This window comes from Roseibium sp. ROS1, assembly GCF_054658215.1.
Map to the genome: position 1 here is coordinate 572,348 of NZ_BAAGIG010000003.1, position 55,485 is coordinate 627,832.

The 55,485-nt window shown below is 59.4% G+C and carries 57 protein-coding genes (1 of these 57 running past the window's edge); 28 read left to right on the forward strand and 29 right to left on the reverse strand.

All coding sequences use genetic code 11. The features are described 5' to 3' along the window. Positions 1-784: 784 nt before the first annotated feature. On the forward strand, positions 785-2,248 hold the full coding sequence (dnaA, locus tag ACYQ6M_RS18740) for a chromosomal replication initiator protein DnaA (RefSeq protein ID WP_055659425.1): 1,464 nt from the start codon (positions 785-787) through the stop codon (positions 2,246-2,248). Positions 2,249-2,666: 418 nt separating this feature from the next. Next, the gene (locus ACYQ6M_RS18745) at positions 2,667-3,098 is read left to right on the forward strand and encodes a glyoxalase superfamily protein (protein ID WP_460074959.1); all 432 of its coding nucleotides are present in this window, start codon (positions 2,667-2,669) and stop codon (positions 3,096-3,098) included. Between the two features lie 107 nt (positions 3,099-3,205). Here the strand turns inward: ACYQ6M_RS18745 and ACYQ6M_RS18750 are convergent, their stop codons facing one another. Together ACYQ6M_RS18750 and ACYQ6M_RS18755 are read right to left on the reverse strand one after the other, a co-directional pair. Further along, positions 3,206-4,081: a methyltransferase gene (locus ACYQ6M_RS18750; RefSeq protein WP_023001882.1), complete on the reverse strand. Its 876-nt coding sequence runs from the start codon at positions 4,079-4,081 to the stop codon at positions 3,206-3,208. A gap of 78 nt (positions 4,082-4,159) precedes the next feature. Beyond that, a complete protein-coding gene (locus ACYQ6M_RS18755) occupies positions 4,160-4,918 on the reverse strand; it encodes an SOS response-associated peptidase (protein WP_460074961.1) in 759 nt (252 codons plus the stop codon). A gap of 60 nt (positions 4,919-4,978) precedes the next feature. On the opposite strand from ACYQ6M_RS18755, the gene ACYQ6M_RS18760 reads away from it, so the two are divergent. The 4 genes from ACYQ6M_RS18760 (at position 4,979) to ACYQ6M_RS18775 (ending at position 6,986) form a co-directional block, all read left to right on the forward strand. After that, a complete protein-coding gene (locus ACYQ6M_RS18760) occupies positions 4,979-5,545 on the forward strand; it encodes a hypothetical protein (protein WP_370201462.1) in 567 nt (188 codons plus the stop codon). A gap of 59 nt (positions 5,546-5,604) precedes the next feature. Further along, positions 5,605-6,051 (forward strand): NUDIX hydrolase, encoded by a 447-nt coding sequence (locus tag ACYQ6M_RS18765; protein WP_460074963.1) that lies wholly within the window; start codon positions 5,605-5,607, stop codon positions 6,049-6,051. 60 nt (positions 6,052-6,111) lie between these two features. Continuing rightward, a complete protein-coding gene (locus ACYQ6M_RS18770; RefSeq protein WP_077290665.1) occupies positions 6,112-6,522 on the forward strand; it encodes a TIGR02301 family protein in 411 nt (136 codons plus the stop codon). A gap of 191 nt (positions 6,523-6,713) precedes the next feature. Further along, positions 6,714-6,986, forward strand: a complete 273-nt coding sequence (locus ACYQ6M_RS18775; protein ID WP_006933467.1) for a hypothetical protein — start codon at positions 6,714-6,716, stop codon at positions 6,984-6,986. 80 nt (positions 6,987-7,066) lie between these two features. Here ACYQ6M_RS18775 and ACYQ6M_RS18780 read toward each other — a convergent pair whose 3' ends face one another. Next, positions 7,067-7,720, reverse strand: a complete 654-nt coding sequence (locus ACYQ6M_RS18780) for a LysE family translocator (protein WP_023001887.1) — start codon at positions 7,718-7,720, stop codon at positions 7,067-7,069. Between the two features lie 211 nt (positions 7,721-7,931). On the opposite strand from ACYQ6M_RS18780, the gene ACYQ6M_RS18785 reads away from it, so the two are divergent. Together ACYQ6M_RS18785 and ACYQ6M_RS18790 are read left to right on the forward strand one after the other, a co-directional pair. Next, complete coding sequence (locus ACYQ6M_RS18785; protein WP_152504523.1) at positions 7,932-8,621, forward strand: hypothetical protein; 690 nt, start codon at positions 7,932-7,934, stop codon at positions 8,619-8,621. A 182-nt stretch (positions 8,622-8,803) separates the two neighbouring features. Further along, positions 8,804-9,016 carry a hypothetical protein gene (locus ACYQ6M_RS18790; RefSeq protein WP_077290667.1) on the forward strand — a complete coding sequence of 71 codons (213 nt, stop codon included), beginning with the start codon at positions 8,804-8,806 and terminating at the stop codon, positions 9,014-9,016. A 126-nt stretch (positions 9,017-9,142) separates the two neighbouring features. On the opposite strand, the gene ACYQ6M_RS18795 is transcribed toward ACYQ6M_RS18790, so the two are convergent. Then, the gene (locus ACYQ6M_RS18795; RefSeq protein WP_460074966.1) at positions 9,143-10,948 is read right to left on the reverse strand and encodes a tetratricopeptide repeat protein; all 1,806 of its coding nucleotides are present in this window, start codon (positions 10,946-10,948) and stop codon (positions 9,143-9,145) included. 216 nt (positions 10,949-11,164) lie between these two features. Between ACYQ6M_RS18795 and ACYQ6M_RS18800 the strand changes: the two genes are divergently transcribed. The 8 genes from ACYQ6M_RS18800 to ACYQ6M_RS18835 all read left to right on the forward strand — a co-directional run bounded on the left by ACYQ6M_RS18800 (position 11,165) and on the right by ACYQ6M_RS18835 (position 18,837). After that, on the forward strand, positions 11,165-11,443 hold the full coding sequence (locus tag ACYQ6M_RS18800) for a hypothetical protein (RefSeq protein ID WP_152508254.1): 279 nt from the start codon (positions 11,165-11,167) through the stop codon (positions 11,441-11,443). A 41-nt stretch (positions 11,444-11,484) separates the two neighbouring features. Continuing rightward, a complete protein-coding gene (locus ACYQ6M_RS18805) occupies positions 11,485-13,092 on the forward strand; it encodes an arylsulfatase (protein ID WP_460075714.1) in 1,608 nt (535 codons plus the stop codon). A 110-nt stretch (positions 13,093-13,202) separates the two neighbouring features. Next, a complete protein-coding gene (locus ACYQ6M_RS18810) occupies positions 13,203-14,171 on the forward strand; it encodes an HAD family hydrolase (protein ID WP_460075716.1) in 969 nt (322 codons plus the stop codon). A gap of 107 nt (positions 14,172-14,278) precedes the next feature. Continuing rightward, entirely contained in the window at positions 14,279-14,632 is a 354-nt protein-coding gene (locus ACYQ6M_RS18815; RefSeq protein ID WP_145915829.1) for a hypothetical protein, read from the forward strand. Beyond that, on the forward strand, positions 14,629-14,985 hold the full coding sequence (locus ACYQ6M_RS18820; RefSeq protein WP_460074968.1) for a hypothetical protein: 357 nt from the start codon (positions 14,629-14,631) through the stop codon (positions 14,983-14,985). The genes ACYQ6M_RS18815 and ACYQ6M_RS18820 overlap by 4 nt, the downstream gene beginning before the upstream one ends. 146 nt (positions 14,986-15,131) lie before the next feature. Continuing rightward, the gene (locus tag ACYQ6M_RS18825) at positions 15,132-17,087 is read left to right on the forward strand and encodes a multiheme c-type cytochrome (protein ID WP_460074970.1); all 1,956 of its coding nucleotides are present in this window, start codon (positions 15,132-15,134) and stop codon (positions 17,085-17,087) included. A gap of 134 nt (positions 17,088-17,221) precedes the next feature. Then, entirely contained in the window at positions 17,222-18,013 is a 792-nt protein-coding gene (locus ACYQ6M_RS18830; RefSeq protein ID WP_023001897.1) for a hypothetical protein, read from the forward strand. A gap of 23 nt (positions 18,014-18,036) precedes the next feature. Further along, positions 18,037-18,837, forward strand: a complete 801-nt coding sequence (locus tag ACYQ6M_RS18835; protein WP_209168461.1) for a hypothetical protein — start codon at positions 18,037-18,039, stop codon at positions 18,835-18,837. Between the two features lie 84 nt (positions 18,838-18,921). Here ACYQ6M_RS18835 and ACYQ6M_RS18840 read toward each other — a convergent pair whose 3' ends face one another. Next, positions 18,922-19,242 carry a DUF1330 domain-containing protein gene (locus ACYQ6M_RS18840; protein ID WP_023001899.1) on the reverse strand — a complete coding sequence of 107 codons (321 nt, stop codon included), beginning with the start codon at positions 19,240-19,242 and terminating at the stop codon, positions 18,922-18,924. Between the two features lie 12 nt (positions 19,243-19,254). After that, entirely contained in the window at positions 19,255-19,665 is a 411-nt protein-coding gene (locus ACYQ6M_RS18845) for a hypothetical protein (protein ID WP_460074973.1), read from the reverse strand. Between the two features lie 133 nt (positions 19,666-19,798). On the opposite strand from ACYQ6M_RS18845, the gene ACYQ6M_RS18850 reads away from it, so the two are divergent. Continuing rightward, positions 19,799-20,617 (forward strand): helix-turn-helix domain-containing protein, encoded by an 819-nt coding sequence (locus tag ACYQ6M_RS18850; RefSeq protein ID WP_460074975.1) that lies wholly within the window; start codon positions 19,799-19,801, stop codon positions 20,615-20,617. An 18-nt stretch (positions 20,618-20,635) separates the two neighbouring features. On the opposite strand, the gene ACYQ6M_RS18855 is transcribed toward ACYQ6M_RS18850, so the two are convergent. Both ACYQ6M_RS18855 and ACYQ6M_RS18860 read right to left on the reverse strand, forming a co-directional pair. Further along, a complete protein-coding gene (locus ACYQ6M_RS18855; RefSeq protein WP_460074977.1) occupies positions 20,636-21,361 on the reverse strand; it encodes a class I SAM-dependent methyltransferase in 726 nt (241 codons plus the stop codon). A gap of 257 nt (positions 21,362-21,618) precedes the next feature. Then, positions 21,619-22,329: a helix-turn-helix transcriptional regulator gene (locus tag ACYQ6M_RS18860; protein ID WP_460074979.1), complete on the reverse strand. Its 711-nt coding sequence runs from the start codon at positions 22,327-22,329 to the stop codon at positions 21,619-21,621. Between the two features lie 91 nt (positions 22,330-22,420). Between ACYQ6M_RS18860 and ACYQ6M_RS18865 the strand changes: the two genes are divergently transcribed. Next, positions 22,421-24,028 carry an FAD-dependent monooxygenase gene (locus ACYQ6M_RS18865; protein WP_460074981.1) on the forward strand — a complete coding sequence of 536 codons (1,608 nt, stop codon included), beginning with the start codon at positions 22,421-22,423 and terminating at the stop codon, positions 24,026-24,028. Continuing rightward, positions 24,025-24,204, forward strand: coding sequence for a hypothetical protein (locus tag ACYQ6M_RS18870; protein WP_023001905.1), 180 nt, complete (start codon positions 24,025-24,027; stop codon positions 24,202-24,204). The genes ACYQ6M_RS18865 and ACYQ6M_RS18870 overlap by 4 nt, the downstream gene beginning before the upstream one ends. A 245-nt stretch (positions 24,205-24,449) precedes the next feature. Here the strand turns inward: ACYQ6M_RS18870 and ACYQ6M_RS18875 are convergent, their stop codons facing one another. From ACYQ6M_RS18875 to ACYQ6M_RS18920, 10 genes are all read right to left on the reverse strand, one after another. Continuing rightward, positions 24,450-24,800 carry a RidA family protein gene (locus ACYQ6M_RS18875; protein WP_023001906.1) on the reverse strand — a complete coding sequence of 117 codons (351 nt, stop codon included), beginning with the start codon at positions 24,798-24,800 and terminating at the stop codon, positions 24,450-24,452. A 36-nt stretch (positions 24,801-24,836) separates the two neighbouring features. Continuing rightward, positions 24,837-25,937, reverse strand: a complete 1,101-nt coding sequence (locus tag ACYQ6M_RS18880) for an NAD(P)/FAD-dependent oxidoreductase (RefSeq protein ID WP_023001907.1) — start codon at positions 25,935-25,937, stop codon at positions 24,837-24,839. After that, positions 25,934-26,956 (reverse strand): histone deacetylase family protein, encoded by a 1,023-nt coding sequence (locus ACYQ6M_RS18885; protein WP_460074984.1) that lies wholly within the window; start codon positions 26,954-26,956, stop codon positions 25,934-25,936. The genes ACYQ6M_RS18880 and ACYQ6M_RS18885 overlap by 4 nt, the downstream gene beginning before the upstream one ends. Further along, on the reverse strand, positions 26,953-27,441 hold the full coding sequence (locus ACYQ6M_RS18890) for an N-acetyltransferase family protein (protein ID WP_460074986.1): 489 nt from the start codon (positions 27,439-27,441) through the stop codon (positions 26,953-26,955). Before ACYQ6M_RS18890 ends, ACYQ6M_RS18885 begins: the two co-directional genes overlap by 4 nt. Positions 27,442-27,443: 2 nt before the next feature. Then, on the reverse strand, positions 27,444-28,373 hold the full coding sequence (locus ACYQ6M_RS18895) for a beta-keto acid cleavage family enzyme (protein WP_460074988.1): 930 nt from the start codon (positions 28,371-28,373) through the stop codon (positions 27,444-27,446). 10 nt (positions 28,374-28,383) lie between these two features. Then, positions 28,384-29,739, reverse strand: coding sequence for an aminotransferase family protein (locus ACYQ6M_RS18900; protein ID WP_023001911.1), 1,356 nt, complete (start codon positions 29,737-29,739; stop codon positions 28,384-28,386). Beyond that, positions 29,736-30,821 (reverse strand): ABC transporter ATP-binding protein, encoded by a 1,086-nt coding sequence (locus ACYQ6M_RS18905; RefSeq protein WP_460074990.1) that lies wholly within the window; start codon positions 30,819-30,821, stop codon positions 29,736-29,738. Before ACYQ6M_RS18905 ends, ACYQ6M_RS18900 begins: the two co-directional genes overlap by 4 nt. Before the next feature lie 86 nt (positions 30,822-30,907). After that, positions 30,908-32,047, reverse strand: coding sequence for an extracellular solute-binding protein (locus tag ACYQ6M_RS18910; RefSeq protein ID WP_062491878.1), 1,140 nt, complete (start codon positions 32,045-32,047; stop codon positions 30,908-30,910). Positions 32,048-32,099: 52 nt separating this feature from the next. Continuing rightward, the gene (locus ACYQ6M_RS18915) at positions 32,100-32,885 is read right to left on the reverse strand and encodes an ABC transporter permease (RefSeq protein ID WP_077290682.1); all 786 of its coding nucleotides are present in this window, start codon (positions 32,883-32,885) and stop codon (positions 32,100-32,102) included. Continuing rightward, on the reverse strand, positions 32,885-33,751 hold the full coding sequence (locus ACYQ6M_RS18920) for an ABC transporter permease (protein ID WP_031269698.1): 867 nt from the start codon (positions 33,749-33,751) through the stop codon (positions 32,885-32,887). The genes ACYQ6M_RS18915 and ACYQ6M_RS18920 overlap by 1 nt, the downstream gene beginning before the upstream one ends. A gap of 108 nt (positions 33,752-33,859) precedes the next feature. Between ACYQ6M_RS18920 and ACYQ6M_RS18925 the strand changes: the two genes are divergently transcribed. The 3 genes from ACYQ6M_RS18925 to ACYQ6M_RS18935 all read left to right on the forward strand — a co-directional run bounded on the left by ACYQ6M_RS18925 (position 33,860) and on the right by ACYQ6M_RS18935 (position 37,586). Continuing rightward, positions 33,860-34,828, forward strand: a complete 969-nt coding sequence (locus ACYQ6M_RS18925; protein WP_023001916.1) for a LysR family transcriptional regulator — start codon at positions 33,860-33,862, stop codon at positions 34,826-34,828. 162 nt (positions 34,829-34,990) lie between these two features. Further along, on the forward strand, positions 34,991-36,073 hold the full coding sequence (locus tag ACYQ6M_RS18930) for an OmpA family protein (protein WP_460074993.1): 1,083 nt from the start codon (positions 34,991-34,993) through the stop codon (positions 36,071-36,073). A 7-nt stretch (positions 36,074-36,080) separates the two neighbouring features. Next, a complete protein-coding gene (locus ACYQ6M_RS18935) occupies positions 36,081-37,586 on the forward strand; it encodes a caspase family protein (RefSeq protein WP_460074995.1) in 1,506 nt (501 codons plus the stop codon). 48 nt (positions 37,587-37,634) lie between these two features. Here the strand turns inward: ACYQ6M_RS18935 and ACYQ6M_RS18940 are convergent, their stop codons facing one another. From ACYQ6M_RS18940 to ACYQ6M_RS18955, 4 genes are all read right to left on the reverse strand, one after another. Continuing rightward, positions 37,635-38,291, reverse strand: coding sequence for a class I SAM-dependent methyltransferase (locus ACYQ6M_RS18940; RefSeq protein ID WP_289807226.1), 657 nt, complete (start codon positions 38,289-38,291; stop codon positions 37,635-37,637). 32 nt (positions 38,292-38,323) lie between these two features. After that, entirely contained in the window at positions 38,324-39,586 is a 1,263-nt protein-coding gene (locus ACYQ6M_RS18945; RefSeq protein ID WP_055657939.1) for a BtaA family protein, read from the reverse strand. Positions 39,587-39,829: 243 nt separating this feature from the next. Then, positions 39,830-41,038 (reverse strand): L,D-transpeptidase, encoded by a 1,209-nt coding sequence (locus tag ACYQ6M_RS18950; RefSeq protein WP_023001921.1) that lies wholly within the window; start codon positions 41,036-41,038, stop codon positions 39,830-39,832. Positions 41,039-41,302: 264 nt separating this feature from the next. Continuing rightward, on the reverse strand, positions 41,303-42,634 hold the full coding sequence (locus tag ACYQ6M_RS18955) for a dihydroorotase (protein WP_460074998.1): 1,332 nt from the start codon (positions 42,632-42,634) through the stop codon (positions 41,303-41,305). 195 nt (positions 42,635-42,829) lie between these two features. Between ACYQ6M_RS18955 and ygfZ the strand changes: the two genes are divergently transcribed. From ygfZ to ACYQ6M_RS18980, 5 genes are all read left to right on the forward strand, one after another. After that, on the forward strand, positions 42,830-43,744 hold the full coding sequence (gene ygfZ / locus ACYQ6M_RS18960; protein WP_460074999.1) for a CAF17-like 4Fe-4S cluster assembly/insertion protein YgfZ: 915 nt from the start codon (positions 42,830-42,832) through the stop codon (positions 43,742-43,744). A 23-nt stretch (positions 43,745-43,767) separates the two neighbouring features. Beyond that, the gene (locus ACYQ6M_RS18965) at positions 43,768-44,430 is read left to right on the forward strand and encodes a YfbR-like 5'-deoxynucleotidase (RefSeq protein WP_152504542.1); all 663 of its coding nucleotides are present in this window, start codon (positions 43,768-43,770) and stop codon (positions 44,428-44,430) included. Between the two features lie 54 nt (positions 44,431-44,484). Then, positions 44,485-44,991: a tyrosine phosphatase family protein gene (locus ACYQ6M_RS18970; RefSeq protein WP_460075002.1), complete on the forward strand. Its 507-nt coding sequence runs from the start codon at positions 44,485-44,487 to the stop codon at positions 44,989-44,991. A gap of 20 nt (positions 44,992-45,011) precedes the next feature. Continuing rightward, a complete protein-coding gene (locus ACYQ6M_RS18975) occupies positions 45,012-46,055 on the forward strand; it encodes an NUDIX hydrolase (protein ID WP_077290689.1) in 1,044 nt (347 codons plus the stop codon). Between the two features lie 235 nt (positions 46,056-46,290). Beyond that, on the forward strand, positions 46,291-47,538 hold the full coding sequence (locus ACYQ6M_RS18980) for a cell wall hydrolase (protein ID WP_031269700.1): 1,248 nt from the start codon (positions 46,291-46,293) through the stop codon (positions 47,536-47,538). Between the two features lie 87 nt (positions 47,539-47,625). On the opposite strand, the gene ACYQ6M_RS18985 is transcribed toward ACYQ6M_RS18980, so the two are convergent. From ACYQ6M_RS18985 to dctP, 6 genes are all read right to left on the reverse strand, one after another. Beyond that, positions 47,626-48,129, reverse strand: a complete 504-nt coding sequence (locus ACYQ6M_RS18985) for a YqhA family protein (RefSeq protein ID WP_055657928.1) — start codon at positions 48,127-48,129, stop codon at positions 47,626-47,628. Positions 48,130-48,234: 105 nt separating this feature from the next. After that, the gene (locus ACYQ6M_RS18990) at positions 48,235-49,752 is read right to left on the reverse strand and encodes a malonate--CoA ligase (RefSeq protein WP_460075004.1); all 1,518 of its coding nucleotides are present in this window, start codon (positions 49,750-49,752) and stop codon (positions 48,235-48,237) included. A gap of 92 nt (positions 49,753-49,844) precedes the next feature. After that, positions 49,845-51,110, reverse strand: a complete 1,266-nt coding sequence (locus ACYQ6M_RS18995; RefSeq protein ID WP_460075006.1) for a malonyl-CoA decarboxylase — start codon at positions 51,108-51,110, stop codon at positions 49,845-49,847. After that, positions 51,110-52,426 carry a TRAP transporter large permease gene (locus tag ACYQ6M_RS19000; RefSeq protein ID WP_023001931.1) on the reverse strand — a complete coding sequence of 439 codons (1,317 nt, stop codon included), beginning with the start codon at positions 52,424-52,426 and terminating at the stop codon, positions 51,110-51,112. Before ACYQ6M_RS19000 ends, ACYQ6M_RS18995 begins: the two co-directional genes overlap by 1 nt. Next, on the reverse strand, positions 52,426-52,974 hold the full coding sequence (locus ACYQ6M_RS19005) for a TRAP transporter small permease (protein WP_055657921.1): 549 nt from the start codon (positions 52,972-52,974) through the stop codon (positions 52,426-52,428). The genes ACYQ6M_RS19000 and ACYQ6M_RS19005 overlap by 1 nt, the downstream gene beginning before the upstream one ends. 75 nt (positions 52,975-53,049) lie before the next feature. Next, positions 53,050-54,036: a TRAP transporter substrate-binding protein DctP gene (gene dctP / locus ACYQ6M_RS19010; protein ID WP_023001933.1), complete on the reverse strand. Its 987-nt coding sequence runs from the start codon at positions 54,034-54,036 to the stop codon at positions 53,050-53,052. Between the two features lie 133 nt (positions 54,037-54,169). Between dctP and ACYQ6M_RS19015 the strand changes: the two genes are divergently transcribed. After that, the gene (locus tag ACYQ6M_RS19015) at positions 54,170-54,826 is read left to right on the forward strand and encodes a GntR family transcriptional regulator (protein ID WP_055657918.1); all 657 of its coding nucleotides are present in this window, start codon (positions 54,170-54,172) and stop codon (positions 54,824-54,826) included. 6 nt (positions 54,827-54,832) lie between these two features. On the opposite strand, the gene ACYQ6M_RS19020 is transcribed toward ACYQ6M_RS19015, so the two are convergent. After that, a protein-coding gene (locus tag ACYQ6M_RS19020) for a GlxA family transcriptional regulator (RefSeq protein ID WP_023001935.1) crosses the window boundary here: on the reverse strand, positions 54,833-55,485 show its 3' portion. It continues 283 nt past the right edge of the window; only the last 653 of its 936 coding nucleotides appear in the window; the start codon falls outside the window, past its right edge; the stop codon is at positions 54,833-54,835.

Below are 55,485 nucleotides of genomic sequence, written 5' to 3' on the forward strand. Positions count from 1 at the left end.
TCAATTGTCAAAACTGGCAGGTTGCCGAAGTTTCCCAGGTGCTGGGGATAAGGTTCGTTCGATCTGCCAAATACGAATGCCCCATCAACGTATGCATTGATACGGCCAGGATCCTGATCTGTCAGCAATTTACGGATACGGCAACCAGGCCCGGGTTCTGGTTTTGCCGGTCATAAAGCCTGTTTTCAGGCACCCCATTTTCCCCAGCTTCCACCACCATACAGACGTGCCAGACCGGTTGGGTGGAACGTTAGCCGATTCAGTGACCATGTGACGGGTGAACCGGCGCGTACGCACCCCTGTCATAAACGACATTATCTTTCGATTTAAGCCGGCTTTTTCCTTGGCTAAACTTCTTAATTTGACAGCGTCCGTTTGAAAACTCGCAGAAAAAATCCTGAAAAGTTAAATTTCTCCTAAAATCGTCTTCAAGCTCACAGGCAGAGCGGAAACAGCGACAGGAGAACAACTGGGTCGGGACTTGCCGCATGTCCTGACGATGACGAAACGCAAGATTCGCTATGTAAAATTTACATGCGCAGCGCCCGTCATCTACAAAAATTACAATATGAAACGTCTATGACCTCATAAAAATAAGCTATTTGTAAATATGGTAAGCAAAAGGTTAATGGTGTTTCATAGGCGCTAATAAGCCATCCGGTCTGGAGACCCAAAATGGGCAAAAGACCTAACGAAAGAAACGGGCAGCGAGGCGGAACGTCGTTGCTCATAGACAGTGCACGGGGGGGAGCGGTTCCAAACGGTCCCTCCAATGGAGGCCACAATGCAGGTTCAGAACTTAGCTGGTTCGGATCAATGGGATCGTGTGAAAAAGGAACTGAGAAACGAGCTCGGTGACGATGTATTTTCCAACTGGTTCGGCAGAGTAAACCACGAAGAAACCACGGGCGATGCAGTCCGCCTGTCGGTGCCCACCCGCTTCCTGAAAAACTGGATCCAGAACAACTACGAGAAGCAGCTCGTCGGGCTCTGGAAACGTGAGCAGGACGATATCAACCGTATCGAGCTGACCGTTCGCGGTGCTCTGCGTCCTCGTCAACTCAATGTCGGCCTTGCCCCCAAGGCGATCTCCGCCCGGCGGATCAGCGGCCGTCCCGGCCCCTTCAGCAGCACGCCTCAATTCGGCGCGGCCCATGGCATGTCGGTCATTCCGTGCCTTGCGGACAGCAACGAGGATGCGGCGGCGGATTTCCTGAACGGTGCGTCTCTCAATCCAAAGCTGACCTTCGACACCTTTGCCGAAGGCGCCTCGAACAGCCTTGCCTGTGCCGCCGTGCGCCAGATGGCTGCCGGCCACCAGGGCACACTGGACCTGCTCTATATCCATTCGTCCACCGGCATCGGCAAGACCCACCTGCTGCAGGCAGCGGCGGCCGAAGCTCGTAAGACGGGACGGCAGGTTGCCTATCTGTCGGCTGAATTCTTCATGTACCACCTGGTGCCTGCTCTCAGAACGCCGGCCTTCCCGGTGCTGCGCCAGGCAATGCGCTCCATCGACCTGCTCCTGGTTGACGATCTCCAGTTCCTGCATGGCAAGCAGGCCGCGGACGAGTTCAGCAAGACGCTGGAACTGCTCATGGAGTCGCCGACCCAGATCATCATGGCAGCCGACCGCTCGCCTGAAGACCTCGATACACTTGGCGATGCATTGCGCTACCGGATCCAGAAAGGTGAAGTCGTCGGCATCCAGTCAACCGATTATGCGCTGCGCCACGATATCCTGAAGAAGCGGATCACCGCGGCGCGTCGCACACATCCGGGCTTCTCCGTTCCCGAAGATGTAGCCGACTACATTGCCCGCTACGTGATCGCTTCGGCCCGCGATCTGGAAGGCGCTCTCAATCGCCTGTTCGCTCACAACCAGCTGACGAAACAGCCGGTGACGATGGACCTGGCGGAAAAGACCCTGCACGACCTGGTGCGGATCGGCGAGCCGCGCTCCATCAAGGTGGAAGAGATCCAGCAGGTGGTGTGCAAGCATTTCAGCGTTACCAAGGCGGACCTCCTGTCGTCGTGCCGGGCGCGTACATTGGTCCGTCCGCGCCAGATCGCGATGTATATCGCCAAGGTGATGACCGGACGCTCGCTGCCGGAAATCGGCCGGCGGTTCGGCAACCGTGATCACACCACCGTGTTGCATGCGGTCCGCAAGATCGAGGACATGGTGTCCAAGGACAAGGCCCTTGCACAGGAAGTCGAACTCCTGAAGCGGCTGGTCCACGCCTGATCTGTTTCCGGGGACACCCCTCCCTCGGAAAACCTGCGGCGGCGGGCTTGCCCGTCTCCGCGATTGCCCTGCCCCCAATTCAGGGCAATCACCCTTCTGCGTCCGACGGGGCGCGGTCGAACTCAGGCGGTAAGAACCGCCGGGTGTTTCATCTTAACCTCCCTCTCCTTGAAGCCGCGCCAGCGGCTTTCTTTTTGCCGCGTTGACAGACCTCGAACCGGGGCGTATGCCTTGCGCCGGTTTGAGGGAACCGGCCGCCCGCAGGCTTCGGCCATGGTGAATTCCCTTGCGCAAGACATCTTGCAGCTTTGATCGACCTTCACGAGACAGTGCAGGCTGATGGCAACGCGGGCCCCATGACGGGTCGCCGCCAATTGGCGAACACCTTACCGCCTGCCTTTCTTGGAAAGGTAATCCCATGACGCTGCCCAGCGTTGCCAATCTCAAAGCACAGGCCAAGCGCCTGCGCGCCGCGCTAGCTGCCAAGGGGCAGGATATCTCCCACAGCCAGGCGCTCGAACTCCTGTCCGCCCAATACGGCTTCAAGGACTGGAACACCGTATCCGCGACAGCCGCCAGACCAAACCAGATGCAGTTTGCCGTCGGCAACCGTGTCTCGGGCACCTACATGAAGCAGCCTTTCGAAGGAGAGGTGCTGTCGCTGACACGGGTTGGTCCGGCAGGTCAATACCGGGTGACCATCAAGTTCGACACGCCCGTGGATGTGGTCACCTTCGACAGTTTTTCTGCTTTTCGCAGCCAGGTCGTCGTTCTGATCAACGGTGACGGTGTTGCCGTCAAGCGAACGTCCGACGGTGAACCCTATCTGCGCATGCAAAGGGCTGACTGACGGAAAGGCGATAGTCTGCCGTGCCATCGGCCATGATGGAACGGCAGATGATCCTTGGCCTTCCCGTTGAATGTCGAGCCGAAGAGATGCTCTTCAGCGCATGGGCTCTAGCGCAGCCGCGCAATCACAAGGTGCCCGGGGACTGGGTCTCCGTCCTCGAGACGAACGGTGATGGGGTCCATCGCGAGAATGTCGAAGCCCGCAGCATCCAGAGATGAGCGAATATAGCCTTCCCCCTGCGCAAACCGGCTTTTCGGCCCGACCATGTAGGGACGCCCTTCAAGTGCTTCGTCAGACAGGGTTTCGGTGGAGAAAGCCAGGTAACCGCCCGGTTTCAGACGGTCAACTGCACCGGCAAGAAATGGTTCAACCGCCCCCAGATAGGGAAACACGTCGGTTGCCGCGATCATGTCCCAGCCGGGACGAGAGCCATCGTCTTCCTCGAACTCCTCAAGGAATGCGACGGCCTCGCCCACATAAAGGTCGTCATAGACTTCCCGGTCATAGGCAAGTTCAACGATCCGCTCGGAGAGATCTACGCCGGTCCGGTGGCCCGTGCAATCGGCAAGAGCCATACCTGTAAGACCCGTGCCGCAGCCGAGGTCGAGCAATCGATCGAATGGGCCAATCTCAAGCTTCTGGACGAGATCGCGAACCAGCAGAGGCACGCAGTAACCAAGCTCATCGACCAGAATGTCGTCGAACACATCAGCGTGCTGATCGAATAGGGTCGCGACATAGGCATCCGGCATTTTCTGAGGGGCGGCTTCCGCGCCGATTGCCGCCAGACGAATGCTGACGCCGCCCGGGTCGTCCGGATCCAGCGCAAGGGCTTCGCGATAGGCCTGCGCGGCACCTGCCAGATCGCCCGATTTCTGCAGGGCGAGACCTCGATTATAGGCTTCGGCCAACGCTTCGTTCTCCGAAGCGTCCTCTTCCAAGGCCTCGTCTAGTTCAAATTCAGGCGTGTCGTCGTTGCTCATGATCCATCCTTGCGGCTGAGCCCCTGCCCTACAGCCATGAGCCGACTTTTGCACGGCAATTCTGATGCCTGCGACGGTTCAGAACAGATCGAGCTGGTTCTTGTCCTCCTGCGATTTCTCCGCAGCTGACGGCCTGGCAACCTTTTTCAAGGGCACCGACATTTCCTCCGGCGATATCTCGCGCTGCACATCAGCATCGTCATTGGCGACCTTGTTCACCCGGTTGGAAACCGGCGTCGCGACCAGAAAATCGTCTTCTACCGGCTGCAGCAGCTTTTCGGCTTCACGCCTGTCGACGTTGGCAACATCCAGCCACGTTCCGAAATCTTCCCGTTTCAGGATCACCGGCATGCGGTGATGGATCTCAGACATCATCCGGTTGGACTGGATCGTCAGGATTGCACCCGTGTCGATGTCACCGCCATCGGGATCCGACCAGGTTTCCCAAAGGCCGGCAAAGCCCATAACGTCGCCCTCCGCCGGACGGATCCAGAAAGGCTGCTTGCCTTCCGGCGTGCGACGCCACTCGTAAAAGCCGGACGCTGGCACGAGGCACCTGTGATGACGCATGGCATTGCGGAACGACGGTTTTTGCGACGCTGTTTCCGCCCGGGCATTGATCAGAAGTGTGAAGCTTGCCGGGTCCTTGACCCAGGGCGGCATCAAGCCCCAACGCACAAGATGAAAGCGGCGTGTGCCGTCGAGCGTCTGCCGCACAATGGCCAGCGGCTGGGTTGGCGCAATGTTGAATCGCGGCGGAAAATTGGGCTGATCGACATAGTCGAAGAAGCTGCGCACAGCATCCGGTGGTGTCGTCAGAGCCAGGCGGCCGCACATCGTTTTTCTCCGGTTGGGGCCCCTGAAGCGGGGCAAACAGGGTTCCGCCAAGTTAGGCAATTGGAAATAAAAAAGAAGTACCGTAGGCCCCAAGTCAATAACAGGGGGACCGGTATGGAATGTTTGCATCCAGTTTTGGGCGCCGGGGAGCTGGCAGCCGAAAGGCTGGAACAGGCAAACATTAATCCCCAAACCGGTTTGGCGACCGATTATCTCAATCATTTCAATGAAGTCATGATGCTTCTGGAAATGCTGCCGGATATGCCGGATTGCGCCGAAGATGTCCTGGAGTGGGAGCCGCTCGACTATGAGGGCCACTTCGAGAACTCGAGTTTCAAGGACAAGAACCTGGCCATCATGGCCTATCATGCCGCCCCTAACTTCTTGCGCGAACACCTGGAAAAACAGGTTGCCGGCATAAACAGGCTCGTGGGCAAGATTCAAGACCAGCTGCGCGAGACACCGGATCCCGCAATGATTGCGACTGACATTGCCGACCGGGCCACGAACGAAATCAAGCCGCTGATAGCCGTTGCCGGCGCCGTCATCCACGGCCATGTGGAACCCGAAGCGACGCAGCACGAAGGCGAAGGCGCACAGGCGGAAATCGACGCTCTGTTCGCATAACGCCTTGGGGCTTATTGTGCCCGGACAGAATCAGCCGTCTTTCCGTCCGCCGAGGTTCCATGTCCAGGTTTTATCCGGAAGCGCCACGCGCCAGTGTCAGTGTCCTGTGCCATCGTGATGGCCGGGCCCTGCTGGTGAAGCGCGGCAGGCCTCCTTTCAAGGATCACTGGAGTTTGCCTGGTGGAGTGATCGAGCTTGGGGAGACCCTTCAGGAAGCGGCCGCGCGTGAACTGCTGGAGGAAACCGGTGTCACTGCCGCGATCAGCGAGCCTGTCGAGACCTTCGATTCCATCCAGAGAGATGATGACGGCCGTGTCGTCACTCACTTCATCCTGACTGTCTTTTGTGGGCCTTATCTATCGGGAACTGCAGTTGCCGCCGATGATGCCGCGGCGCTCGACTGGGTCGGCCTGGAAGATCTCGACGGGCTGCTGACCACACCCGGTACGCCGGACCGCATTCGGCGGCACCTGGCTATCCGTTCAGCCAAGCAACCAGACCTCTAATCTTTGGATCAACTTGCCATAGTGCTTGCGGTGCGGCGCCGGGTTCAGCATGATCCGCCCATGATCAAACGCCGAATGCACGTTTTCCTGTCCCGGACTGCTGTTGTTCTGGCCCTTGCGGCCATGTGCCCGGTGCAGGTTGTATCGGCGCAGGAAACCGCGATCGACGCGCCCCCTTACGAACAGCAACTCATGCGTCTGTCGGAGATATTCGGAGCGCTGCATTTCCTGCGACCACTGTGCAAGGAAAGCGATAACCCGAGCTGGCGTGACCGCATGGAAGATTTCCTGGACGCTGAAACGCTGGACGAGAATCGCCGCCGAAGGTTCATTGAGCGATTTAACCAGGGTTATCGTGGTTTCTCAGTTGCTTACCGAGAGTGCACAGAGGCTGCCCGTCTCGCAATGGGACAGTACTTGAGCGAAGGCGAGGTCATCATCAGCGACGTCACCAGTCGCTATGGTCGGTAATTTTCGCAGAAATCTTCAAATCGTTACGAGTTGGTTAACCTTTTGAATCAAATTTGTGGGTGGCCGTTAAGTTTGCGTTCACGGTTACTTATCAGCGCGGTTCGCCGTGCTAGGATCATTACTCAAGATTCGGGGCAGGAACACGCGGGAGTTGTCCCTCTTGCGTTCGGGAAGGACCGGTAAGGAAGCGAATGATAAACGACGATTACGCCGACGCGGCAATGGAAGCCGAATTTGCTGAAGACGAAGACATCAGACGTGCTGCACTCGGCTTCATTTCCGACGCCTGGGCCGAAGCCATCGCCAATGGTGTAGATGCGGACGCCGTCGCTCACGCGGCGATGTTCACTGCACTTGCGGATCTGGTTGCTGCCTATGGTGAAGATGCCGTGGCCAAATTGGCTGAAGGCCTGCCGGATCGTATCCTGCAGGGCGACTACACCGTGAACCGCGTACTTCAGTAAAACGCACGCTCACGACACGCATTCTGAAGAGGCCGGTCGCCCGGCCTTTTTGATTCAGGTGTATTTACGCCAGGCCCGTGCTACGTGATCAGCCCAACGCCTGCCGCTTCGAGCGCCAGCTTGAGATAGATCAGCGCGCCGAACACGACCAGCAGAAATCCGGCAATATGGTTGGCACGATCCAGCCAGAGATCGTCGATACGCGACTTGAAGTGTGAAACGGACGCCGAGACGAGCACCCACCAGGTGGTCGCTCCTGCCGTGACACCGGCAACCATCACCAATGCGCCGAAATGATCCCCCGTCTGGGGGCGATAATCTCCGAGACCACCAAATATCGCCACGAAGGCAAGCACTGCACCCGGATTGGTGATCGCCATGAAAAAGGCTGCGGTGGCATCGGCCAAAAATCCATGTTCTCTCGGATTGCCGTTCCGGGTCAGATGCGGATGGGTGTTCCAGATCTTGATGCCGAAAATGATCAGCAGAGCTCCGCCGACGATCTCGATGAGGTCGAACTGGCCTTCAATGAAATTGGTGACCGCGGAGATGCCGAAAATCGCAGCAGCCGCAAAGATGGTGTCGGCAACGACAGCCCCCAGCCCCACGAAGACACCCTGTCGAAACCCGCCATGCACGGCGTGTTGAATGGCCATGATGTTTACAGGACCAACCGGGGCTGTTGTGATAATGCCAACAAAAAACCCGATCAGTGCATATTCGAAAAACGACACGGCCGGTCCTTTTCTAGACCCTTGATATTACTTTTAAAGCGAACGGACCTCTCGATAGCGGCCCCGCGGCGTCGTGACAAGACAAGAGGAAATTCCAGTCCCGATGTTTTCAGTCTCGCATGAATTGTTTAAGGAAAGGCGCGGGGCGATGCCTGCTTGTGCCAGTGTTATACGACGGGGACCGGCAGGTGCGGATAAACGAGGAACTTTCATGAGTCGGATTTATCAGGCTGCGGTTATTGCCGCCGGTCTTCTGGCGGGCACAGCGCTCGCAGCCCCGGGTTTCGCCAAGACTGTCCAGGTGGAAACAATTCCGGTTGCGCCGTCCGAGCCTGAAAATGCACCCGCAATTCCGGCGGAAGATCTCGCAGCGCCCGAAGCTGGAGAGCCGGCAGCCGCAGAAGGTTCCAAAGCACCTGCGCCGGCCAGCGCCGAGTTGCCTCAGGTGCTCTACAGCACGTCCTATCTGCCGAAGCCTGTGCAGCGCATGCAGGCCCAGCTGAAGGAAGCAGCGCTTTCGGGCAACATGGAACGGCTGCGCATGGTGTTCGAAAGCAACGAACTGCCGCCTACGGTCTCTTTCGGGCAAATCGACGACCCGATAGACTTTCTGAAGGAAATCTCCGGTGACGGCGAAGGCTTCGAGATCCTGGCCATTCTCGCCGACATCATGGATGCAGGGTTCTTGCATGTAGATGCAGGTACACCCCAGGAAATGTATCTCTGGCCGTATTTTGCCCGTTACCCGCTTCACGATCTGACACCCGATCAGAAAGTGGAGTTGTTCCGGATCGTTACCGCAGGCGACTTTGCTGAAATGCAGGATTTCGGTGCCTGGACGTTTTATCGCGTCGGCATCGGTCCTGACGGCACGCTTCATTACTTCGTGGCCGGTGACTGACAAAAGCCCCCCTCAGAACGCAAACCACCAGATAAATCGGGCGCCTGTACCGATGGGGCTATTGCAGCAAAACAAAAAATCGTGACAATCAATACGAGCGCAAGAAGTTCATTACGCGAAAAGCACGTACTTGCGCCCCGCCTTCCAACTCCCGCCATCTGCGGCGCATGCGAGTGACCAATATGATTGTAAGATTTTTCTCTGCTGCCTTTCTGATTTCGCTTCTGGCCCTGGGCGGCTGCCAATCCAGCAACCAGTCCGGCGACGGCCTGGAGAACGGTAGCGCGGCGCCTCCGATCGGCGGCCTGAGTTCAGTAGACCAGGGCCCGGATGGCGACCCGGACGCTTGCGCAGGCGAAATGTCCGAAGGCACTTCGATGACACCGGGCTGCTAAGCGCCCGGAACCTGATCAAAACCCGCTTTCCGGAACGCCTGCCGCAAACAGCACAAACGTTCCGGAAAGCTTCCAAGCTGCTTCGCCGGTGGGTGACCGTGACTGATTTCAAAAAATCGCCGGACCTCACTGTCCGGCAGGAGTGGTCCAGCCTGCTTCTTTCAGTCCTGCCATCAGGGAAGTGACAATCCGCTCGCTCGCCTGATGGTAGCGCAGGAAGGTACCTGGGTCACGGCCCAGGCCGGGAGAAACTTCCGCCATCTTTTCCAGCGCAGCACGAGCTGCTGCCTTGTTGCCGAGCTTCGATTGGGCAATCGCGACGAGACACCAGCTGACCCCGGATCCATCCAGGACGCCCTTTTTCGCGGCTGTCAGCATCTCGGCGTAGCGGCTATTCAGCAGATGATTGATGGCGATCAGATGGAAATACCAGCCCGGCGCGTTCCGCGTGCGCTCGATCGCCTTTTCCAGATAGGGAATGCCTTCCTCGAACTTGCCCACCACAGCCAGTCGCCAGCCCAGTTGTGCCAGGGTGTCCGGATCGTTTGGATTGAGATCGAGCGCCTTCTTGGCGAGCCTTTCCCCTTCCTCGATGTTTCCCATGTAGTGATTGATCGACGAAAGCGCCTTGAGCGCCAGAATGTTGTTGCCATCGAGGCTCAGGGCATGTGACGCGGCGTTCAGGGCGCTGTCGAAGGCAAGTTCCTTGTCTCCCTCTGCAGCCAGACCGAAGCGTCCAGAATCCAGATAGAGCCAGCCCAGCATCGCCCAGGCCTCTACATAACCCGGATCCCGTTTGACCGCACTGTTCAGGCACTCCTCGACTGTTGCATGCAGTTGCCTTGAAAAGTTCCTCCGGTACACGTAGCCGCGCAGTACGCATTCGAAACTGTCGTTGCTCGGTTCACTTCCAACGGACAGGTTACCGGCGAGTTCCGACTTGATGACGCCGTAGGGCTGACCGGCGACCGTCGCAATTTCCGAAGCGATGCTTTTCTCGATTTCCAGCAAGGTTGTTCGGCTGCGCTTGCGATCGTAGCTGCCAGACCAGAGCACACGCTTGCTGGGGCTGTGCACCAGCTTCGCACCGACGCGGACGATCTCGCCTTCCGAGGCGACAGACCCGGAGATCAGGAAGGCGACATTTTCCTGCCGGCCGATTTCAACCGGGTCAAAGGTTTCGCCAACCTTTTTGCCGGATGGAGGCCAAAAGATCCGGAAGTCCGGAAACCGGCTCAATGCAGTCATGATCTGCTCGGCAATACCCGCCGCCAGGATCTGTTGTTCCGGATCCGTCGACGTCACGCTGAATGGAAGAACCATCACGGAAGGTTGGGAGGCCTCGAGCCGCACCTGTTGTGCCGGCTGAAAGAGCATCACGACTGCTGCCCCCAGCACCAGAAGCGCGAACAGGACAGCTCCCCCGGCAACCAACCAGGGCAACCTGGTTGAGGTTCGCACAGGTCTTGGTGACGCATTGACCTCTTCCGGCACATGAGAATCTGCCGTCTCATCGTTGCCGGTAGTCGAGTCGTCCCGTGCAGTCACACTGGCCAGATTGTCATGAAACTTCGGCGCATACTGGCCTTTGGGAATGGAAATGCGGATCGGGTTCCGCGCGCCTTCGGCAATGTAGTAACTGTCCAGATCATGCCGCAGGCGGCGGGCCTCCAGACGAACGATCGGGTCTGATTGCGGGTCAAAGTTCTCGTCACGACCGAAGACGGCCAATCCGATAGCGTAGCCCTTCAGCGTGTCCGCGCGCCCGGCCAACGCTTCCTCTATCAGGAACGTCAGCATGGCGCGGCGCTTGGGCGTTGCGTGAAAATGATCGCTTTGCAGGACACGGGAAAGTTCTTCCCGAACGCGGGCCGGACAATCGAACTCCTCCACGTCACCCGTTGCAACCAATTGTTGCCTGCCTGACCGCATCTTTCCCCCTGAAAGTGCCGGAAAATAACTTCAGCCAAACGATAGTCCAATGCCTTGGCCTTTGCCATCCGTAACAAGCGCCCCAGTCCGGAAAGACGACGATCAGATCGCAGCAGACTCCTGTTCGTACCTGTTCATACCTTGTAACCGGCTTGAATCCCGTAGGTAATCCTGGAGGAATTTTCCTGGAGCCATCGACAACGGGGCATTGTCGTCATGCCGACAGCAGCTCTCATCATGCGTCGTTTCAACGTGGACGAACTCGCTGTCCGCCGCCTCTGCAACACTCACCCTGCCTTCTTGTCACTGTGCGAGGACTACGCAACCGCATGTTGTGCCCTCGAACGCTGGCAGAACGATGAAGCCAAGGCTGCTGACTATCGCTCCGTGATTGAAGAACTTGAACGGGAAATTTCAAGCTTCCTGACTGGAAGTGCACCTATCGACGGGCCGTCCCCGGCCTACTCCACAAATGGTCCAAATGGGAGCCATTAGGTATGTTCACCAAACTAGTAACCGGACTGGCGGTCGCAGGCATGGCCTTCACAGCGCTGTCAGGCGTGGCCTTCGCGCAAGACGCGAAGAAGCCAAACATCCTCTTCATCGTTTCGGACGACACCGGCTACGGCGACACGGGCCCGTATCTTGGTGGTGAAGCCCGCGGCATGCCGACGCCGAACATCGACAAACTGGCCGACGACGGCATGATGTTCACGCATTTCTACGCCCAGCCCAGCTGTACACCAGGCCGCGCCGCCATGCAGACCGGCCGTATTCCCAACCGCTCGGGCATGACGACAGTGGCCTTCCAGGGTCAGGGAGGCGGACTTCCCGCAGCCGAGTGGACGTTGGCGTCGGTTCTGAAAACCGGTGGCTACGACACCTATTTCACCGGCAAGTGGCACCTTGGTGAAGCGGACTACGCGCTGCCAAATGCGCAGGGCTATGACGTGATGAAATACGTCGGTCTCTATCACCTCAACGCCTACACCTATGCCGATCCGACCTGGTTCCCGGACATGCCGAAGGACCTGCGCGAGATGTTCGAGAAGGTCACAAAGGGGTCGCTCTCCGGCAAGGCCGGTGAAAAGCCGACAGAGGACTTCAAGATCAACGGCCAATACGTCGATACGCCGGACAAGGGTGTGGTCGGCATTCCCTATTTCGATGGCTACGTCGAAAAAGCGGGGCTCGAGTTTCTGGAAGAAGCCGCCAAGAAGCCGGACACGCCGTTCTTCATCAACGTCAACTTCATGAAGGTGCACCAGCCGAACATGCCGGCGCCGGAGTTTGAAGGAAAATCAATCTCCAAGACCAAATATGCAGACTCCGTCGTCGAGCTGGACAGCCGCATCGGCAATCTGGTCAATAAACTCGATGAGCTCGGCCTCTCCGACAATACGATCGTCTTCTGGACCACGGACAATGGCGCCTGGCAGGACGTTTATCCGGACGCCGGTTACACCCCGTTCCGCGGCACCAAGGGCACCGTGCGTGAAGGCGGCAACCGCGTTCCGGCAATCGTCCGCTGGCCCGGTCACGTCAAACCGGACACGAAAAGTGCCGCTGTCGTCGGCGGTCTCGATTTGATGGCCACTTTCGCTTCTGCCGCCGGCATTACACTGCCGACCGAAGACCGCGAAGGCCAGCCGATCATCTTCGACAGCTACGACATGACACCTGTGTGGGAAGGTTCCGGAGACTCCGGCCGCAAAGCCTGGTTCTATTTCACCGAGAATGAACTTTCCCCTGGGGCAGCGCGCGTCGGCAACTACAAGGCCGTGTTCAACCTGCGCGGCGACGATGGCGCAACCACCGGCGGCTTGGCAGTCGACAGCAACCTTGGCTGGAAGGGTCCCGGCAGCTATGTTGCTACTGTTCCGCAGGTGTTCAACCTGCTGGACGATCCGCAGGAGCGCTACGACATGTTCATGAACAACTTCACCGAACGCACCTGGTACTTGCCGGTGATCAACAACGAAGTGACGGAGCTCATGAAGTCCTACGTCAAATATCCGCCACGCAAGCTGCAGTCGGAAACCTATACCGGTCCGATCACGCTCAGCCAGTATCAGCGGTTCAAATATGTCCAGGAGGCTCTTGCCAAGGACGGCTTCTCGATCGGCCTGCCGACCGGCAACTGATTTTCGAAGCTGAATAGCGTCCACCCCGGCCTGGTCCGGGGCGGACATCGCTTTGAACAACACATAAGTGGAAGGGTGCAGCTATGAAGGTCAAATTCCTCTTCGGCGCAATGATCTCCAGCCTGTTGGGAGCGAGTGTCTGGATATCGGGTGCCCTTGCACAAACCGACCCGCTGCCATCGTGGAACGACGGTGCAAACAAGCAGGCGATCGTTGAGTTCGTCGAAGCCGTAACGAGCGAAGGTGGCGCGGATTTTGTCGCACCGGGAGAGCGGATCGCAACCTTCGACAATGATGGCACCTTGTGGGTCGAGCATCCCATGTACACCCAGCTTGCCTTCGCATTTGACCGGGTGAAGGCATTGGCGCCGAACCACCCGGAATGGAAGACGACCCAGCCTTTCCAGGCCGTTCTGGAAAACGACATGGAAGCCCTCGGCAAGGCCGGTGAAAAGGGATTGATGGAGATCCTCGCCGTCACTCATGCCAGCATGAGCACGGATGAGTTCGAAAAGACGGTCACCGACTGGATCGCAACTGCCAAGCACCCGAAATTCGACAAGCCTTATACCGAGCTTGTCTATCAGCCGATGCTGGAACTTCTCGCCTATCTGCGTGCCAACGACTTCAAGACCTTCATCATCTCCGGTGGCGGCATCGAATTCATGCGTCCTTGGACCGAAGAGATCTACGGTATACCGCCTGAGCAGGTGGTCGGCTCATCGATTGTCACTGAATACGAGGTCGTCGACGGCGTTCCCACCTTGATGCGGACACCCAAGATTGCCTTTGTCGACGACAAGGCTGGCAAGCCCGTCGGCATCCTGACCCACATCGGCAAGCGTCCGTTGGCGGCCTTCGGCAATTCCGACGGCGATTATCAGATGCTGCAATACACGACTGCCGGTTCCGGCAAGCGCCTCGGCATGTTTGTCCATCATGATGATGCAGATAGAGAATATGCTTATGATCGGGATACCCATTTCGGGTCGCTGAACAAGGGGCTGGACGACGCCCCGAAGGAAGGTTGGCATATCATCAGCATGAAAGACGATTGGAAGCAGATCTTTCCGGAATAGATTAACCGGAAAAGACACATGAATTGAACAGCAACTGGAGTGCACCGCGCCCGGCTCGGAGACCTGAAGGGACAGACCGAGGGCGATGCAAGCTGCAAGGATAGATCATGAAAAGAATTTTTTGCCTCGCCCTCATGACAGGACTGGCATTTGCCGGCCCGGCGCTGGCGCACGATCCCCAAAAGATACAAAAACGCATGGAAGAGCGCATGCGGACACTCGGACTGGATGTCGGCAATGCCTACGCCTGCACGCCGGACGACCAGAAAAAGGCGTTCCGTGACCAGGCCCGCCACCTGTTTGTGCACGTCCTTTACGACCACGGTGAAGATGCCGCCTACGACTACGCGGCCTCCGTCGGCTTTGGCTCTGCTCGCGATCTGGAAAGCATCAACTGTGAAGAGCGGCTCGCCTATTGGGAAGACGTCAAGGAAACGCTGGAACTGGAGGAAAAGGAATGAGGCTTCGCACGATCAGACTTCTTGGTGTTGGCGCTGCCCTGCTCCTCGGCAGCAGCGGGATCGCAATGTCCCATGACGTTGTCCGCGGCGGATACCATGGCGGTTACCACGGGGGATATCACGGCGGGTATCATGGTGGCCACAACGTGGTCGTGGAAAACAACAGCAGCCATGGCTACTACGGCCGCCCCTATTACGGCCCGACTGGCGGCTACCTGGCCGGTGCGGCCGTTGGCGCAGCAACCGGTGCGCTGGTCGGATCTGCAATCGCCAGTTCGAACAGCGACAATGGTTGCCAGGTAACGGATGCTGCCGGCCAGAAACACGTCGTTCCCTGTTCAGACCTCGACTAGGCATCGGCGAGACGAAGCCGTGCGGAGAAGCAGCCGGTAGGCAGCAGCTTCTCCGCATTGAGCCTGCACAAGCACCAGGCAGTACCGGCAGAAACAGACGTCTCGTTTTACCCAACGGCTTTGACGGAGAAGTTTGAGCGCACAGAATGTTGTTCACCCGATTGCTCGTCGCGCTCCTTGCCGTGCTCTGGTTCCAGAGCGCCCATGCAGCCGAAAACCTTTCTGCCGCTGTTCCGGACTATGCCGGCACAGCAACATGTACCGGTTGCCACGAGGCGGAAGCCGGCGCCTGGCGCGCTTCACACCATTCCAAGGCATGGATGGAGCCCGGACCGGATACGGTCGACGCGGACTTCGACAATTCGCAGTTCACGCACAAGGGGCGCACCAGCCGCTTCTTCACACGCGACGGCGACTATTTCATCGAGACGAGCGACGTTCCGGGAAAGACGCAAACATTCAAGGTGATCGGTGTCGACGGAATTGCTCCGCTGCAACAGTATCTTGTCGAAACGGAACCGGGGAGGGTTCAGTCTTTCGACGTGGTCTGGGACCAGCAGAACAAGCGCTGGTATCACCTTTACGGAAACGATGCTCCACCGCCTGAAGACGGGCTGCATTGGACCGGACCTTACAAGAACTGGAACGCCCGCTGCGCCGAGTGCCACGCCACCGGCTTTGAAAAGAATTATGACCCCGCCACCAGGACCTACTCCAGCCGGCAGGCGGAAATCGGGGTCGGATGCGAAGCCTGCCACGGACCGGGGGCCGCCCATCTTGCCTGGGCGAAAGACCCGGAGACCTACGGCAAAAGCCCCTTCCCGGGAACCGGGCCGACCGGTCTTCTGCCGGTGTTTGCAAAAGGCCAGCCGGAAGCGGAAATCCAGCAATGCGCAGGTTGTCATTCGCGCCGCGAAGCCTTTCAGGACGGCAACCCGGTGCCTGGCACACCGTTCCATGACGCGTACCGGCTGTCGCCACTACGCGAAGGCCTTTATCACGCCGACGGGCAGATCCTTGACGAGGTCTATGTCTACGGTTCGTTCCTGCAGTCAAAGATGTATGCCAAGGGCGTGAGCTGCAGCAATTGCCACGAGCCTCACAGCGGGGAATTGCGCGCGGAAGGCAACGCCGTTTGCACACAGTGCCACAGTCCCGCGGGCAACGAGGCGTTTCCGTCGCTGACGGGCAAGCTCTATGACGACCCTTCCCATCATTTCCATCAACCGGAGACGCCGGGCGCCGAGTGCAAATCCTGCCACATGATCGAGCGCGTCTATATGGGCATCGACGGGCGAAGAGATCATTCCTTCCGCGTTCCACGGCCGGATCTTTCGGAAAAGCTCGGCACGCCGAATGCCTGCAACGACTGCCACACCGACAAGTCTGCCGCCTGGGCGGCCGGAGAACTTGAAAAGCGGTTTCCGGACAGTCGTCACCGTGGGCCGCATTTTGCGGAGATCTTTTCGGCGGCACGGCAGAACCCGGGCGTGAACGCTGCGGACCTTCTGGCAGTCGCCCATCAGGCGAGCTACCCGGGCATCGTTCGGGCGAGCGCGCTGGACCTGCTGCTGCCTGTTGCGACTCCGGAGATCGCCGAGGCCGTCACCGACCTTTTGGCAGATCCGGAGCCAATCGTCCGCGCCGGAGCGCTGGCGTTACAGCAACCGGTTCCGCCAACCCAGCGGCTTCCGCGGATCATTCCTGCCTTGAGTGATCCGGTCAAAGCCGTCCGGATTGCCGCGGCCCGTCTCATGATCGGCGCTCCCATCGCCCATATGCCGGACCAAATGGCCGAGGCTGCGTCCAGAGCCACAACCGAATGGCAGCAGTCACTCGCGAACAAGGCGGATTTTCCGGAGACCCAGCTCGTGCTTGGTGGAACTGCGCTCGTTCTTCGCAATATCCCGGCAGCCATAGCAGCCTTTGAGGAAGTCACGCTGCTGGATCCGCAAATGATCAATGCCTGGGTAATGCAGGTACGCATCAAGATGGCAGTCGGTGACATGGCGGGAGCGCAGCTCAGTCTGCAAAAGGCCCTGGTTGCCAATCCTTCGGACCCGACGTTGCAATCCTACAGGCAACAGCTTTCACAGCAATAAGACGAAAAGGCGTGCTATACTCCTGATTGCCATTTCCAGAAGTACATCCACAAAACCCGGAAGGAGCTTCTGGGTCACATAGATGATCAGTCCCCTGCAAGGGCAGTTCTCTTGAGCATGGAAGGCATGAGGCCATGAAGCAATTGGTTACCTTGGGCGCTTTGGCGCTTTTCTTCCAGATGACACCGGCAGGTGCTCAGGATTCCGAACTTGCCAAGAAGCTCTCCAACCCCGTGGCGTCTCTCATCAGCGTTCCGTTTCAATGGAACTACGATCACGGATTTGGCCCTGCCGACGGCAACAAGGTCACGCTCAACATACAGCCCGTGGTGCCGTTCTCGCTCAACGAGGACTGGAACCTGATCTCTCGAACGATCCTGCCCGTTGTCTGGCAGGATGACATTGCCGGAAATTCAGGCACGCAGTTCGGTCTCAGCGACACGACGCAGAGCTTCTTCTTTTCGCCAAAGGAGCCAACGTCCGGCGGGATCATCTGGGGCCTTGGTCCGGTGTTGCTGCTGCCCACAGGTACCGACGACCTGTTGAGCACCCGCAAATGGGGCGCCGGTCCGACGGGCGTTGTGCTGCGTCAATCCGGCCCGTGGACCTATGGCGGGCTAGTCAACCACGTCTGGTCATACGCAGGTGACGATAATCGTAGCGACGTCAATTCGACCTTCCTGCAGCCGTTTCTGTCCTACACGACCGACGACGCCTGGACCTTCACGCTGAACTCGGAAAGCACCTATGACTGGACGTCGGACGAATGGTCCGTGCCGATCAACGCCATGGTTGCCAAACTTGTGACCATCGACAAGCAACCCATCAGCTTTCAGGCAGGTGTTCGGTATTATGCGGCAAGTTCCGACAACGGCCCGGAGGGCTTCGGCGCACGGGCTGCAGTGACCTTTCTTTTCCCGAAATAGGGACCCAACAGGGGCGGGGTAATATGAAAAGAGCTGCATTTCTTCCGATTTTGGTCAGCCTGCTGTCCGGGGGTGCTCAGGCTGCCGATCTGGCCCAAGCGCCTGCTCCGGTTGAAACACCGGATGTGCGTGTCGACCGAGCGTGGAAATTCGTCATCGCGCCTTACCTGCTTGCCCCGACCATTCAGGGAAACAGCCGTATCGGCCGATTGCCCAACACGTCGCTCGATGTTTCCCCCGGAACCATTTTCGAGAACCTACAATTCGGGGCGATGGGTCATTTCGAGGCGCTTTACGACAATCGTTTCGGCGCAACACTGGACGTGGCCTACATGGACCTTGGCAAGGGCCGGAGTTTCCCACGTGTCGGCGGCACTATTGATGCTGGCGTCAAGCAATTGGTGACCGAAGCCTTCTTCGGCTACCGCTTCTGGCATCAGGACCGGAACTGGGCCGAAGCCTATGCCGGGGGGCGCTGGTGGTACAATCAGCTGAAGGTCAGTGCCAACACGCCGGCCAACACCTTTACCCGAACAATCACTGAACAATGGATCGATCCGGTGATCGGCGTTCGCGGGCAGGTTTTCGTGGCACCCAAATGGTCGCTGTTCGGCAGCGGTAACGTCGGTGGTTTTGGCCTGGTGTCTGACTTCACCTGGGGTCTGCAAGGCGGTGTCGGCTATCACTTCAACGATCGTGTCGCGCTGCATCTGCAATACAAGGCAACCGGCGTCGATTATGACAACGGCAAGTCCGGCCGATCCGCCTTCAGCTATGACACGGTCACACACGGCCCATTGATGGGAGTTGCCATCAGCTTCTAGGACGCAGGCAAGGACAACAAGTCAAAAGGCCGGTTCCTCATCGGGACCGGCCTTTCCTTTTCGTGCTGCGACTTCGTCGGAAGATCACGAAAGCACATCCGTTGCCTTGTGATCCGCGTCGACACCTTCGATCAGGAACACCTCGCCCACCGCCTTGTTCAGGCGCAGCGGCAGGATCGTCCGGTAGGCCGGCGATGCATACCAGGCCTCGGCCCGTACCCGGTCAGGAAAGGCAATCACGATGAGGTCCCCCTGGAACGCGCCTTCCAGCTGATGTTTCTGGCCACCATGGATGATGAAGCGGCCGTCAAAGGGGGCCAGCGTTGCGTCGATCCCTTCCAGATAGGCCACGATGTCGGGCCCCATTTCGATTTCGCGCAGATGGCCGATGGCGTAACAGGTCATGGTCCGGCCTCTTCAAGCTAGCGGTTGCGCAATGACGGACTGCGGCCTTGCGGCTTTCCACTCCAGCCAGGTGAAGCAGAGCACGACGACGGCCTGCGCCAAGAGGAACGCCCAGCCCAGCACGTTGGGCGCAAACAGGCCCGTCAACGGCAGCAGCAAACTGGCTAGCACCCAAAGAAGATTGCCGGCAACTACCAGGCTTGACGCCCAGACAGGCACCTGACCGGCAAACGCGAATACTCCCATGAAAACCGCTACCGGAAACAAAGCCAGACCTGCCCAGAAAAGGAGCTCGCTCGGAAGTGCCGTCAATCCGGCAATCCATCCGGATGCGCCGACCAGCAGGACACCCATCACCGCACAGGTCAGCGCGTCAAACCGTAGAACCACCTGTAACGAAACACCTGAATTCGATTTGGTCATCATCTGTCTCCACTCGTGAAATCCACCCGCACACTGCGAGTGGCGATGACAAGAGGATTGCCAATCGATGTTCTGAAGTCGATTACTTCGCAGGTAATTGAATCTTCGAAACTGCACCAGCAGGGTAATGCTCATGAAACGAACAGCGGAAACGGCGGGTGACCTGCTGCGCCAGTGGCGACAACACCGGCGAATGAGCCAGCTTGCACTGGCCAGTGAAGCGGATATCTCTCAGCGCCACCTGAGTTTTCTGGAATCAGGACGGTCTCGTCCAAGCCGGGACATGGTGATGCATCTTGCCGAACAGCTGGATGTCCCCTTGCGTGAACGCAATGCCATTCTTGTTGCGGCAGGCCATGCCCCGCAATATCCGCAGCACGGGCTGGATGAGCCTGAACTTGCCGCGGCAACCGCTGTTGTCCGGCAGATCCTCGACGGACATCTGCCCCACCCTGCCCTTGCCGTGAACCGGCATTGGGAGCTGCAGGCCGCCAATCAGGCGATCTTTGCCCTGCTGGACGGCGTCGCGCCACATCTGCTGGAAGCACCGGTAAATGTGCTTCGTCTCAGCCTGCACCCAGAAGGCCTGGCACCACGCATCCTCAACCTCGGTGAATGGCACGCCCATATTCTTGCACGCCTCGCACATGAGGTAGATCAGTCCGCCGACCCGAAGCTTGCCGCGCTCAGGGAGGAACTCGCCGAGATGGCTCCGGAGCGGTCGCGCAAATCACGGAGCGAGGCACCGTCCCAGAAGGGACGCATCGCCGTTCCGCTTTATCTGCAAGGTCCCAACGGAACCTTGAGCTTCCTGAGCACCACGACGGTGTTCGGCACGGCCGTGGATGTTACCTTGTCCGAAATCGCCATCGAGGCGTTCTTTCCCGCAGACGAGGAAACGGCAAGGCAGATGAGCACCTTGAGCGCGGGAAGCGCGGGCGGCCGTTCCTGAACCGCCCGCGCTCCGGACTCAAACGCGTGCCTTGACGACCAGGATCATCGGGCGCTCCATCTCTTCCGCCAACGATGGCATGGCTTCGATCTGCTCTTCGCCGGGGAACCATTCCAGTACATGATCAACCGTGAAACCTGCCGCGATCAGCGTGTTGAGCGTGGTGCCGATGGTACGGTGGTATTTGACGACGCCATCGGCCAGCCAACTGGTTTCCCGTGCTCCTTCGAGAAGATACTGGTTGACCGGCCAAGACTTCCGGCCGTTCAGTTCGATCCATCCAGGTTCTACTGGTGCCATGAAGATCGGGTGTTCGATGCTGAAGACGAAACTGCCTCCTGCCTTGAGTGATCTGAAGATCTCTCCGGCCAGCCGGTTGAAGTCCTCGATATAGTGAAAGGCGAGCGAGCTGTAGACCAGGTCGAAGGCTGCCTGAGGCAGCTTCAGGGTTTCCAGGTCAGCAGTCCGGTAAACGATCGCATCGTCTTCGGTTTCGCCCCGCGCACGGGCAAGCATGTTTTCAGACAGGTCGAAACCGAGTACATGCGCAGCACCAGCGCTCCGGACCCAGCGGGCAAACCAGCCGAAACCGCAGCCGAGATCTGCAACGTGCAGCCCATTTGCTTCGGGCAACAGTGCCCGGATAGCGGGCCATTCGGGAGCCCCGTCAAGGCCGAACTGCGACCTGGGCAGCTGGCTGTAGCCTTCAAAAAAGGCCGGTTCGTCATAGATGTTTTGTGCCATTTATTTCTCCATCAGAGTGCCGATGGACGGCGCGCACCGCAACAGGCAAAGCCCCGCCCGATCCGGCGGGGGTGCAGGTGCGCGAAACGCTTGAAACTCAGCGAACACAATCAGCCTGCATCCCGCCTATTGGGATGCAGGCGAACCGGGAAACGATATGAGTATCTTCTTCGCACATGAGAGCATCATTAGGAGCGCCCTTGGTGCCTGTCAACGAGTTGCAGGTCTCTGACGCGGCTCGCCCTGGCGAGATGGAGCTACTTCCCGCAGATTGCGAAGAGGCCGGCTCTGGAGGCAATGCCAAGCTTTGCGTAGGCGCGTTTGCGGTATGTGATGACTGTCGAGGGAGCGACGTCGAGATCTGCTGCAATCGCCTCCGCCTTGCGACCTGACAGGATGCCCAGACACACCGAACGCTCCCGCTCGCTGAGCGCCGCCAAAGGCGGTGGCAGATCCGTGTCCGATGCCTTTTCGAAATGGAGCAGAGCCAGACGGCCTGCAAGGCGTGCAAGATCCGGATCACACAGGGGAGCGGCAGGATCGCTTTGATAGAGACTGACGAAAAGGCGCAGTTTTTCTCCGACCGCAAGCAATGTCGTCTTTGCCAGCATGCCGGGATTTTCGAAAAAGAGCTTCCGGTAGTCTGAGCTCATCCGGCCCTCGATCTCGGCGAGCCGGCTCAAGGTCACCGACTGAGGCGGTAACGCCACCAGATCAGGCAACAGAGGATCCTTGAGAAACCAACCGTCGAGATAGGTCTCGGCAAGTTTTCCGGCCATGACGGAGCGGCTGAAGTGCCACGACAGCAGACAGCGAGCCTGCGTGTTCTCGATTGCAAAAACCATGATCTGGTCGACACCGAGCGTTTCGACAAACGAGACAAAGGTCTGGGCAAACCGATCCGTGCCCAGATCCGCGAGGCAGGCTTCAATATGACAGGCAGTGGTGTGTCCGTCCGGAGTGCTCATGAAATGCTGATAGCATGTCCTCCCCGAAAGGGGACAGACGCGAGACGGCAAGGCTCCTAATCTTCTGCCAACAATCAGGGAGGATCCTCAAATGAGGCCAGCCGGACGTGCCGAAACGGACTCGCTCTATTTCACCTATCCGCATTTCGAAGCGCCGACGGACCGTGCGCATCTGACCCGGCCTGCCCGTGTTGCCATTGCCGGAGCGGGGCCGGTCGGCATGACTGCCGCGCTGGCGCTTGCCCGCGAAGGAATTGCTTGCGTCCTGTTGGATGCGAAGCCCACCTTCAACGACGGCAGCCGCGCGATCTGTATCGCCCGCCAGAGCTACCACATTCTCGACCGGCTTGGCGCAGTCGAGCCCTTTCTGGAAAAATCACTCGGCTGGACCACAGGCCGCAGCTTCTATCGCGGCAGGCAGATCCTCGAATTTGAAATGCCGGACAGTCCGCGCGAGAAATACCGGCCAATGTACAACCTCGAACAGCAATACATCGAGCAGTACCTGTGGGATGCGATCCAGCGGGAGCCGCTGATCGAAACGAGATGGCAAAGCCGTGTCTGCGGTCTGGAAGATCTTGAGCAGGGTGTGCGACTGGCAATCGAGGATCCGCTTGGCACCTACCAGATGACCTGTGACTGGTTGCTGGCGGCGGATGGTGCTCGCAGCACCGTCCGGAGCTTGCGCGGTCTGCGGCTCAAGGGCGAGAATTTTGAAGGCCGCTACGTGATTGCCGACGTCCAGATGGAGCATGATTACCCTACGATCCGACGCGCCCTGTTCGATCCGGATTGTCGCCGGGGCGGAACGATCCTTGTTCACAAGCAGCCCGACAACATCTGGCGCATCGACTATCAGCTTCGCGATGGCGAGGACGAAGCCGAAGCCAACCGCGAGGACACCGTGCGTGCCTCAGTGGCCGCCGTTCTGACGGAAATCGGTTATGACGGAGACTGGGATCTGGAATGGTGGAGCATCTATTCGGCCAACACCCTGGCGCTGGATGACTACCGCGACGGCCGGGTGTTTTTCATCGGCGACAGCGCGCACATCGTGCCGATCTTTGGAGTACGTGGCCTCAACAACGGTCTCGCCGACGCCCACAACATTGCCTGGAAACTCGCCTGGGTGCTGAACGGCAAGGCCGGTCCGGATCTCCTCGACAGCTACACGCCCGAGCGGCGTGGGGCGACGCTGGATGTGTTTCGGAATGCTTCCAAGTCTGCCCGTTTCATGACACCTCCGACGGCAGGCTGGCAATTGATGCGCGACGCAGCTCTCAATCTTTCGCTCAGCCACTCCTTTGCGGGAGAGCTCGCCAACCCACGCCAGATGACACCCTACACTTATGCCGACAGCCCGGTTGTTACCCCGGACGACGAAAACTTCGAAGGTGGGCCAAAACCCGGCGCTGTCTTGCCGAACGCGCGCGTTGGTGACGGGTTCCTGTCCGACGTGCTCGGTGACGGGTTCTCGCTGATCGCCTTCAGTAAAGAGGTGGCGGATCGTCTCGCCGACCTGGATTTTACCCGGGTCGTGCTGCAGCCGGGCTCGGAAGCAGCTGAAGTGCTCGCGGCTTCCGCCTGCAGCGCCTATCTTGTCCGGCCCGACATGCACATTGCAGCGCGCTGGCAAACCGCTTCACCAGAGGCAATCCGCCAAGCTCTCGAGCTTGCAGTAGCTGGAGGAAAAGCATGACGCCCGCCGATCTGGAAACCGTTTACGAGGCCTTGGCCGAACAGCTGGATGCCATCGGATCCGCTCAACGGGAGCTTTACCTCGCCAAGCTCGCCTTGCTGCTGGCGCATGAGATCGCAGACGCAAATCGTGCGCGCTCGCTTGTTGCCGAAGCTGCCAGCAATCTCGAAGTATGACGTCAGCGCAATTGAGCGGCGGCTTCTTTTGAACGGAGCCCCTCGGCTCGTCATCCCGGACGCAGCGAAGCGGAGATCCGGGATCGGTGAGCCGGAGCCTCTCGTTAGAGAGAATTCAAAAAAAATTGCCTCAGTGCCTCCCCGATCCCGGCTCGCGCTGCGCTTGGCCGGGATGACGCCGCTGCGCTGGATTCCGGTTCATTGAACCGACCCCGCCGATTGGCGGGGTCTCTATCGATAGCGCTTTAAGCGAGTGCCGCGATGACGATGATTTCGACCTTGTATTCCGGGGCTGCCAGTTTGGCTTCACCGGTAGCGCGTGCCGGCGGGTTTGCCGGATCGACCCAGGCGTCCCAGACCTTGTTCATCTCGGCAAAGTCCTTCATGTCGTCCATCCAGATAGTGGTCTGGAGAATGCGGCTCTTGTTGCTGCCAGCCTGCTCCAGAAGGGCATCGATGCGCTCCAGGATCGTCTGAGTCTGGTTGGTAACGGTGTCGCCTGGATTGCCGACCTGACCGGCAAGATAGACGAGACCGCCGTGGATAACAGCCTGGCTCATGCGCGGGCCAACTTCCAGCCGTTTGATGTCGGACATGATTGAATTCCTTCTTGTCTTGAAAGAGACGCCCGCTCAGAACAAGCGGGCGGGATCGAGAGCAGCCACTACCTTCTCGGGCAGTTCGCTCGGACGCTTGAGACAAAGATCCGCAACGAGCCGGGAGAGCGCTGGGGCCGTTTGTACGCCGTAGCCGCCCTGACCGGCAAGCCAGAAAAACCCTTCCGCATCCGGTGCAAATCCAACCACAGGCGTGCGGTCCGCAACGAAGCTGCGCAGGCCTGCCCAATTCCGCTCGACGCGCGTGACGGGCATCGTCACGGCCTGCTCGAACCGGTGCAGACCTTCAGCCAGAACCATGTCATCTGCCCAGGCATCGTGCGGCTCCACCGGGTCTTCATCGGCAGGCGAAACCATGAACTTGCCGGCATCCGGCTTGGCATACCATTGCTCCGACGCGCTGGCGACGAGCGGCCATTTCGTGACATCGATACCATCCGGCGGCGGCACGATGGCCGCCGAGCGGCGCATGGGCACAAGGCCGACCTTGCGAACGCCTGCGAGACCCGCGATCTGATCCGCCCAGGCCCCGGCTGCATTGATGAGGACCGGCGCTTCGAAGGCCCCCTTGGGCGTCTCGACACGCCACTGCCCGCCGCTTCTGAGAATGCGCTGCGCAGGCGCTTCCGTGACGAACCGCGCCCCGGCCTTTCGTGCAAGCCGGGCAAAGCCCTGCAACAATCTGTCGACGTCGATATCCTGTGCGTCCCGCTCGATGGCAGCAGCGGCAATCGTTTCCTTGCGAAGCAGTGGAAACAGGGCGACAGCTTCTTCCGCCGTCAGGACTTCCATACCGTCGGCACCGTCCAGATAGGCCTTGAACGCGTCCAGTTCGTCCTCGGTCGCAATCAGCATTTCACCACGGGGTGACAGCAGGCTTTCCTCCGATATCCCTTCCGGGTTCTTCAGAACCGGCTCCGAAGCTGCATTCAAGGCCCGCAACGTGGCATTACCGTAGTTGCGGATGAAGATGGCGGCGGAGCGACCGGTCGCGTGCCGGCCAAGCGCATCTTCCATTTCCAGCACGGTGACCTTTGCGTCCGGCGCAAGCCGTGCCGCAGCCCCGGTGCCGGCAATGCCGCCGCCGATGATCAGAAAATCCGATGTCTCGATCATGCGTCCTGGAACCCTTTCAGGAAACTGGTGAGGTTCTGGCCGAGTTCTTCCGACAGGTAACCGCCTTCCTGCACGAACAGCACCGGCAGGCCGAGCTTCGCGATGGCGGCACCAATCCGTCCGAACCCGGGTGTGGTGATGGCGAGTCCCTTGAGAGGATCTTTTTCATAAGCATCGAGCCCCAGGGCAACAACCAGAATATCGGTACCGAAGGCCCGAATGTGGTCGAAGGCCGTTTCCAGGGTTTTCAGGTACTCGTCATCCCCAGTGCCGCGTGCCAGGGGCAGGTTGAGATTACAGCCCCGTCCCGCGCCCTCGCCGCGCTCATGGCCGTGGCCCCAGAAGAACGGATAGAACCGCACCGGATCGGCATGCAGCGAAACGGTGAGAACGTCACCGCGCTCATAGAAGATGCCTTGCGTGCCATTGCCGTGGTGGACGTCGATGTCGAGGATCGCCGGACGCTTGCCTGCCTTCAGAAGCCTTTCGGCCGCAATGCCGGAGTTGTTGAGAAAACAGAAGCCGCCCGCCAGATCGGCGAATGCATGGTGACCGGGAGGGCGCGACAGCACATAGGCGGCCTGTTCCCCGGCCGCCATCAAGTCCGCGCCGTGGACCGCACTTTGGGCAGACCAATAGGCCGCTTCCCAGGTCCCGGCTGCGATGGGACAACTGGTATCGGCCTGATGGAACCCGGCCTGACCGACTGCGGAGCGCGGATAACTTGCCGTGCGCCGGTCCGGATGAATGTTCGGGATGACCTCGTCGGATGCGCCCTCGATCCGGCTCCAGCGTTCATGGATGGTCTGAAGAAAAACGAGGTATTCCGCAGAGTGGAGAGCCGCAATCGGGCCGAGGCCATGATCTTCCGGCGCTTCGAAGCGGCACCCTGCCGCCTTGGCACCTTCGGTCAGGACCTCGATGCGCTTCGGCTGTTCCGGATTGGCCAGCCTGGTGCCGTTCGCCATGAAATGCTTGGGATCGTGCACCCATTGGCGGTCGTCAAAAATGGCTTTCATGAGCGGTCCCTCAATTTGTCGAGTGCCGGTGCGCGCAGATCGAAGACGGTTTCGCCTTCCCGAGGCGCAAAACCGAGCCGTTCATAGAAACGGCGTGCATCCGGATTGTCGTGATAAACGGCGAGCTTCAGAAAGATCGGCATCCAGCTATCAGGCGCAAGATCCAGACTGGCGGCAAGCAGGCGCTGGCCCAGCCCTTCTCCGCGCGCTTCTCCATCGACCCAAAGATCGGAAACATAGAGACCGGTGCCACCACGCGTCGTCGAAAAGACAGGCGAGGCCTGCAACACGCCGAGCGTTCGGTCGTCAGATGGCCGGATCGCAAGCAGCGCAAAGAAGGCGGGAGTTTCCGAGAAACCGTGACGGATCACATCATCAAGACTGACGACATGAGTGTCGCCCATATCGGCCGAAAGCTGGAGCAGCGCTGCGTGAAGCCTTTCGGCATCAGCCCGCTCCGCCCGCCTGATCGTTATGTTGCTCATGATCAGAAGGCCGTCTCGCCGGCCCCTTTGAGGCCCAGCATCTGCCGGGCTTCTTCCGGTGTTGCGACCGTTCGCCCTAGTTCCTCGACAATCTTGCGGATCTTGGTGACCTGCTCCGCGTTGGAGCGGGCCAGCTCACCCTTGGCGATGTAGAGATTGTCCTCCAGCCCGACACGGACGTGCCCGCCCATGCTGGCAGCAATGGTGGCGAAAGGGATCTGCTGTCGGCCCGCAGCAAGAACGGAGAAGATATAGTCGTCGCCGAAAAGCTTGTCCGCCATCCGCTTCATGTGCTGCAGGTTTTCCGGGTCCGCACCGATACCGCCCAGAACGCCGAAGACGAACTGGATGAAGTACGGCGGCTTGACGAGACGCCGGTCGGCGAAGTGGCGCAGCATGTAAAGATGCCCAACGTCGTAGCATTCGAACTCGAAACGCGCACCGCGCTGCTGGCCCATCTGTGTCAGCACGAATTCGATATCCCGCGGTGTGTTCTTGAAGACGAGATCATCCGTTCCGCGCAGGAAAGGCTGCTCCCAGTCATGCACCCACGCGTCGTAACGGTCGGCCAGCGGATAGAGCGCAAAGTTCATTGTGCCCATGTTGAGCGAGCACATTTCCGGCTCTGCCTTCAGCGGACCGGCAAGCCTGTCCTCCAGGCTCATGATGGCGCTGCCACCGGTGGACAGGTTGAGCACCGCGCCGCAGCCCGCCTTGATCTCCGGAAGGAAGGCCATGAAGTCGGCCTCCCGCGCCGACGGTTGGCCGGTTTCCGGATTTCGGGCATGAAGATGCAGGATTGCGGCGCCCGCCTCGGCAGCACCTATTGCCTGGCCTGCAATCTCGGCAGGCGTCACCGGCAAGTGAGGCGACATGGTGGGTGTATGAATGGAGCCCGTGACGGCACAGGTGATGATGATCTTGTCTGTCATGTCTTGAATGTCAGCTGGCTCTGGCCTGTTGCTGCGAAATCCTGTCGAGAAACTGGCGGAGAGAAAGGTCGAGGCCTTCGATGATCTCGGCTACATGATCCGGTGTCGAGATCATGGGGGGCGCAATCAGGAAGTGGTCGCCGCTGTAGCCGCCCCGCGTCCGGCGGGAATAGATGATAAGGCCGTTCTCATAAGCAATATCGACCAGTTCGTTGAAGGCGTTCAGTTCCTTTGCGAGCGGTCTCAGGCTTGCACGGTCCTCGACCAGTTCGAAGGCCAGCAACAACCCTTCGCCGCGTACGTCGCCGATGATCGAATAGCGGTCCATCAGCTTTTTCAGTTCGCTCTTCAGGAGCGCCCCGGTCTCGGCTGCGTTCTGGCACAGATTTTCCCGCTCGATCTCCTCCAGCACCGCCAGACCGGCAGAGCAGGCAAGCGGATTGCCGGCATATGTGAAACCATGCAGGAAACCGCCATTGTCGAGCACGTTGGTGACGATGTCCTTATGCGCAATCATGGCGCCCAGAGGCGCATAACCAGCAGCAAAGCCTTTGGAAATCACCAGAATATCCGGATCGACATTCCAGTGTTCACCGGCGAAGAACTTTCCGGTCCTCCCGCCACCGGTCATGACCTCGTCATGGATCAGCAGGACGCCGTAACGCGTGCAGATCTCGCGAATGCGTTGCATGTACCCCTTCGGCGGCACGAGCGCGCCGGTGGAGGCGCCACCGATCGGCTCGACAATAAAGGCCAGGATTGTTTCCGGGCCTTCGGACAGGATCTTTGCCTCCAGCATGTCGGCGTAGTGTCTGCCCGTTGCCTCGTCGTCCGGATCCAACCCGTCGAGATAGGCGCGCGGTGCCGGGATCTTCGGCATCGGCCGCATCATGGGGTCGAACGGCGCGGTAAGGGGTGCATAGCCTGTCAGGGCCAGAGCGCCAAGCGTGCAGCCGTGATAGCTCGGTTCGCGCGAGATGATCTTGTAACGCTGCGCCTGGCCGATCGCGATGGCGTTCTGGCGGGCCAGCTTGATGGCGCTCTCCACCGCTTCCGACCCACCGGAAACGAAGAAGACCTTTTCCAGTCCCTCGGGTGCCAGTGCGGCGGTCCTGGCGGCAAGCAGCTCCGCAGGCTCTGTCTCGAAATGGAGGCGGTAACCGAAGGTGGACTTGTCCATCTGCTTGCGCATTGCCTCCAGCACGCGCGGGTTGGAATGGCCGATGTTGCAGACCATCGCCCCGGACGAACCGTCGAGATAGCGCTTGCCGTCGACGTCCCACATGTAGACACCGCGCGCCTGGTCCAGAACAGGCCGGCGCTGACGAGACTGATAGAACAGATGAGAAGTTTGCGGACGGCTCATGAAGCAGCTCCAGGCAGGGCTGCGCAGTCGCGCGGACGGAAGCGAACGGAGACGTCCGAGCCTTCCTCGAAAGGGTGCTGATCGATCATGTTGATCACCTGAAGTTGCTGGTCGCCGACACGCACGAAATACCGTGCCGCCTGACCCTGGTAGTCCACCGCCTCGACCTTGCCGTCGAGCGCGATGCGATCATCCGCCGGAGAGGATTTTTCCGCCAGCAGAAGTTTTTCAGCCCGGATAACAAGCTGTGCAGGACCGGCCTGCGAAAGATTGGGAGCCTTTTCCCTCGGCACATTGATCTTGCCGAAGTAAGGCAGTTCAAGGGACAGCTCCTGCCCGTTCACGGCCTGGCACGTCGCTGGCAGAATGTTGGAGATGCCCAGGAAGCGCGAAACGAACTCGCTTGCAGGCGTGTTGTAAACCTCCTGCGGCGTGCCGATCTGCTCCACACGTCCGTTGGACATCACCACGATCCGGTCGGACATGGCGAGCGCTTCGGACTGGTCATGGGTAACGAAAACGGTGGTGATGCCGATCTGGTGCTGGATGCGCTTCAGCTCGACGCGCATGTCCTCGCGCAGGTTGGCGTCGAGCGCGGACAGCGGTTCGTCCAGAAGCAGCACGTCCGGCTCTATGACGATGGCACGAGCCAGCGCGATACGTTGCTGCTGACCACCGGAAAGCTGCTTGGGATAACGGTCGCTGACATGGGGCAGCTGAACCAGTTCCAGCGCATCGCGCACTTTCTTTTCGGCATCCGCCTTCGGGATATCGCGGTATTTCAGGCCGAAAGCCACATTTTCGGCAATCGTCTTGTGCGGAAAGAGCGCGTAGTTCTGGAAGACGAGACCAAGGTTTCGCCTGTGGATCGGCACGTCGTTGATGCGTTGACCCTTGATGGTGATGTCGCCTTCGGAAGGGTCGATGAGACCGGCGATCATCCTGAGGGTGGTCGTCTTGCCACATCCGGAAGGGCCGAGCAGCGTTACGAAGCTTCCGTCCGGGATGTCCATGCTCATCCGGTGAACGGCGGTAAAGCCACCGAACTTCTTGACGATATTGTTGAGGGAAACCGCGCTCACGCAAATTCTCCAGGTCCTGGGGAGAAGACGACCTTCCGGCAGCAACTGCCGGAAGGTGCTGGGTCAGTGATGGGGCCGTACCGGGCTCAGTACCCCTTCTGGATCCGTCCGAACATCTTGGACCAGTCCTGTTCGTGACTGTTCCAGTATTCCGGATTGGCGAAGGTCAGACCGTCAAGCGTGCCCGTCGGATCGAACGCCGGAAGGGTCGGGATCTTCTTGCCGAGATCAACCTTTGTCGGGTCAAGCGCCGGCGGGTAGTTCTGGCCTTCGGCAACCGCGATCGAGGTTTCGGGCGCCAGCATGAAGTTCAGAAGTTCCTCGCAAGCTTCCATGGGCGAGCCCTTGATCACGAACAGGCATTCCTGCCAGCCGAAACCGTTGGGCGGATCGATATAGCCGATGTCATGGCCCTGCTCCTGAAGGGCGTAGATCCGGCCGGACCAGCCCTCGGTAACGTAGATTTCCTCTTCGGCCAGAAGGCTCATCAGTTCCGCGCCGGACTGCCAGTATTTCAACAGCAGGTCGCGGTTGGTGCGCACAGCCTGCCAGACGGCATCCATATCCGTTGCGTTGTTCGGATCCTGGTCGGTCTGCAGCGATGCGTACCAGATGCGGGTGCGCCAGTCGGACCAGCCGCCGATCTTGCCCTTGTAGGCTTCGTCGATCAGGAGCTTTGCACCCTTTTCCTTGGCTTCGTCGTCGGAGATGTATTTCCGGTTATAGGCAATGCCTGTAGTGCCGTAGTCATAAGGCACGCAGGACAGCTTGCCGTCGGTGACACCGCGGAAGACGTCGGTGAGTTTCGGGATCACGTATTTCAGGTTCGGGATGTTGTCCTCGTTGAGCGTCGAGTTCAGCCCGAGATTGACATAGCGTGCGTAGTCGAAGACGCCTGACAGGTGAGCGATATTGTATTCGCCTTCCTGGCTGGCCTTGACGCGCGACAGATATTCATCACCGCCGCCGAACGTTCCATCGACAACCTTGATGCCGGTCTTTTCGGTGTAGGGATCGAAGGCATATTTGCGGAAGGCTTCCGAGACGACCCCACCCCAACCATCGAAGCGGACTTCCTCCGTCGCGGCCATGGCATGGCGGGCAAAGGGTGTCTGCACACCGTAGGCCAGACCGGCTGCCCCGATCAGACCGAGAAACTTGCGGCGGTCGAGATCACCGTTGAGATAGCGTTCGCGCAGACGCTCATAGCGTTTGGTATTGTCCATCTTGTTTTCCACTCTGGTTCTTGTGTCGGTTTCTTGCTTTGATCGCGCGGTTCTAACCGCCGCGCTGCATGGCCATCCGCCGGGCGATTGCCAGCCCGAGAAGCGGCAGGCCGACGGTCAGGAAAATCATCACGGTGCCGAGCGCGTTGATCTCCGGGGAGATGGAATTGCGCAGCATGGCAAAGATCTGGGTGGGCACGGTTTCGACACCGCCCGGCTTCCAGAACAAGGTGCCGGTGATATCGTCGAAGCTGATGGTGAACGCGAAGAGCATACCGGCGAAGACCGCCGGGGCCAGCAGTGGCAGCGTGATCTGGAAGAAGGCTTGCACGGGACTGGCGCCAAGGCTGAGTGCGGCTTCCTCGTAGTCGCGGCGGATGCCGACAAGGCGGGCCTGCACCACCAGAATGACAAAGGGCAGCGTGAAGATGACGTGCCCCATCAGGAGCAGGAAAAAGCTCTTGTTGATCGACAGGAAATTCAGGAACAGCAACAAGGCGACCGCCAGCACCACCTCCGGCACCAGGATCGGCGCAATCAGGAGGGTGGAGATCAGGTTGCGGCCGGGCACCTCGTAGCGCACCAGGGCAAGGCTTGCCAGAACGCCAAGTGTCGTGGAGATCAGCGCGGTCAGGGCACCAAGGACAATCGAGGTCTGGAACGCCCGCAGGATGGCGTCGTTTCCGGCCAGTTCGACGAACCAGCGGAACGAGAAGCCGGTCATCGGAAAGCTGCCGAACTGGCTGGCGTTGAAGCTGAGCAGAACCACCACCGCGACCGGCAGGAACATGAACAGATAGACCAGCAGCGTATAGGCCCGGATCAGTTGCCACCCCATCAGCCAAGCCCCTTCATCAGTTGGCCCATGCCGAGATAGTGGTTGTAGATCAGCACCAGGGCGCCGAGGACGGCGAGCAGCATGAGCGAGAGCGCAGAGCCGAGCGGCCAGTTGAGCTGTGTGATGATCGCCTCGAAAACGAGGTTGGCGAACATGGCGTCCGTCGGCCCCCCCAGAACCAGCGGTGTGATGTAGGTGCCGGCGCTCAGTACGAAACAGAGCAGACCTCCCGCGGCGAGCCCCGGCAGGGACAGCGGCAAGGTGACTTCCCGGAATGCCTGCCAGCGGGTGGAGCCGAGGGAACAGGCCGCGTCCTCCAGCGAAACATCGATCCCTTCCAGCGCCACATAGACGTTCAACACCATGAAGGGCAGCAGGAAATGCACGAGGCCGAGGATCACGGTCGGCTCGTTGTAGAGCATCTGGACCGGTTCGGAGACGATGCCGAGGTTGAGCAGGGCCCAGTTGACCGCACCGGATACACCCAGGATGTTGATCCAGGACATGGTCCGGATGATGTAGCTGATCCAGAACGGCAGCATCAGCAACAGCAGCAGCAAGGCCTTGTTGCCACGTGAACGGGCAATGAAATAAGCCGCCGGATAGCCCATGACGGCACAGGCAAATGTGGTGATGGCGGCAATCCGCAGGGTACCGAGCAGGATGTCCCGATAGAAGGGATCGGTCAGCGCCTCGTTCCAGTTGTCCAGGTAAAAGCCCGCCTGGTCAGCGCCCGTGGCCGTGCGCAGCCAGAACGAATAGACGACAATAAAAACAAGCGGCACGAAAAGCAGCAGCCCCACTGCTGTGAGCGCAGGGGAAAGGAGTATCCATGGCTGTCGTTTTTCCCGCGCCTCGACGCTCATGCGCTCAAACCCTGCCAGATGCCTTGTCAAAATTGCTTGACTTCAGCGTCGCAGGCAGGTGTTCATTGATCAAATAGATAATGAAAATTATAACTATAGATCTAATCAATGGCTGATGGATTACGCCCGATCCAGGCGGAACGGCTTGCCCGCGAACTGGACTGGAACCTGCTGAGAACCTTCATCGTCCTGGCCCAGTCCGGAAGTGTGACGCGGGCGGCTGACAGACTGCGCCTCAAGCAGCCCACCGTTTCCAGCGCACTGAAGCGGCTGGAGGACCGGTTGGGACGCAAGCTCATCAATCGCAAGCCGGGTCAGTTCGAGCTGACGGAAGCCGGCGAATTGCTGTTGAAGGAAGCCATCGAGATCCAGGGTTCCATCCTGAGGCTCGGGACCCTGATGCGTGACGTCACCGACGAGATCCGCGGCCACGTCGAAATCGCCATGGCCAGTCACGTGGTTTCGCCGCTCTATGACGACACCCTGCGCGAGTTTCACGAACGGCACCCGGCAGCAACACTCACCATCAACGTTTCGGCCAGCAAGGACGCACTGGAAGCCGTCACGTCCCGCCGGGCTTCGCTCGCCGTCTGCCTGGTGCGCGAACGCAATCCAAAGCTTGAGTACCTGCGCCTTTTCCGGGAGTTTTTCGGCCTCTTCTGCGGTCCGCCTCACCCGCTTTACGGCAAGACCAACCTGACAAAGGCCGATCTTGCCGGCCAGTCCGCTGTCAGCTTCGTGACCGACCGGCTGGAAGACGCCCTTCGTCCGGTAACGCTGATGCGGGCGGAAGCGGATCTTGAAGACCGGATCGTCGGCACATCGGCCAACCTGGAAGAAGTCCGGCGCATGATCATTGCCGGACTGGGCATCGGCCCCTTGCCCGTCCACGTTGCCAAGCGGGATATTCGAGAGGGTCTTTTGTGGCAACTCCCACCCTATGACGCGCTGCCGGAGATCGACGTTCATGTGGTCTGGAACCCCAAGGCGAAACTCAACCGCGCCGAACAGGCTCTTCTGGACATGCTGCTGGAAAAGATAAGGCTGACGCCGATAGAGGAGCGGACCTATCGCTGACACATATCGCGGACCATTGGCCTGCCGGCTTCTTTACCAACCCGAGCGACCAATACGGGAAACCCGGCAGCGGCCCGTTGCATTCCCCCGCTGACGTTGTAAAACTTTCAGGACGCTACGAAAATTGGCGATCAACGCCGTCCGGGTTGAAGGGGTAGGAAGATGAATGGTGTGCGGTTCGCCTGGAAAATGCTCTTCCTTGCGCTGGTAACAGTGGTCCTTATTCAGTCGCCTGCCAATGCATCGGAAGAATTCTTTGAAGGCGGCTGGACCCTGCAACGGGATGCTTCTTCCCTGCGCTTCCAGTCGGTCAAGAACCTGACCATCGTTGAATCCAGTTCTTTCGCGGAATTTGAAGGCGGCATAGACGATGCCGGCAACGCCAGCGTCCGCGTCTTTCTTGACTCGATCGATACGAAAATCGACCTTAGAAACGTGCGCATGCGGTTTCTCTTCTTCGAAACGTTCGAGTTCCCTGAAGCCGTCATCTCGACGAAAATTGATGCGTCAGCCCTGGCTGATCTTCCGACCGTCAAACGCAAGACGATCCCGCTTGCCTTCAATCTCAACCTTCACGGCGTCTCAAAACCGTTCGAGGCCAATGTTACGGTGACCTATCTGAGCGAAGACCTGGTTGCCGTTTCGAGCACCGCGCCGGTGTCTGTTGCAGCTTCCGACTTCGCCCTCGGTGGCGGTATCAAGAAGCTCGAGGAAGCCGCCGGCGTCGTCATCGTGCCATCGGCAACGGTCTCCTTCGATTTCGTCTTCGCCCGCAAATCGGGCGAAACGGACGAGGATGATGCCGACGACCAGACCCAGCAGGCGGCCGCTTCTCAGCCAGCTGCAAGCACCGCGCTTGAACCGGAAGGCAACCTGGACAACGAGGCTTGCACCGGCCGGTTCGAGATCCTGTCCCGCACGGACAACATTTACTTTCCAAGCGGCAGTTCGCAGCTTGATCCGCGAAGCCAGCCACTCCTGAACAGCCTCGTTGACATCATCATGAGATGCCCGGAGCTGACCATTGAAGTCGGAGGACATACCGACAGTGATGGCAGCGATACATCGAACCTGGCCCTGTCCGAACGCCGGGCGGGCGCGGTCAAGCAGTATCTTGTCTCCAAGAACGTTCCCGACAGCAGGATCAGGAGTGTCGGGTATGGCGAAAGCCGTCCCGTCGCTCCGAACACCTCCGCGGAAGGAAAGCAACGCAACCGGCGGATAGAGTTTGTCGTTGTCGAATAGGTCCAACATGCACCGCTTTGCAATCGCAATCCTCCTGGCACTGACAGTGACCATTGGCGCGCTGTCTGAGAGGGCTCACGCGGAACCGCGGCTGGCTCTGGTTGTCGGCAATGGCGCTTACACGACCGTGACGCCGCTGGACAATCCGGTAAACGACGCAAGCCTGATGGCCGACGCGCTGCGCAAGGTCGGCTTCGAGGTTACCCTCGTCACCGACTCCAGCCAGAACGAGATGATCACGGCGATTTCGCAGTTCGGCAGCAAGTTGCGAGCCGCGGGCGAGGACGCAACCGGGCTGTTCTATTATGCCGGCCACGGCGTGCAATCGTTCGGTGCAAACTTTCTCCTTCCGGTCGATATCGAACTTCAGGACGCTGCCGACCTCAGCCTGGTCGGGGTCCCTGCGCAGGCCGTTCTGCGGCAGATGTTCTCGGCACGGAACCGGACCAACATCGTCATTCTGGATGCCTGCCGAAACAATCCGTTCGTTTCCATCCCGGACCTCAGCGACAACGGTCTGGCAGAAATGAAGGCCCCCAGAGGCACCTTCCTCTCCTATTCCACCGCACCGGGCGACATCGCGCTTGATGGTATCGGCGGCAACAGCCCCTTCACCGAAGCGCTGGCCCGGCACATGCCGACACCTGGCATGCCCGTCGAAACCCTTTTCAAGGCGGTGCGGGTCGATGTTCTGAAGGAGACCGGCAACCAGCAGACCCCGTGGGATACATCCTCCCTCACCGTTGATTTTCAGTTTGTCCCGGCAAAGGCTCCCTCTGCCGAGGAAGTCGAGCTGCGCCAGATCTGGGACACGGTGAAACTCAGCAAGGACCCCTTGCAGGTCCTCCTGTTCCTGCGCGCGCACCCGGACAGCCGATACTCCGCAGAAGCCAGGGAACTCCTGACGGCTCTGATGGAGAAGGAAACGCAGCCCACCGCGCAGGCGACACCTGCCCCACAACAGGAATCCGAACCTGCCACGCCTCAGACAAGCGAGCGTGACATGATCGAAACAGCGCGCCGGGAGGGAACCGCAAGCGCCTATCAAACCTATCTGGACGCATATCCGAACGGTGCCTTTGCCGAACTCGCACGCCTGGAGCTGCAAACGATCGTCAACAAGGAGCAGAGCACGGACCCGGTCGCCAGTCAGCCGCTGCAGGAAGACGCGCCGGCCATCGCCGAGCAAGGCTCACCTGCCGCCGAGCCGGGGGAACCGTCAGCCGTCATAGCATTCAACGCCCCCCTTGCCATGGGAGAGCCGGATATCGCCACCCGAAGCATTTCGGAGCTGATCACCGGATCGCCGAAATTTCCACCGATCGAGGGCCTGCCGGAAGCGGTCTGGAAGGACAAGACTTGTGCCGCCTGTCATCAATGGGAGCAGGCGAACCTGTGCGACCAGGCCAAGACCTATGTCGCAGACAAGTCCAGAACCATCGAGAAACAGCACCCCTATGGCGGCACTTTCAAGAATGCGTTGCGGCTTTGGGCCGAACAGGGGTGTCCGTAACTTCGACGCCGGTTCTGTAGCGATCCGACGTGTTGTCGCGTGCTTCGGTTACCGCGATTTCGAGATCACCGCATAGTCCGAGTAGCCGGCGTAAAGGCGATGGAAAGAGGCAACTGCGCCGATGCTGGCAGCCAGGGCTTTCAACTCGCCTTCCAGGTCGGCTCGTGGAGATACGTGGAAGGATTTGAGCCAGGCAAACAGGACGCGCTTGAACCAGCCAGGCAAGCGTTCCTGCTGACCGAAATCGACCACGTGGATCCGCCCGTCCGGCGCCAGCCGCGCGGCACCTGCCGCCAATGCTTCGCGCCAGATCGGGATCATGGACAGCGTATAGGAATAAAAGACGCGGTCGAAAGCCGGAACACCAAAACCTTCCGTTGCCGCCGGGTTTGCGGCATCGCCTTCCACAAGCGTGATCCGGTCTGTCAGGCCTGCCTTGTCGATGTTCTTCTGGGCGGTTTCCAGCATGTTCCTGGAAATGTCGAGACCGTAGAAACGAACGTCCGGATAGGCTTTTGCAGCCGCAATCAGGTTCCGGCCGGTGCCGCAGCCAAGTTCCAGCACGACGCCGTCTCGCGGCGGCTGAAGCTCGCGGATCAGCTTGTCGCGCCCGAGCAGGTAGAACTTGCGGGTCAGGTCGTAAAAATGGCGCTGATGGCGATAGACGGCATCCATCAGCCGGGCTGTTTCGACGGCTTGGGTCATGACGCTATGTTTCCGTACGCAGGACGGCCAGCTTAGCCGTTGAACACATAAAGATGGAAGCCACCATAAATGGAGGAGCGGTCCTGACGGCCAAGCTCCAGGCTTTCCTCTTCCTCGTAGGTCCAGCGGTTCAGGATCTGGTCGGATACGCGGCCCGGCAGAAGTGTCGGTTCGGCAGCGGTGCGGAAGATGACCCGGGCACCTGGAAGCGCGGTCCGCGTTATCTCGGTCCAGAGTGCATTGAGCTGATGGTCTGTCATCCAGTCCTGGGCGTCCAGCAGCACATAGGCGTCAAGCGTATTGTCCTGAACCGACTGAAGGTGTTCGGTAAAATTGCGATTGAGCACACGGACACGGCCCGCACGCTGACGGATTTCCTCGAAATGCTCGCGCTTTAGGTATGGCGGCAACGGCCCGGCCGGCCCAGTGCTGTCCTGACCGCTTGGAGCATAGCCACGGCCGAAGGCCTGCCAGGCGAAATAGTTGTCCTGCATGGAGAAGTCGCAAGCGAGTTTCTCAAGCCGCTGACGCAGAACCGCAGACATGTCGCGTTCGGCACTGGCCGATACCAGGGCGTCATACTGCGCCGGCGGAATGCCGAGGCCGTAGAGCGACATCTTCTTGGACGTAGCCCAGCGCACCAGACGCTTGTCGAACAGCGGTGCCAGTGCAGTATCGAAGAAAGTGCGCTGTTCTTCCAGCGACCTGGTCTTGACCATGTGCTTCGGATCGATGCCATAGAGCCTTGCGACCAGGTGTCCCGCGCCGATGCAATAGCCCAGCAGACCGTGATGATAGAGGTCGCGCGAGAACAGCGTGATCCTCTTGCGGCCCCAATTGGCCATGTCACGGCCTTCCCAGTAGGCGACCGTTTCAGGATCGAGCTTGTCTTTCAGGAACCGCTGATAGGCGGCAACATTGGCCTTTTCGTCTGCTTCGCCGAAGAACCTGTAGAAGATCTCGTAATTCGGCAGATGCTTGGCTGCCGCCAGTTTCAGCCGGCCCAGCGCCACATGTGCACGGTTGAGGTCCACCGCAGTGATCTCGGCCGGATTTGCCGTCAGGTAGGACATGACGTTGCAGCCGCCCGACGCGATCGTGATCATTCGGGAGTCCGGCGTCAGGCGAAGAGCTCTCATGTCGACATCCGGATCTTCCCAGATCTGCGGATAGACAAGGCCCTTGAAAGCGAATGTGAACAGGCGCTCGAGAAAACCGTCCTTGGAGGTGGCTTCGGAACGGTGAACCGCATTCTTGAGACGTTTCTTCGATGCGGTAAGCGTGCTCTGCGCCATGTCTTTCTCCCGAGTCACCTGCGCCAATAAACTGCCTTCCGATACGTGACGGACGCGACAGTTTGGTGACGTTTGCGGAGAAACGAGCCGTTATCCGGATAATAAACCGCCAGTGAAGACCTGCCTCAGCAGTCAGGAGCGTCTTCGTCGATGGGAAGCCTTCCTCCCCAGCGGAAACGAAACAAAAAAGCCCCCGCCGAAGCGGGGGCTGTGTTTCCGTCCAGACCGTTGGGAGATCCGAACCTAGCGCGTGATAACCACGAAGTCGGTGCCAAGACCCGTGTTGCGGGTGAAGTTTCGGTCCGTGACCGTCAGGGACGAACCCGGGGTCAGCATCCTGGAAACTTCAAGCGCGACCTTCTTGGACATCTCGATCCGGTCGAGAACGTCCATCGACGCGCCACCGCGTTCACCTTCGGCAGATACCGCCATCCACTCGACCGACGAGTCACCGGGCTTGAAATCCATGGCAGTGAAAACGTGCGTTCCGATTTCCTGGTCGATATCCTTGATCGAGACAGGGGCGGAATAGACATCGCGGAACTTGCGACGGATCCGCAGCGTTGCATTCTTCGGCTCTTCGTATCCGGCATCGGCATGGATGCGGAACTCAAGCGCATTGGTCAGCTGACCGGTTACCGGCAGTTCGGCACCTTCCTGGTACAGGCTGATTGCTGCACGGGTCTTGCGGCCCATGACACCGTCTTCCGGACCGGCATTGAAGCCCATCTGGTTGAGCAGCTGTTGCAGCACCTGAATGCGGCTTGGTGCTTTCTGCGGCGTGATGATCATCCGAAGAGGCTGATCGAAATAAGGATTTTCCGGCTGTACTGCCGGCAGGTTAGCCTGCAGGGGCGCTTCCTGAATGGCACCACGCAGAGCCGGATCGGCTGCAATGGTCTCGTCCGTCAGGCTTGCGACCTCGGTTTCAGGCACATAGGGCTGCGGCAATACAGCGTGATGCACACCAAGCGGGTTCGCCTCGCCCCGTGTCACGACAACATGCATGCCGCGCTCGGTCATGCTGTAAAGCGACTGTGCAAATGCTTTCGGAAGACGAATGCAACCGTGCGAAGCCGGATAGCCGGGCAACCTTCCGACATGCAGGGCAATACCCGACCATGTCAGACGCTGCATGAATGGCATCGGCGCATTGTCGTAGAGGTTGGAAAAGTGCTTGCGCCTCTTTTCCAGAATGGAAAACACACCGGTCGGTGTGCTGTGGCCGCGCTTCCCGGAGGAAATCGACGACACTTCGATCAGATCAAGGCCGCGATAGACCTTGATCTTCTGCTCGTCCAGCGACACCAGCATGTGCAATGGCGGTTCGCTTGCCACATCCGTTTCCGGAGCGGCGTCACGCGCGAATGCGGCCGACATGGCGGCGAACGAAATAACTGCGGCACCGGTCAAGTTGAGCAGCGAGCGCTTGTGCCTGCTCCGGCTATTCATTTCCAATGACAACATCCCTGAGCTCCCCAACGCAAATACCCATAAAGCTCGATTAAAACTGTAACCAACATCTGTGTAGATCGGGTTAGGAAACACGGTTACTTATTGGTTTCCTTCGACCTTTCAGCCGCAAAGTCGCACATTACCCAGCTCGCGGCTGTTATTCACATCACATTTTGTACAGCTAGCAGCCGCAACGTGAACGGGGCCTGAATGGGGAAAACGGCCCATTCACGCCAACGGTTCCCGCAGAAGCGGCTTTTCTCAGGCTTTCAGTCCGTCCAGGAAACGGACGGGTTCGCCACGCGAGGGTGTCGTCAGCTCGCCGTCCCACATGACGCGCTGCCCGCGGACAACAGTGCCAACCGGCCAGCCGGTGACGTCCTTGCCGTCATAAGGTGTCCAGCCGCACTTGGAGGCAATCCACTCGTTGCGGATCGTTTCCTTGCGCTTCATGTCCACCACGGTGAAGTCGGCATCATAGCCGACTGCGATCCGGCCCTTGAGCGCCGTCTGGAAAAGACGGGCCGGGCCTGCACTGGTCATGTCGACAAAACGCGCGAGGCTGAGGCGGCCTGCGTTGACATGATCCAGCATGATCGGAACCAGCGTCTGCACACCGGTCATTCCGGACGGGGACGCCGGATAGGGCTTCTGCTTTTCTTCCAGAAGATGCGGGGCATGATCGGAACCGAAGATGTCGAGAATGCCCTGCTGCAAGGCCCACCAGAGACGTTCCGAGTGGCGCGGTGCACGCACCGGCGGGTTCATCTGAACCAGCGTACCCAGCCGGTGATAGGCTTCGTCCGTCAATGTCAGGTGGTGCGGCGTCACCTCGATGGAGGCGACATCCTTGTGGTCGATCAGGAAATCGACCTCCTCTGCCGTAGACAGATGCAGAATGTGGATCTTGGCGCCGGTTTCGCGCGCAATGCCCACAAGACGCTGGGTGCACTGGAGCGCTGCGATCTCGTCACGCCAGATCGGATGGGAGCTTGGGTCGCCTTCAACACGTTCTCCCTGACGTTCGCGCAGGCGGAATTCGTCCTCGGAGTGGAAGGCCGCCCGGCGGCGGGTTACGGACAGGATTTCCTTCACGCCCTGGTCGTCTTCCACCAGAAGGTCGCCGGTGGAAGACCCCATGAACACCTTGATGCCCGCTGCCGCCGGCAGTCGTTCCAGGTCAGGAATGTCCTTGACGTTATCCCGCGTTCCGCCGACCCAGAAGGCAAAGTCGCAGTGCATGCGGTGGTGTCCGCGCCGCACCTTGTCGGCAAGGGCTGCCTCGGAAGTCGTCAGCGGATTGGTGTTCGGCATCTCGAAGACCGCGGTGACGCCGCCCATGACGGCAGCACGGGAACCGGATTCCAGGTCTTCCTTGTGGTCGAGACCGGGCTCGCGGAAATGCACCTGGGTATCCATGACGCCCGGCAGGACATGCAGGCCCGTGCAATCGACCGTTTCGCCTGCCTGTGAAGCGTCGAAGGTGCCTATGCCGACAATCCGGCCGCCGCGAACAGCGACATCACGCTGCCCCTCGCCGTCCTGATTGACTACGGTTCCGCCCTTCAGGATCAGGTCATAGGTCGCGCTCATGTGGCTCCTCCGCGTTAATTCGGGTTTATCGGCAGGTCGGTTTAACGGGCTTATACGCGGCCCGGCGGCAAAGGACCAGACAGGGGCCGACAGATTCAGAACCTTGCCCACGGTGGGGAAAGCGCCTATGTGGCACTCAAGTGAAACTGGCCAGACAACCTGTCTGAATCAGTCATCCGTTCCATGGAGCCTGCCGTGTCGACCCTGTCCTATGCCCATCTGTCCGACCGCTCGTTGATCCGCGTTGGCGGTGCCGAGGCACAGCATTTCCTGCAAAACCTGGTGACGGCAGATATCGACGGCATGACGGAAGATGGCGCACGCGCAGGTGCCCTGCTGACGCCCCAGGGCAAGATCCTGTTCGATTTCCTGATTTACCGCGTCGAAACCGGGTATCTGCTGGATGCCCCATCAGAAACGGCAGCCGACCTTCTGAAACGGCTGACATTCTATCGGCTGCGGGCAAAGGTGGAACTGGAACTGCTGTCGGAAGACGTCGGAGTGATTGCGGTTTGGGATGACGCTTCGGAAGCGGGCAACGCTTTGAACCTTGGTCTGGAGGCAGCCCTGGCCTGCGTCACGGATCCGCGGCTGCCAGCCCTCGGGATGCGCATAGCCGCTTCAGTGGCTGATCTTTCCGCAATGCTCGATGGTTCCCCCGCGGACGTTGCGGCCTATGATCTTCACCGCATTTCAAAAGGCGTGCCGGAAGGTCTGAAAGACTACGACTACTCGGATATTTTCCCTCACGATGCCGATCTAGATCAGCTTGGCGGTGTCTCCTTTTCCAAGGGATGTTACGTCGGCCAGGAAGTGGTTTCGCGCATGCAGCACCGGGGCAGCGCCCGCAAGCGGTTCGTTCAGATCGAAAGCGGCGCGATGCTCCCCGAAAAGGGCGCCGATATCATGGCCGGCGGCAAATCCGTCGGGGCGCTCGGGTCCAGTGCCGGTACCGGCGACAGCGCTGTGGGCCTTGCCCTGCTCCGTCTTGACAAGGTAGCCCAAGCCAAGGACAACGGCATCCCTCTGCAATGCGGTGACGCGGAGATTCTGGTCAAGGTGCCCGACTGGGCATCGTTTTCCTTGCCGGAGCCCAGCACCGCGGACTGAAACCGCGAGATCTTTGAGGACCGATGGCCTCTGCCCGAACCGACCAGCCCCCGCGCGCCTGGCAGCGCATGTTGTCCGGCAGACGGCTCAATCTTCTGGACCCCTCACCGCTCGACGTCGAGATCACCGACATCGCCCATGGCCTTGCCCGTGTCGCCCGCTGGAACGGACAGACCTATGGCAACCATGCCTTCTCGGTCGCGGAACATTCGCTGATCGTTGAAGACATCGCCATGATGCTGAAACCGGACCTGCCGCCGCACTGGCGCCTGGCTGTTCTGCTGCATGATGCGCCGGAATATGTCATCGGCGACATGATATCCCCCTTCAAGTCCGTCATCGGTGAAGCCTACAAGGGGGTGGAATCCCGCCTGCAGGGGGCAATCCACCTGCGGTTCGGTCTGCCTGCGGCAATTCCCGTGGCCGTGAAGAAGCTCGCAAAGCGCGCCGACATCATCTGTGCCTATTTCGAGGCGGTGGAACTGGCCGGTTTCGACGAAGACGAAGCTGCCAAGATTTTCGGCAAGCCACGTGGTTTTCCGCTCGATGCGAACGGCAAGTTGCGTTACGGCCTTGAGCCTCTGCCGGTGAAATCTGCCCAGGAAATGTTCATGCAGCGCTTTGAAGAGATCGAAGCCCTGCGCGAAGCTGGGAACAACCCGAAAAGCAGACAAGCTAACGGGTGACCTTGCCCACGAATGACCCTAGTTTATTGACGGATACGAAGAACCGGTTCTGTCATGCTGCACGTTTGTTCCCTGTCGAAATTGCCCGAAACGGTGGTCTCCACCGGCGCCAAATCCGTGATCACCCTGATCAACGCCGAAATGAGCGTGCCGACCCCTGTCGGTATCTTGCCGGAACGCCATCTGTTTCTTGCCTTCAACGACATTGTAACGCCGGTGAAGGGGCTGGTTCCGGCCAGTGAAAGGCAAGTGGAGGCTTTTCTGTCCTTCGTGAGATCCTGGGACCGGCAGGAACCGCTGGTGATACACTGCTGGGCAGGCATCAGCCGCTCGACGGCCGGTGCCTATGTGGCAGCTTGTGCGCTCAACCCGAATGCGAATGAATACGATCTTGCGAAGATCCTTCGGACGCGGTCGCCGTCGGCCACACCGAACGCCCGGATTGTTGCGATGGGCGACAAGATCCTCGGCCGTGATGGCCGCATGATCGACGCCATCCGGGGCATCGGCCGCGGTGCAAATGCCTTTGAAGGCAACCCCTTTGTCATGCCGATCGACTGACGACCAACCACGGAGACGCAATGCCCCACCGGCAAGCCAATATTGAAATCGGATTGAATGCCGTCATCGTATCGGTTGCCGGAGGCCTGCCCCAGATCGTTCACGTGAACGATGCGAAGGAGGCCAGTACACAGACAGGCCAGAAAACCGGAGCAGAGAGCGGCACGAATGCGCCGGGTGAGGCAACACTCGATAGCCTTCCGTTTGGTCCATTCGACCCGATCCGTCACCGCACCTTCGAAATCGGCCTGCGCTCCTGGGTGGAAAACCAGACCGCGCTGAGGTTGGGATATGTCGAACAGCTTTACACTTTCGGCGACCGTGGCCGGCACCGGGTCTTCGGTGATGAAGGACCGCATGTGGTTTCGGTCGGATATCTGGCTTTGACACGTCAGACCCCGGATTCGGAAAGCATGCTCCTGCGGCACGATTCGGCATGGCGTTCCTGGTACGACTATTTCCCCTGGGAAGACTGGCGCACCGGGCGTCCCGAGGTCCTGGATCGGGACATTCTGCCTGCTCTCGACGCCTGGTCCAGCGAACCGCCGCCTTCGGGTGAGCCGCCCAAACCACTTGGGCGTCAGGAACGGGTGCGCCTTGCCTTTGGCACCGGCGGAACTTCCTGGGATGAAGAACGGGCGCTGGAGCGGTTCGAACTTCTTTATGAGGCTGGCCTCGTCGAAGAAGCCCGGACCGATGGACGGCCCGCGGCCCTGCGGCGGTCAAACCTGCCTTTTCTCGGCGCGTCGATGCGCTTCGACCATCGCCGGGTGCTGGCGACAGCCATTTCCCGGTTGCGCGGCAAGTTGAAATACCGACCGGTGATCTTCGAACTGATGCCGGAGACCTTCACGCTCACCGAGCTTCAAACCTCAGTCGAGGCCATTTCGGGACGTCATCTGCACAAGCAGAATTTCCGCCGCCTGGTAGAAAACGCCGACCTTGTCGAACCGACCGGTGCAACGTCGACCGCGACCGGGGGCCGCCCGGCCGCCCTGTTCCGGTTCCGCCACCAATTGTTGAGCGAACGGCCTGCCCCCGGGCTTCGTGTAGGCGGGCGCTGACGGCTTTCTGCTATTTTTTTCGACACGGCCATTAAAGTTAAGTCCTTAGTAATATTAACCATAACTCCTCCTATCGACGCGAAAACTTCCACGATTTTCCACGAATTCCAGTCTTATTAACGCTCTTTCAAGGTTAAGCAGACATCTTCAATTTCAGCGTCGTTGTTTACACAGCGTTCACGCTGTTCGTCCGGCGTTTTCGGGACGATGTGTAACGAGTTGGAGTTGGCTGCGTATGTCTGGCCTTAAGTCCCGCAACGGAAAGCGGTTTTCTTCTAAAGTGACACAAGATTTCGGCCCGGTCCGTGCGCGTATGCGCCGGCTCAAATATGTTCTTGTTGCCTGCCCACTGGTCTGGCTCGGTATCGGCGGATCGGTTGGAAACCAGGACATCTTTTCGCTCGTCAACTCGCGCAAGGCGGAATCGCCGCGCTGGATGATGTATCTTGAGCCAGCGAATTTCACGACGAAGGTTGCACCGAAACTGGCGCTCGGCACGACGCCGGTACCCGACCATATCTCTGCACCGATCCTGACACTGACGTCCGCAGATGAGGATTTCGAGGCCAGGCCACTCGTCGGTTTTGAAGAGGTCGCCATGAACGCCAGGCCGACCGAAGTGCCCGATACGATCCTCACCAACAGCACCGCCAAAAGCGACCGCCTGATCACGATGGCGCCGGACCGCCAGATGGTCGACAGGGCAGCCGGCAATCTCTACGCCATGTCGAGCCTGATCTCGACGGAGAAGAAACACGAGGATCTGCCCCGCGTCGCCTTCGTCAAGGCACAGCCGCTCAACTCCCAGGAAACCAGCATGCTCGCCAGCAACGGCAAGGATGGTTTCCCGGAAGGTGGGCCGCTGGACCTGCAAAAGGTCATGATGGCTCGCAATGCCGCTGCCGCCAGCTTCTCCCTCGTTTCCGCCTACGCTCCTGAAAGTGTGAAGGAAACCAAGGAACCCTTCGACGCGCTGTTCGGCGCTGCCATGTACGAGCAGGAGCTGCCGCCGCCGGAAGATCCCGACAACCCGCATTGGTGGGCGCAAAAGCCGCTGCCGTTGTCCGTTGGAGACAAGAAAGAGCAGCGCTGCCTTGCCGAGGCCATCTACTTCGAAGCTCGCGGTGAAAGCGAAGATGGCCAGGTGGCCGTCGCGCAGGTCGTGTTGAACCGGGTCAAGAACCCGGCCTACCCGGACAGCATCTGCGGCGTCGTTTACCAGAACCGCCACAAACGCAACCGCTGCCAGTTCTCCTTTGCCTGCGATGGTATCAAGGATCGCATTTCCAGCCCGACCGCCTGGGCAACGGCCCAGAAGCTGGCAAGGGATGTCGCTGACGGCAAGCGGTATTCGAAGATGGTCGACGCTTCGACCCACTATCATGCGACCTACGTCAACCCGCGGTGGGCGAAGTCCATGGCAAAACGCGGCAAAGTCGGCCTGCACATCTTTTACAAGACCTACGCCGGCGGCTGGAACTGATCCTGCCGCCCGGGGCCTTCTCCACGTCCTTCTTCGGCCTGCTCGTGCCATAGGCATCCTCAGACGCCTGTGGCACGTCCTTTCCCGTCAGTCGCTCGACTTGAAGACGTTGGTGACCACATAAGTTGCCAGAAGGACGAGATGAAACCCCAGAAGGGCGGCAACCTGAAGCGGTGTGGTCTGGGAAAATTCCAGAAGTTCGCTCAACACGTGGATCGATGAGATGATGATGATCGTCGAGACGATCCGGTGCTTCATCCGCCTGTAGGCCTTCTCGCCCTGCTGGATGTAGTCATCGCCCTGCACAAGCGCCTTCAGCCGGAAGGTGTTGTAGGTGTTGGTCGCCACCATGATCACCAGATTGGCGATGAACACCATGTCGAGCAGATTGAGAATCAGCAGAATCGTCTTCTTTCGGTCCAGAAACTCGAAGCTCTGGATCGCGTCGTAGATATCGACGAAGAAGGTGACGAGAAACAGCACCATGGCAACAGACAGACCGGCCAGGATCGGAACCTGCGCGTAGCGGGTCAGCCTGATTACCGGATCGCTTGCCGGGATCTTGCGGTCTTCGTTCTCACGTTCGCTCATGTGCCTGCCCCGACTGTCCTTCTTCAGAGCTAGCACGAGTATGGATTGCAGACCAACCCGGAAGGTCGGCCGGCGATAGATGCCGGCCGGATCAAACGGCTGAGATCAAGCGGTTGCGAAAGTGTCCTTGAACTGCTCGCGAAGAACGTTCTTCTGCACCTTGCCCATGGTGTTGCGCGGCAGGCTGTCGACCAGAACAAGCTTCCGCGGATGCTTGAAACGGGCGAGCGATGTTCCGGCAACAGCAAGGATAGCGTCCAGATCGGGCGTTTCCGGGCTATCCGGCACCACCAGGCCCAGCACTGTTTCACCGAAATCCGAATGCGGCACACCAATGACGGCGCTTTCCCGAACCCCGGGCTGGGCATCCAGGATCAACTCGATCTCCTTCGGGTAGATGTTGTAGCCGCCGGAAATGATCAGGTCCTTGTTGCGCCCGACGATATGGACATAGCCGTCTGCGTCGATCATCCCGAGATCACCGGTGATGAAGAAGCCGTCCTCCCGCAATTCGGCAGCGGTCTTCTCCGGCATCTGCCAATACCCCTTGAAGACGTTCGGGCCGCGCACCTCTATCTGGCCAACCGTTTCGGCCGGCAACGTGTCGCCTGTCGCGGGGTCCGTGATCTTCAGTTCCACGCCCGGGAGCGGGAAACCGACCGTCCCGGCGCGGCGCTCGCCTTCATACGGGTTGGAGGTATTCATGTTGGTTTCGGTCATGCCGTATCGCTCCAGGATCCGGTGACCGGTCCTTTCCTCGAACTGCCGGTGCGTTTCGGCAAGCAGTGGCGCGCTTCCGGAAATGAACAGCCGCATGCCCTTTGTGAGCTCGGCCGTAAAACGCTCGTCCTGAAGCAGTCGGGTGTAGAAGGTCGGCACGCCCATCATCGTCGTTGCCCTGGGCATCAGATCGATCATGGCGTCGAGATCGAATTTCGGCAGAAACAGGATGGCGCCACCAGCGGCCAGCGACACGTTGGTCGCAACGAAAAGCCCGTGAGTGTGGAAGATCGGCAAGGCATGCAGCAGCACATCCTTGTCGGTGAAGCGCCAGAGTTCCGCCAGGGTGGCGGCATTCGACAACAGGTTCGCCTGTGTCAGCATTGCCCCCTTCGACCGCCCTGTCGTGCCGGAGGTGTAAAGGAAAGCGGCCAGATCGTCCGGCGCCCGTTCCACTGTTTCAAATTCGGAGGGTTTGGCTTTGGCCTGATCCGTCAGCGACCCGCTTCCGTCAGCGTTGAGCGTCTCGAGGCGGGCGCCGAGTTTCGAGACGACAGGGTCCAGCAAGGTCTTGCTGCCACCGTCGCAGACCACGGTCCTGGCGCCGCTGTTTTCGATAAAATAGCTGAGCTCATCGACGGTGTAGGCCGTATTGAGCGGCAGGAACACGATCCCCGCCTGAGCACAGGCCGCGTAAAGAGCCAGAGACGTGGCTGACTTTTCGACCTGGGCGGCGAGCCGGTCACCAGCCACCATGCCGTTGTCGGTCAGAACATGGGCAATCTGCGCCGCGCTTTCCAGAAACGCAGCATGGGTCAGGATGGAGCCGTCCTGAAAGATCAGAAAGGGAGTGTTCTTGCCGGCATGCTTTCCGAACAGTTGGTCGTAGAGTGGGTTTGTCATCTATGGGGCTCCTGGATCAGCAGGCTTTCGATCTAACCTTGCAAGGCCAAAAAGCTGATCGATTCTATATTGTTAGAGCTTATTAGCCGCATTCAGTTCAGTGCGGATAGCTCTAAAGTGAACGCGTTTTCTCCAGCAGTGCTGAGTGATTTGATTTCAGATGAAGCGGCAATTGTCCGGGTCGAAGCGAACCTCTCATGGTTCTGGGTTACCTTCTCCAGATCATAGAGATAATTGACCATGACGCCGGCAGACTGCTTCATTCCCTTGTCGGAAAGATCCGCGCCTGCGTGCACCTGGTGGACCAATGCACCATTGCCAAGGTGGAAGCGGGCAACTGGGTCCAGCGGCAGACCGTCCTTTCGCTTTGCGGTCATCAGGTACCGGGCTGCAAGCTTGCGCAAGGTATCCTCGTCGGCAGAGCCGTGGTCGATCCCCTCGCCTTCCAGCCAGCGGACCAGCCCCGGGATCGGCGACAAGGTGACGAATGTCTTGAGCTTGGGCAGCTCAAGCGACAAATCCGCGGCCACCTGTTTGATAAGCGAGTTGCCGAAGGATATCCCTGCAAGGCCGGCTTGGCAGTTGGAGATCGAATAAAACACCGCGGTATCCGCCGTATCTGCTTCGATCTGCGTTCTGTTTTCGGCAAGAAGACCCTGGATGGAGCCTGGAATACCCTTTGTCAGGGCAACTTCGACGAAGATCAGCGGCTCGTCCGGCATTGCCGGATGCAGAAACGCGAAGCACCGCCTGTCGACAGGTTCCAGACGCCGGCGAAGATCGCTCCAGCTGTCGATCGCGTGAACGGCTTCATAGGCGATGATCTTTTCCAGAAGCTGGGCCGGGCTTTCCCAATTGATCGGCCTAAGTACCAGGAAGCCGCGGTTGAACCAGCTGGCAAACAGATGCCGGAAGTCCAGATCAAGCGCCTGAAGGGCATCATCGCCCTTGCTGAGGCGCAACAGGTCCTCGCGCATGCCGACCAGAAGCCGGGTTGCATCCGGAACCTGGTTGAGCCGCCGGATCAATTCCTGCCGCGGAGGTTCGACAGCCTCCATGAATTCGCGGTAACTGGCCTTCGACTGCCCCTTCTCATAATGCTCCAACGCCGATCTGACAGCCGGAGCCGATATGGCCAGACCGTCCGCGAGATGACGGAAGAAGGCACGTTTTTCCTCGTCATTGAGAGCGCCATACCGGCTGAGGATCTGCCGGGCAAGATTTTGCCCGGAGACCTCCCCGGTTGCACCGATCAGATCGGCGACGAGCGCCTCGAGCGGACGATCATCCGCCTTGTCCGCCCCCTTCGACAGGTATCTTCGTTCGAAAACGGTCGTCAGCAGATCGGCAAGAAACATCACCGCGCTTCTCCCATCACCACGTCCGGCAGCCAGGTGGCCAGTTCCGGAAACAGACAGAGGATGACGATCGCCACGAACATGCACGCCACGAAAGGCAGGGACCCGGTGAGGATCGTCTTCAAGGAAATGTCCGGAGCAATGCCGTTGATCACGTAGAGGTTCAACCCGACCGGAGGAGAGATCAGACCGATCTCCATGTTGATGGTCAGGACAACCGCGAACCAGATCGGATCGAAGCCGGCTGTGGTGATGATCGGCAGCAGGATCGGTGCCGCCATCAGGATCACCGCGACGGGCGGCAGGAAGAACCCGGCAATCAGCAGGAAGACGTTGATTGCCGCCATCAGGATCCAGCGGTTGACGGACAGCGTACCGATCCATTCTGCAATCGCCTGCGTGATGAAAAGCGACGACAGCATGTAGGAGAAGACACCGGCTGCCGCGATGATGAAGAGGATCATCACGCTTTCCCGTGTGCTGTCGCGCAGCACCGTCCAGAGCAGTTTCGGGCTCCAGAGCCGGTAGATGATGACCGCGATCAGCAGACAGAGCAGCGCGCCGACGGCAGCGGTTTCAGACGGTGTCGCGATGCCGCCATACATGGCATAGAGCACACCCAGAATAATGAGCATAAACGGCAGGACGCGCGGCAGGATCTCGAACTTCTCCGCCCAGGAATAGTTGCCCGCGCTGAGCACGCTGGCATTGCCGCTGCGCCAGGTCGAATAGAGCGACCAGGCCATGAAAAGGCCCATCAGCATCAGGCCGGGAATGACACCTGCCAGGAACAGACGACCGATCGAAGTTTCGGTTGAAATGCCGTAGACGATCATCGTGACGGACGGCGGGATCAGGATGCCGAGCGTGCCGCCCGCGGCGATGGAACCGGCGGCGACACCATCCGGATAACCGCGCTTGCGCATTTCCGGAATACCCATCTTGCCGATGGCCGCACAGGTGGCGGGTGAAGACCCGGACATGGCAGCGAACAGGGCGCATGCACCGAGGTTCGAGACGACCAATCCACCGGGTACCCGGGTGAGCCAGCGTTCCAAAGCCTCGTAGAGATCGGCCCCCGCCCGAGTGGAGGCGATGGAGGCGCCCATGATGATGAACATGGGGATCGACAGAAGGGCGAAGTTATCAAGTTTGCCGAACAGGATTTCGGGCATCAGTTCGAGCGACCGGAAGCCGTCGAATGCCAGCAGGAAGCCGGCGGAAACGATCAACAGACCGATCGCAACGGAAATGCCGGAGAAGAGGACCAGGATGGTGGCGACCGCCACCAGGGCGCCGAGCAGCAAGGGATCCATTATTTGTCCTCCAGACCGAAGGGTTTGTCGATACCGATGAGAACCGCGTAAAGATCTGCGGCGAGCTGCAGCAGCAGCAGTCCGAACCCAACGGGGATCGACAGATACGGGATCCAGAGCCTGACGCCCCAGACAGTGTCTGAGGTCCAGCCCTTCGACCAGGCGAGGTACCAGAATTCAGTGCCGTAGAAGAGCATCATCGCCATCACCAGGATCGAGATTGACAGCGTGATGCAGGCCAGCACGAAGCGGGCACGTGGTGCCAGCGACAGGGGAAACAGGTCGACATTGACGTGCCCCCGAAGCCGCTGAACGTAAGGCAGCCCCACAAGGGTTGCGGCGATGACCAGATAAATGACCGTTTCGGTCTGCCAGACGGTGGAAGCGTTGAGCACGAGGCGCACGAAGATCATCTGGCAAGTGACGACGACGGCGACAACGATCATCGCTGCCGCACACCAGCCGGCCACGGTCGAAATCGCTGCGACAACGCGCAAGAAGGGGTTGCTGCCGGCATGCGCTACCGCAGCCGTACTGTGGCCCGCCATGGGTCACTCCTTGAAATGAGGTCCTTTGGAACAGGTTTCGGGGCGGCTTTCAGGCCGCCCCGCAAGTTCAGTCGCTTATTCGACGGCGAATGCCAGATCGAGAAGCTGCTGACCGTTCGGGGTTTCTTCCACGAACGCCTTGTAGGAGGTTTCCTTGGCAAGAGCCCGCCAGGCATCGAAGTCCGCTGCGGTCATTTCGGCGATTTCGACACCGTTCTCACGGAAGACTTCTGCAGAGGCCGCATCTTCCTTCTTGGCTTCTTCGAGATAGAAAGCCTGCGCCTTTTCAGAAGCCGCCAGCAGCGCTTTTTGCTGGTCTTCTGTCAGGCTTTCGAACTTGGCCTTGTTCATCAGGAGCGGCTGGTACATGAACCAGAGCGCATATTCGCCAGCCGGGGTGTAGCAGGACACCTGCTCGTAAATGCGATAGCTGACGAAGGACGAGGACGAGGTGTTGACCGCGTCCAGAACACCGGACTGCATGGCATTGTAGACTTCCGAAGACGCCATCGAGGCAATTGACGCGCCTGCGCCTGCAAGCATCTGCTCAAAGGCCTTGCCCGCAGCGCGGGTCTGTAGGCCCGGCATGTCTTCCGGCTTGGTGATGCACTTGTCCTTGGCTGCAAAGCCGCCGGCCAGATAACCGTGCACCAGCACGATCACATCGTCCTCGGCCATGATTCCCTCAATGGCCTCCATGAACGGGCTTTCGTTCATGCGGGCCGCATGGTCATGGTTTTTCACCAGACCCGGCATCAGGGTGAGGTTATAGGCAGGTTGCTGGCCACCGGCATAGCTGAGCGGCAGAACGGTCATGTCCAGCAGACCGCGAGACAGCGGCTTATACTGTTCGCGCGCCTTCAAAAGCGACTGGGACGGGAAAATCTTGATGTCGAGATCGACACCGGCCGCCGCCACGTCGTCGGCAACCATCTGGGCCACCTTGTGACGAACGTCGCCGGTGGACCACTGGTGAGACAGGCGCAGCTCGGTCGCGTTGGCGGTGAGCGCGCTGGCAAAAAGCGTCACGGCAGCAACCGACGCTGAGAATTTGAAGTTCATTTTTTCCTCCCTGATGGTTCCGGACGGGAACCGGAATTTGATCTTACCCTCATGTGATGTTTTTCTGTCAAGTCATTTTGTATACAAGATCGACAATATTGCGCGCGAAAAACTCCTATGCTAAATGCGAAACATGGAAAGAAAACGATCCGACCGCATCGCGGATGCGCTTGAAGGGCTGATTTTCGACGGCACTTTCGCCGATGGCGACAGGCTGGACGAGGTTCAGCTTGCCGGCCGGTTTTCGGTTTCCAGAACACCGGTCCGGGAAGCCCTTCACAGGCTTTCCCAGTCTGGTCTGGTCGTGCAGATACCCCGCCGCGGTGTCTTCGTCCGGCAACCCGGTCCGGTGGAACTGATCGAAATGTTCGAAGTGATGGCAGAGCTGGAAGCCGTGAGTGCGCGCCTGGCTGCCGCGCGTATTTCCGAAACTGCCCTTGCCGATCTTCACGCTGCGAACGAGCGTTGCAAACACGCCGTCGAGGCGCAGGACACGGATGGCTACTATCTGGAAAACGAACAATTCCACGCCATCATCTACCGCCAGTCAGGCAACCGTTTTCTGGAGCAGGAATGCCTTCGCCTTCAACGGCGTCTGCAGCCCTTCCGAAGGGTGCAGTTGCGCGTGCGCGGGCGCATGAAACAATCCATGGCCGAACATGAAGACGTCGTTGCCGCCATCGAGGCTGCCGACGGTGAACGGGCGGCGGCTGCCATCCGTCGACACGTTTCCGTACAGGGCGAGAAATTCCATCACCTGATGGCAAGCCTGAAGCCCGCAGCCGAGTAAGCCCTTCTAGAACTCGAAAACCCGGCCATGCTGCTGACGATCCGCGGCAGGACTTGTGCCGAGGGCTGACCGGTAGCGTTTCGAAAAATGGGATGCGCTGGCAAAGCCGCAGGCCATAGCGATGTCGATCATGCGCATTGAGGTGCGGCAGACGAGTTGGCGGGCAATGTCCAGACGAACCTTGGCGTAATATTCCTGCGGGCTGCACTTCAGATATTTCTGGAATTCCCGCTGCAACTGGCGGGGGCTGACGTCCAGTTTCTGCGCTATTTCCTGCAAGGAGAGCGGCTCGACGACGTTCTCGGTCATCAGGGCGATGCTGCTGCGCACCCGCTGCGAGACGGATTCCAGATCATCACGCATGTGCTTGTGCTGCCGCTCATTGCCACTGCGCCAGTCGTGATGAAGGGCAATTTCGGCGACGTCCGCAGCAACCGCACCGCCGTGGACCTGGGCCACGAAGCCGATCATCAAATCGAGCGCGGAGGTTCCCCCGGCGCAGGTCATGTACTTGCCGTCCGTCTGAATGAGGCTGTCCACCAGCCGTGCATCAGGAAACCGCTCCTTGAAGAAATCGGCATATTCCCAGTGGATCGTACAGTTCCTGTTGTCCAGCAGGCCGAAGTCGGCCAACACATAGGCACCAGTGCAAATGCCTG

Excerpts from the sequence above, each read along its gene's own strand:
- ACYQ6M_RS18880 (WP_023001907.1), bottom strand. The coding sequence starts at position 25,937 with ATGATCGAGACATCGGATTTTCTGATCATCGGCGGCGGCATTGCCGGC.
- ACYQ6M_RS18890 (WP_460074986.1), bottom strand. The coding sequence starts at position 27,441 with ATGAGCAACATAACGATCAGGCGGGCGGAGCGGGCTGATGCCGAAAGG.
- ACYQ6M_RS18830 (WP_023001897.1), top strand. The coding sequence starts at position 17,222 with ATGAAGCAATTGGTTACCTTGGGCGCTTTGGCGCTTTTCTTCCAGATG.
- ACYQ6M_RS18980 (WP_031269700.1), top strand. The coding sequence starts at position 46,291 with ATGTCTGGCCTTAAGTCCCGCAACGGAAAGCGGTTTTCTTCTAAAGTG.
- ACYQ6M_RS18870 (WP_023001905.1), top strand. The coding sequence starts at position 24,025 with ATGACGCCCGCCGATCTGGAAACCGTTTACGAGGCCTTGGCCGAACAG.
- ACYQ6M_RS18855 (WP_460074977.1), bottom strand. The coding sequence starts at position 21,361 with ATGGCACAAAACATCTATGACGAACCGGCCTTTTTTGAAGGCTACAGC.
- ACYQ6M_RS18755 (WP_460074961.1), bottom strand. The coding sequence starts at position 4,918 with ATGTGCGGCCGCCTGGCTCTGACGACACCACCGGATGCTGTGCGCAGC.
- ACYQ6M_RS18965 (WP_152504542.1), top strand. The coding sequence starts at position 43,768 with ATGGCCTCTGCCCGAACCGACCAGCCCCCGCGCGCCTGGCAGCGCATG.
- ACYQ6M_RS18930 (WP_460074993.1), top strand. The coding sequence starts at position 34,991 with ATGAATGGTGTGCGGTTCGCCTGGAAAATGCTCTTCCTTGCGCTGGTA.
- ACYQ6M_RS18950 (WP_023001921.1), bottom strand. The coding sequence starts at position 41,038 with ATGAATAGCCGGAGCAGGCACAAGCGCTCGCTGCTCAACTTGACCGGT.
- ACYQ6M_RS18795 (WP_460074966.1), bottom strand. The coding sequence starts at position 10,948 with ATGCGGTCAGGCAGGCAACAATTGGTTGCAACGGGTGACGTGGAGGAG.
- ACYQ6M_RS18805 (WP_460075714.1), top strand. The coding sequence starts at position 11,485 with ATGGCCTTCACAGCGCTGTCAGGCGTGGCCTTCGCGCAAGACGCGAAG.
- ACYQ6M_RS18910 (WP_062491878.1), bottom strand. The coding sequence starts at position 32,047 with ATGGACAATACCAAACGCTATGAGCGTCTGCGCGAACGCTATCTCAAC.
- ACYQ6M_RS18790 (WP_077290667.1), top strand. The coding sequence starts at position 8,804 with ATGATTGTAAGATTTTTCTCTGCTGCCTTTCTGATTTCGCTTCTGGCC.
- ACYQ6M_RS18940 (WP_289807226.1), bottom strand. The coding sequence starts at position 38,291 with ATGACCCAAGCCGTCGAAACAGCCCGGCTGATGGATGCCGTCTATCGC.
- ACYQ6M_RS18775 (WP_006933467.1), top strand. The coding sequence starts at position 6,714 with ATGATAAACGACGATTACGCCGACGCGGCAATGGAAGCCGAATTTGCT.
- ACYQ6M_RS18840 (WP_023001899.1), bottom strand. The coding sequence starts at position 19,242 with ATGACCTGTTACGCCATCGGCCATCTGCGCGAAATCGAAATGGGGCCC.
- ACYQ6M_RS18850 (WP_460074975.1), top strand. The coding sequence starts at position 19,799 with ATGAAACGAACAGCGGAAACGGCGGGTGACCTGCTGCGCCAGTGGCGA.
- ACYQ6M_RS18885 (WP_460074984.1), bottom strand. The coding sequence starts at position 26,956 with ATGAAAGCCATTTTTGACGACCGCCAATGGGTGCACGATCCCAAGCAT.
- ACYQ6M_RS18945 (WP_055657939.1), bottom strand. The coding sequence starts at position 39,586 with ATGGCGCAGAGCACGCTTACCGCATCGAAGAAACGTCTCAAGAATGCG.
- ACYQ6M_RS18825 (WP_460074970.1), top strand. The coding sequence starts at position 15,132 with ATGTTGTTCACCCGATTGCTCGTCGCGCTCCTTGCCGTGCTCTGGTTC.
- ACYQ6M_RS18815 (WP_145915829.1), top strand. The coding sequence starts at position 14,279 with ATGAAAAGAATTTTTTGCCTCGCCCTCATGACAGGACTGGCATTTGCC.
- ACYQ6M_RS18915 (WP_077290682.1), bottom strand. The coding sequence starts at position 32,885 with ATGGGGTGGCAACTGATCCGGGCCTATACGCTGCTGGTCTATCTGTTC.
- ACYQ6M_RS18765 (WP_460074963.1), top strand. The coding sequence starts at position 5,605 with ATGTCCAGGTTTTATCCGGAAGCGCCACGCGCCAGTGTCAGTGTCCTG.
- ACYQ6M_RS18895 (WP_460074988.1), bottom strand. The coding sequence starts at position 28,373 with ATGACAGACAAGATCATCATCACCTGTGCCGTCACGGGCTCCATTCAT.
- ACYQ6M_RS18835 (WP_209168461.1), top strand. The coding sequence starts at position 18,037 with ATGAAAAGAGCTGCATTTCTTCCGATTTTGGTCAGCCTGCTGTCCGGG.
- dnaA (WP_055659425.1), top strand. The coding sequence starts at position 785 with ATGCAGGTTCAGAACTTAGCTGGTTCGGATCAATGGGATCGTGTGAAA.
- ACYQ6M_RS19005 (WP_055657921.1), bottom strand. The coding sequence starts at position 52,974 with ATGGCGGGCCACAGTACGGCTGCGGTAGCGCATGCCGGCAGCAACCCC.
- ACYQ6M_RS18935 (WP_460074995.1), top strand. The coding sequence starts at position 36,081 with ATGCACCGCTTTGCAATCGCAATCCTCCTGGCACTGACAGTGACCATT.
- ACYQ6M_RS18845 (WP_460074973.1), bottom strand. The coding sequence starts at position 19,665 with ATGACCAAATCGAATTCAGGTGTTTCGTTACAGGTGGTTCTACGGTTT.
- ACYQ6M_RS18920 (WP_031269698.1), bottom strand. The coding sequence starts at position 33,751 with ATGAGCGTCGAGGCGCGGGAAAAACGACAGCCATGGATACTCCTTTCC.
- ACYQ6M_RS18985 (WP_055657928.1), bottom strand. The coding sequence starts at position 48,129 with ATGAGCGAACGTGAGAACGAAGACCGCAAGATCCCGGCAAGCGATCCG.
- ACYQ6M_RS18800 (WP_152508254.1), top strand. The coding sequence starts at position 11,165 with ATGCCGACAGCAGCTCTCATCATGCGTCGTTTCAACGTGGACGAACTC.
- ACYQ6M_RS18860 (WP_460074979.1), bottom strand. The coding sequence starts at position 22,329 with ATGAGCACTCCGGACGGACACACCACTGCCTGTCATATTGAAGCCTGC.
- ACYQ6M_RS18955 (WP_460074998.1), bottom strand. The coding sequence starts at position 42,634 with ATGAGCGCGACCTATGACCTGATCCTGAAGGGCGGAACCGTAGTCAAT.
- ACYQ6M_RS18900 (WP_023001911.1), bottom strand. The coding sequence starts at position 29,739 with ATGAGCCGTCCGCAAACTTCTCATCTGTTCTATCAGTCTCGTCAGCGC.
- ACYQ6M_RS19015 (WP_055657918.1), top strand. The coding sequence starts at position 54,170 with ATGGAAAGAAAACGATCCGACCGCATCGCGGATGCGCTTGAAGGGCTG.
- ACYQ6M_RS18975 (WP_077290689.1), top strand. The coding sequence starts at position 45,012 with ATGCCCCACCGGCAAGCCAATATTGAAATCGGATTGAATGCCGTCATC.
- ACYQ6M_RS18750 (WP_023001882.1), bottom strand. The coding sequence starts at position 4,081 with ATGAGCAACGACGACACGCCTGAATTTGAACTAGACGAGGCCTTGGAA.
- ACYQ6M_RS18995 (WP_460075006.1), bottom strand. The coding sequence starts at position 51,110 with ATGTTTCTTGCCGATCTGCTGACGACCGTTTTCGAACGAAGATACCTG.
- ACYQ6M_RS18745 (WP_460074959.1), top strand. The coding sequence starts at position 2,667 with ATGACGCTGCCCAGCGTTGCCAATCTCAAAGCACAGGCCAAGCGCCTG.
- ACYQ6M_RS18970 (WP_460075002.1), top strand. The coding sequence starts at position 44,485 with ATGCTGCACGTTTGTTCCCTGTCGAAATTGCCCGAAACGGTGGTCTCC.
- ACYQ6M_RS18785 (WP_152504523.1), top strand. The coding sequence starts at position 7,932 with ATGAGTCGGATTTATCAGGCTGCGGTTATTGCCGCCGGTCTTCTGGCG.
- ACYQ6M_RS18810 (WP_460075716.1), top strand. The coding sequence starts at position 13,203 with ATGATCTCCAGCCTGTTGGGAGCGAGTGTCTGGATATCGGGTGCCCTT.
- ACYQ6M_RS18820 (WP_460074968.1), top strand. The coding sequence starts at position 14,629 with ATGAGGCTTCGCACGATCAGACTTCTTGGTGTTGGCGCTGCCCTGCTC.
- ACYQ6M_RS18875 (WP_023001906.1), bottom strand. The coding sequence starts at position 24,800 with ATGTCCGACATCAAACGGCTGGAAGTTGGCCCGCGCATGAGCCAGGCT.
- ACYQ6M_RS18865 (WP_460074981.1), top strand. The coding sequence starts at position 22,421 with ATGAGGCCAGCCGGACGTGCCGAAACGGACTCGCTCTATTTCACCTAT.
- ACYQ6M_RS18990 (WP_460075004.1), bottom strand. The coding sequence starts at position 49,752 with ATGACAAACCCACTCTACGACCAACTGTTCGGAAAGCATGCCGGCAAG.
- ACYQ6M_RS19000 (WP_023001931.1), bottom strand. The coding sequence starts at position 52,426 with ATGGATCCCTTGCTGCTCGGCGCCCTGGTGGCGGTCGCCACCATCCTG.
- dctP (WP_023001933.1), bottom strand. The coding sequence starts at position 54,036 with ATGAACTTCAAATTCTCAGCGTCGGTTGCTGCCGTGACGCTTTTTGCC.
- ACYQ6M_RS18925 (WP_023001916.1), top strand. The coding sequence starts at position 33,860 with ATGGCTGATGGATTACGCCCGATCCAGGCGGAACGGCTTGCCCGCGAA.
- ACYQ6M_RS18770 (WP_077290665.1), top strand. The coding sequence starts at position 6,112 with ATGATCAAACGCCGAATGCACGTTTTCCTGTCCCGGACTGCTGTTGTT.